Genomic DNA, 57,671 nt, shown 5'->3' on the forward strand with positions numbered 1-57,671 from the left:
TTCTTCTCGCCGTCGTAGTTGGCAGTAATGTTGCCGCAGCCGATGTTGGTGTCCTCGCCGATCTCGGCGTCGCCGGCATAGCCGAGGTGGGACAGCTTCGAACCGCGGCCGATCGTCACGTTCTTGGTTTCGTAGAAGGCGCCGATCTTGCCGGTCTCCCCAAGGACAGTGCCGGGACGCAGGTAGGTGAACGGACCGACGCTGGCTCCCGCACCGATAGTGGATCCTGAGCCGTGCGTGCGGGTCACCTTCGCGCCTTCGCCCACCGAAACGTCGGTGAGGGTCGTGTCGGGGCCGACGACGGCGTCGCGCGCCACGGTGGTGGTGCCGTGGAGCTGCGTGTTGGGCAGGAGGCGGACGTCTTCGTCCAAAGTGACGGTGGAATCGATCCAGGTGGTGGCCGGGTCAACGACCGTGACGCCGGCACGCATCCAGGCCTCGACGATGCGGCGGTTGTGCTCGGCGCCAAGTGCGGCCAGTTGGACCCGGTCGTTTGCGCCTTCTACCTGCCAACGGTCCTCGGTGACGACGGCGGAAACCCGGCCTCCGGCGTCGCGCGCCAATTCGAGCACGTCGGTGAGGTACTTTTCGCGCTGGATGTTGTCAGTTGTCACCTTGTGCAGCTGCTCGCGAAGCACTTTTGCGTCAAAAGCGTAAATGCCGGAGTTGACCTCGCGGATGGAGCGCTCAGCGTCGCTGGCGTCCTTGTGTTCGCGTATGCCCAGCACGGTGCCGTCCTCGGCACGAAGGATCCGGCCATAACCGTTGGCGTCGTTGAGGATCGCCGTCAGGACCGTCACCGCGTTGCCCTCGGATTCATGCGTGGCGACAAGCTCGGAGAGAAGGGACCCGGTCAGCAAGGGCACATCGCCATACGTGACCACCACGGTGCCGTTGAGTTCGCCCCTCGCGTCCAAGGCGTCAAGCGCTACTTCCACCGCCCGTCCGGTTCCCGGAACATCGTCCTGGTCCACGATGACGGCGTCGGGATCGATCAGTCCGACGTGCGCGGCGACGAGGTCCCGTTCGTGGCGGACCACCAGGGCCAGCTGCTGGGGGTCGATGGAGCGGGCCGCGAGGATGGCGTGCGCCACCATGGAGCGTCCGCCGATTTCGTGAAGGATCTTGGGAGTCCGCGACTTCATCCTCGTACCGGCTCCGGCGGCTAGGACAATTACAGCGGCGGGGCCAGTAGGGTCGGGGCTCACGAAGTCGCTCTCCTTGCTCGGTTAAGTCCGGGCGAACCCGGCTGCGGCATCTGCTCTATCGTACTCTCGCCGGTTCACAGCCTTCCGCGCAGCCAGTGGACAGCTTCGGGAGAGACGGTGCCTCGAGATGCGGTGCCGGCAGACACCGACAAGTTCCGCCCATAGGATTCGAACCTATACTCCACGGCTCCAAAGGCCGGGGTGCTGCCATTACACCAGAGCGGACCGTGTGCACGTGTTCCCGATTGACCGGGTCGCACACACAAGAATCTAGTTTGCCATGAGGATTGCGGTGTTCGCGACTTGGTGCATTCCTGATTCTTTTTCAGCGGTACTTGCTGGCGCTCCCGAGACCGCTTCACGCTTGACATGAGGCATGATGGATGCGTGAGCAACAGCACAGGGATTCCCCGGCAATCCACGGGTTCCAGGGTGATCAACCACGCACCCGCAGGCCAGGTTGCCCGTGCCCGAATGACAGGCTCCCAGCGCCGCTCCCAGCTCATCGATATTGGCCGGGGCCTCTTCGCCGCCCGCGGCCTGGACGGCACGACCATTGACGAAATCGCAGCCGCCGCAGGCGTGTCAAAGCCCGTGATTTACGAGCACTTCGGCTCGAAGGAAGGCCTCTACACGCAGGTTGTGGAGTTCGAATTCCGGATCCTGCTCGACGCCATCAACGAGTCCCTCGCCGCCGAGGCCAAACCACGCGTCCTCGTTGAACAGGCGGCCCTTGCGTTGCTTGGCTACATCGAAGAGCGGAGCGATGGCTTTCGGATCCTCATGCGGGACGCCCCGCCCTCCCAGCCCGAGGGCGCCTTCTCCACCCTGCTCTCCCACGTCGCGGATCGCGTGGAAAACCTGCTCGCCGACGAATTCTCCCGGCGCGGATTCAGCGCAGCCGACGGCGCCGTGTATGCCCAGATGCTGGTAGGCATGGTGGCCATGACCGGCCAATGGTGGCTGGACCACCGCGAGCCCGACAAACGCGCAGTAGCAGCCCACTTGGTCAACCTGGCATGGAACGGCCTGACAGGCCTGCAAAAAGAGCCGGAACTGCAGAGCGAGGGCTAGGGCGGCTGGGTGGGTTTTGTTCCGGGGTTGCGTCCGCCTCCCGGTTTCCGTGGTCACCTCCGCACGTGTCCGTGGGCACCTACGCAGCGCAACGGCCCTTCGCCGTCGCTTAGACACAGCGCATTAGGGGTCTTCCGGTCGCTGAGCGACCTCCAAACCCCGATGCGCCGCGATGCGCTCCTACCCGAAGGCCCGCAGCGCCGCTCCTGCCAATCTTCCGTTTGGCGCGCCCTAGTCTCGACGCCGGAATCCGCGCATCGAATTCCACATCCCGAGTCGCCAGAACGTTTGGGTGTCGAGAATTCCCGAAGTTTCACCAGGCCTCGAGTTCCACGGCCCCCGTACCATTGCACCTCAGCGGACGACGCCGGCAGTCCACCCGCGCGAGGCGACTTCCCCCGCCGGGGGCGGTTCTTCCGAAAGGAGCGCATCGCGACGCAACGGGCTAGGAGCTCGCTCAGCGAGCGAGTAGCCCCTTTGCGTTGTGTCTAAGCGACGCGGAAGGGCCGGCTCCGGCACCCAAGGTGACCGCGGGAATCCGGCAGCAGGCGTCGTCCCACCCCGCCTACTCCCCCAGGATCTCCGCCGCCTCGAGCCATTCGAGCTCCAGGCCTTCTTTTTCTTCGAGGAGCTCCTGCAGCTTGGTGTTCAGTTCGCCGAGGGCGTCGAAATCGCCGGATTGGGACTTGGCCGCCATTTGGACGTGGAGCTTCTCTTCTTGTTGCGCGATCTTGCCCAGCTGCCTGTCGATCCTGTTCAGGTCCTTCCGGGCTTCACGCTTCTCTGCTTCGCTCGGCCCGGAAGCGGCGGCACTCGAGCCGCTTGCCGCCGTCGGCCTGGCGCTCCCGCTCGACGCGCCGCCGGTCACCGCGCCGCTCGCCAACGCGGCTTCGCGCAATTCCAGGTACTGGTCCACGCCGCCCGGAAGTCCGCGCAGCTTGCCGTCGCCCAGAAGCGCCATTTGCGAATCCGTGACGCGTTCCAGCAGGTAGCGGTCGTGGCTGACAACGACCAGCGTGCCGGGCCAGCCGTCCAGGACGTCTTCGACGGCAGCCAGGGTGTCGGTATCGAGGTCGTTGGTGGGTTCGTCGAGCATCAGGACGTTCGGTTCGCCCACCAACAGGCGCAAAAGCTGCAGGCGGCGCCGTTCGCCACCGGAAAGGTCGGTGACGGGCGTCCACTGCTTTTCCTTGGTGAACCCGAGCTGCTCCACGAGCTGGCCGGCCGTGAATTCCTTGCCTCCCACGCTGAAGGAGCGCTTCTCGCGTTCGATGACCTCGATCACGCGAAGGTCCGACACGTCGTCGAGCTCCTTGACGTCCTGGCTGAGCACCGCGGTGACAACGGTCTTGCCACGCTTGACCTTGCCGGAACTCGGCGTGATCTCGCCGTTGAGGAGCCGAAGCAGCGTGGACTTTCCGGCGCCGTTGACGCCCACCAGCCCGAGCCGCTGCCCGGGCGCCAAGCGCAAGGTGACGTCGTCGAACAGCTTCCGACCGACGTCGTCGCCCTTGAAGTCCAGGGAGACGCCTTCAAGGTCCAGCACGTCCTTGCCGAGCCGTGCGGTTGCCATCTTGCTCAGGGCCACGGAGTCGCGTGGATCAGGAACATCGGCGATCAGCTCGTTGGCGGCTTCGATGCGGAACTTCGGCTTCGAGGTGCGGGCCGGGGCGCCCCGGCGCAGCCATGCCAGTTCCTTCTTGACCAGCTGTTGCCGCTTGCTCTCGACGACGGCTGCGCTCCGGTCGCGCTCGGCGCGGGCCAACACGTAGGCTGCGTAGCCGCCGTCGAACGGGTCAACCATGGCGTCGTGCACTTCCCACGTCCGGTTGCAGACTTCGTCCAGGAACCAACGGTCGTGGGTCACCACAAGGAACGCGCCCTGGTTGGCCCGCCAGCGGGTCTTCAAGTGCCGGGAGAGCCAGGCGACCCCTTCCACGTCGAGGTGGTTGGTGGGCTCGTCGAGCATGATCACGTCGTGGTCCTCGATGAGGAGCTTGGCCAGGGCGACCCTGCGTTTTTGTCCGCCGGAAAGAGCGTGGACGTTGGCGTGCCAATCGACATCGGCCACGAGCCCGCCCATGATCTCCCGGATCTTTGGGTTCGCGGCCCATTCGTGGTCGGCTTGGTCGCCGACGATCGCGGCCCCCACTGTGAGGTCGTTGTCGAGCACGTCGGATTGGTCGAGGTAGCCGATATTGACGTCGCCGCGTTTGGTGACACGGCCGGAGTCGGGGGTCGAGCGCAATGCCAGCAAGCGCATCAGCGTGGATTTGCCGTCGCCGTTGCGCCCGACCATGCCGATCCTGTCGCCGTCCTCCAAACCAAGGGTTACGCCGTCGAGGATGGTGCGGGTTGCGAACGAAACGGTGAGGTTTTCACCGCCGAGCAGGTGGGCCACTGGGTACTACTTTCTGGTGTGAATAGTCAGGAGAGTCGCTACTGGCGACTCGTCAAAGGAGGGTATCGGAGATGATCCTGGCACCGGGAACCGGGCCGTGCACGGCAAGGGCGTTGTGGCCCAGGTGCCGAAGGTCCTCGGCGAGCCCCTCCGCCGCCCGGGGGTTGTGGGCGAGCAAAGCCACGGTGGGGCCGGAACCGGAAACAATCCCGGCGAGGGCGCCGTTGGACTCCCCTATTCCGATGGTGTCCCGCAATTGCGGAGCCAGTTCGATCGAGGCGCGCTGGAGGTCGTTGATAAGGACTTTGCTCAGGGCGTCGGGATTCCCGTCGCGCAGCGCCTGGAGGATCTTGGCGTCCACTTCAAGCGGTTCGGGGATGTCGAGTCCCTCCATGTTCCGAAGCCTGTCCAAGGTGCGGAAGACCTCGGGGGTGGAGAGTCCGTAGTCGGCGCAGACCAGGACCCAGTCCATTTGCGCTTTGGCCAGGGCGGGTGAGAGTTCGTCGCCGACGCCAAGCCCGACGGCGGTGCCTCCGAGGAGCGAGAACGGCACGTCCGCGCCCAACTCGGCTGCAAGGTGGGCCAGTTCTTCGCGTGACAAACCACTGTTCCAGAGCGCGTCACAGGCCAGGAGTGTCGCTGCGGCATCGGCCGAGCCGCCGCCCATGCCTCCGGCAACGGGGACGCGCTTGGTGATTTCCAAGTGCACGCCCGTGGCGTTCTCCGAGACATCCCTCATGATGGCGGCGGCCTTGTAAGCCAGGTTCCGCTCGTCCAGGGGGATGTCCACGCCGTCGAGGTCCAACGTGCTTGAGGGACCGAGGCTGACCGTGATACCGGGCTCCTCAGTGCTCGTGGCGGCTACTTCCTCGTACAGGGACACCGCGAGATACACGCTGGCCACCGAGTGGTAGCCGTCGGGCCGCAAGGGACCGACGTTGAGGGACACGTTCACCTTGCCCGGTGCCCGGACGCGTACGGTCCGTGCGACGAAGCGCCCGCGGTTCGCGCCGCTGATTGCCGGATTCATGCGTCCAGGGGGTGGCGTGCCTCGGCGATCCGGACAAACGCGTTGATATCGAGGACTTCTCCGCGGGCCGTCGGATCAACGCCGGCAGCCACGATGAAACGTTCGGCCTCCGCCGCGCTCCCGGCCCACGTTGCCAGTGCCGCGCGGAGCGTCTTGCGGCGCTGGGCGAATGCGGCGTCGATGACCGCGAAGACCTGTTCGCGCGTGGCGTGCGTTGCCGGCGGTGCGCCGCGCGTGAAGGACACGAGCCCGGAGTGGATTTTCGGCGCGGGCCAGAAGACATTCATGCCGATCACGCCGGCCTTGCGCATGTGGCCGTACCAGGCGGCCTTGACCGATGGGACTCCGTAGATCTTGGAGCCGGGACCTGCGGCCAGCCGGTCCGCCACCTCGTCCTGGACCATGACCAGCCCGTGCTGCAGGCTCGGGAAATGTTGGAGCAAGTGCAGGACCACCGGGACCGCCACGTTGTACGGCAGGTTGGCCACGAGGGCGGTGGGCTGTACTGGAAGTTCGGTGACCTTCATGGCATCGGAGAGGACGAGATGGAAGTCGTCCACGGCCTCGGGGCGCCAGGTGCGCACGGTGTCCGGCAACTTGCCGGCCAGTACGGGATCGATTTCTACGGCGACGACTGTTTTGGCGGCGTCGAGCAGGCCGAGCGTCAAGGAACCCAGCCCCGGCCCGACTTCCAGCACGGTTTCCTCGGGATCGATACCGGCGGCAGAGACGATCCTGCGGATCGTGTTGCCGTCGATGACGAAGTTCTGGCCCAGGGTCTTTGTCGGGCGGACACCGATTTCCTCGGCGAGCCGTCGGATGTCCGCAGCTCCCAGAAGGGGTGCGACGGCGGCGGGTTCGGAATTCGGTTCAATCACCTAGGTATCGTATCGTCTGAGCGCCGAGCGGGGGCGCCCGCCCTCCATCTTCAGCACGCGAAAAGGCCGGGCCCGGAAGATTCCGGACCCGGCCGATTTCATTTCGCTTAGCTCGAAGCTGCCCATCCGCAGCCCCATGGCGACAGGCCGCGCTGCGCGTAGACGCGGTTGGCGATGTCGATCTGCTGGGCCTTGCTGGCGGCGGCGGCGTTGGGGGCGTAGGCACCACCGCCGGAACCGATCCAGGTCTGGATGTCGAACTGCAGGCCGCCGTAGTAACCGTTGCCAGTGTTGATGGCCCAGTTCCCGCCGGACTCACACTGTGCGATCTTGTCCCACATTGCCTCGTTCGGTGCGCCAGTCGGTCCTGAGGCAACAGCCGCGGCAGGGGCAGGCTTGGGGCGTTCCTTGGTTCCGACCGTCACCTTCGCGGAGACCGGCTTGACGGTGACGTCAGAGGAGACCAAAGTCCGGGAAGCTTCACGACCATCCACCAGGACGAGCTTGAAGGTCTTGCTGAGCAGGCCGAGGACCCCTTCCTGGGTTACGGTCTTCTGGTCGCTGAACTGGGTGGCGTCTTCCGTGGTGACCGTGTCGAAGGGAACGTTCTCCGTTTCGGTGGCGGTCTTGCTGGTGTCCACCCGCGAAACCTTGATCACCATGTTCTGGACAACGGGAGCCGAGTTGGGCTGCGAAACCCTGTCGTTCGCGCCGAGCGAGACGCCGGCATCGCTGAGGACCGTTCCCACGTCTGCCGCCGTCGTGGTTTTCGAAGAGCTCTGCCCGTCCACGATCAGGCTGATCGTCTTGGGGGTCAGGATCGAAACGTAGGACCCGGAGACGGCCAGCTGCGTGTCTTTGGGTTGGGAGACAGCGGACGCGCTCGCGACACCGAGTTCGGAGACGAGGCCTTCGACGTTCGGGGCCGTGGTGTTGACCGTACGCTGGGCGCCATCAAGGCTGACGGTGACGGCCTTGGCGAGGTTGACGTTGATGATGGAGCCGTTCTGCACCGAGGCGTCCAAGGCCGGGGAAACCCGGTCTTCAGCCTTCAGATCAACCTTGGCTGCCTTGACCACTTGGTCAACGGTATTGCCGAAGGTCTGGACGGAACTCACTTTGCCGTCGACGTTGAGGGTGACTGATTTGTTATTGCCGGTAAAAGCAACGACTCCCAGTACCAGTGCCAAAAGCACCAGCAGCTGTGCACCGACCTTGACGAAACTGAACTTGCCGTCCGTGGTGAAGAACTTGACCATGTTTGCCCGTAACTTTTAGACCATCCGGGCACGGGGAAAAGCGCACAGGGGGCCTCCTGCCGCGGTCCCGGATGCAGGCCGAAGCATGCGTGAGGACTGCAGCGGAGTTGTGCGCCGCCACACTCAATTCAACTGAAAACACCAATTGCGAACGGAGTTAGTTGTCCGAAGGCCTTCCCCGACCCCGGCTACTGGTTACCCACTGTAACCGAAGCGTTATAAAGTGGCCAAGATTTTTACATACCGGGTATGCAACGCCGATTCTGTTCAGTCCCAGGACCCATAGCTCGCGACGGTGTTTTGAGCCAGTTGCGAGCACAGCGTGGAAAGCTCTGTTCCGGTCACATCAGCCATGGAACGAACGGTGTACGGGACCATGTAACTCGCGTTCGGACGGCCCCGGTAGGGGTGCGGTGTGAGGAACGGGGAGTCGGTTTCGACGAGCACGAGTTCCGGATCCGCGATGGCCAGCGCGTCCCTCAGGTTTGCGGCGTTCTTGAACGTCATGGTGCCCGCGAAGGACATGTACCAGCCGTTCGTGTTACAGATCCGCGCCAGCTCTTCATCGCCCGAGAAGCAATGGAACACCACCCGCTCAGGGGCCCCCTCCTCCCGGAGAACCTGGACGACGTCGTCATGGGCGTCACGGTCGTGGATTTGGAGCGTGAGGTCCAGCCTCTTCGCGATGTCGATGTGGCGGCGGAATGATTGGCGTTGGTGCGCCAGGCCGTCGCCATGGGTGCGGAAGAAATCAAGTCCGGTTTCGCCGATCGCACGGACCCTCGGGTGGGCCGCCAGCTCCTCGATTTCCGCGAGCGCCGATTCCAGCTCTCCGCGGCCCGCGTAGACGGGGGCATCGTTGGGGTGGATGGCGACCGCTCCCAGGAGCCGCCGGTCCGCGTCAAGCGCCTGGACCGTGAACCGCGATGACTCAAGGTCGCACCCCACCTGCACCGCGCCCTGGACACCCACGGCCTCGGCCGCGTCGAGGGCATCCGCCACGGCAACTTCCAGCAGGCCGTGCCGGAAGTCGAGGTGCGTGTGGTTGTCCATCACGGGGACCGGCAGGGGCTCGGGAGCAGGCGGGTATTCCTTGCGGGAATCGCCGGTTTCAGGCGCGCGGTAGGAAGCCGGCGGGAGGGAATTGCACATGAATCCACCCTATCTTTCCCTGCCGGTGCCTTCCTGCTCACTCCTGTATCCCTTCGCCGTCCCTCCCTCGGGAGGCTGCCTCTGTCTGCGGCGGGCCTAGGCTGGGTAATCTGGTACAAAAGGCGGTATATCCCGGCCAGGGCACCGCTGCCCGGCTGAGGTTCTGTCATGGCTGAGGGGATTGTCCATGGACTCAAAGCGACACGGCACCGTTGATGAACAATTGCTGCCGGACGAGGCCGTGGTTGCGTTGCCACCTGAGCGCGAGTCCCTCAACGGGCACAAGCCGACGGTCATGGATCCTGAGCAATTCCATGCTGCCAGCGAGAAGATCCTGAAGGCCATCAACAAGGTGATCGACGGCAAAGCCGAGGCGGCCAAGCTTGCCCTCACCGTGCTCCTCGCCCAGGGCCACCTGCTGGTGGAGGACGTGCCGGGCGTAGGCAAGACGTTGCTTGCCAAGACCCTCGCCCGCACCATCGATTGCAAGGTCAGCCGTATCCAGTTCACCCCGGACCTGCTTCCTTCCGATGTCACGGGCGTCTCCATCTACAACCAGTCCTCGCGGCAGTTCGAGTTCCGGATGGGTGCGGTGTTCGCCAACATCGTGATCGGAGACGAAATAAACCGCGCCTCCGCCAAGACGCAGTCCGCCCTCCTCGAATGCATGGAGGAACACCAGGTCACGGTGGACGGCCATTCCTACCAGCTGGGCGAGCCGTTCATGGTTGTCGCGACGCAGAATCCCATCGAAATGGAAGGAACGTATCCGCTGCCGGAGGCGCAGCGGGACCGTTTCATGGCCCGCATCTCGATGGGCTACCCGGACAAGCTCTCGGAGATCGAGATGCTCGAGACGCACCAGGCGGTCTCACCCCTCGCCAAAGTCACCCCGGTGGTCACTGCCGCGGACGTCGCCGCGATGATCGCCACGGTGCAGCAGGTCTATGTTTCCCAATCGGTCAAGGAGTACACGGTTGCCTTGGGCCGGGCCACCCGGGACAGCGCCCGACTGCGTCTCGGGGCCAGCCCGCGCTCCCTGCTGCAACTACTGCGCGCGGCCAAAGCGACCGCAGCCCTTGACGCAAGGGATTTCGTCCTGCCCGACGACGTCATTTCCGTAGCCGAGTCGGTCCTGGCACACCGCATCATCCTTGACCGCAAGGCCGCGAGTTCCGGTGATACTCCGCAGAGCATCATCCGGGCGATGCTGGCCAACCTCCCGATAAGCCAGGACGCTGCCGCGGAACGCCGCGGCAGCTAGGGGCGAAGGAGGGGCAGGCGTGGCTCTGATCGATCTACTTCCGAAGCATCTGTTCACTTCCCGTGGTTGGGGCTTGCTCGCCAGCGGTGTGGGTTCCTTGCTGCTCGCCCAGATCATGGGCAGGCGGGATCTGTTGGCCCTCGGGATCCTGCTGCTGGTGCTGCCGCTGGTGTCGCTTGCCGGGGTCCGTATCCTCAAACCGCGGTTCCAGGTATTCCGCGAATTCCACCCCTCTTCCGTGGAGACGTCCTCCACGGCCACGGTGCGCTTGGCGGTGGCCCGGACCGGCGCGGCTGCCGGGCCGGTGATCATGGAGGAGCAATTGCCGCTGCGCTTCGGCGAACCTCCGGCTTTTCGCTTTCCTGCCCGAGCCGCTTCCGGCGGCACCAGCCGCTATGAATACCATTTGCGGTCCGGCAAGCGCGGCCAGTTCAGGATCGGTCCGGTCACCGCCGAGTTCTGCGATCCGTTCGGTTTGTCTCTGCACCGGCACCAGATCGACGACGGCGACATCCTCACCGTGACGCCTGCCGCCGTCGAACTCCCCGCCACCGGCCTCGCCGGCGCACGCGGAAACGACGGCGTGACGGCCACCCGGATCCGCGCCAATCCCAGCGACGACGACGTGATGACCCGCGAATACAGGCACGGCGACCCCATGCGACGCGTCCATTGGGCCGCGACGGCGAGGCACGGCGAACTCATGGTGCGGCAGGAGGAATCCGTCACGACGCCGGAGGCGACCATCATCATGGACCAGCGCTATTCCGCTTTCGTATCGGGCTCGGCCGCAGTCTTCGGCCCGGCCCACGAGGACGCTTTTGAGCTGGTGAGCAACGAGAACTTCGAATGGATCGTGACGGCAGCGATGTCGATCAGTGCCCACCTTGCCGACCGCAACTATTCGCTGCGTTTCCTCGATGCTGCCGGACACCCCGCATTTCGCGCATCCCGCTCCGCACCGTATCCCGAGACCGAGGAATTCAGCGGTTTGGGAGGCCTGCAATCCATTGCCGACAGCCTCGCCGCCATCCAGCTCAGCGGCCCACGGCACGTCCACGGCGAGCGCGGCCGCACAGAAGCTGCCGCCGTCGAGGGTGCCGAGGCGCCGTTCGAGGACCACCTGATGGACAAGCTGGCGGCACACCGCCTGCGCGGACCCGTTATCGCGCTGCTCGGCAACATGCCGCTCTCCGAGGCCCGCGCGTTGGCCCCGGCCGCCGGCTACGGGGCCAACGCTTTTGCCCTCGTGGTCACCGACCACCCTCACCATGTCCAGCCCGTCATTGAAGCCCTGAAGCTGGGCGGCTGGCGTGCCGTCGCCGTGAGTTCCAGAACGGACCTGCCGGCTGCATGGGCAGGTTTCGACCAGGGAGAGATCCTCGCGGCTGCTGCCGCAGCGATGGACGTCCGCCGTGGCGCGGCGGTGCCACGATGACCACTACCTCCAGGAACGGCCCTCCGGGACGGTCCCCCGGCCCGGAGGCGGCAGGGACAGGTGACCCCTCGGGGCGTGGTCCGGGACCGGCCCGCGGTCCAGGCGGCTCCCCTGGCCCGGGAAGGCCGGCCCGCCCGCGAACGCCAGGACCCGGAGCCTACCCATGGGCTATGTCGGCGGCCATCGCTTTCGCCGTACTAGGTGCCTCGCTGTCGCTCAACGGGGTGTTCAGGGGCTGGGCGTGGCTGGTTCCTGCCATCACTACGGTGTGTGTCGTCGGATTGACCCTGGCTGTGCTGCGCGCCTTGAGGGTCCACCCGGTGCTCACCACGTTGGGCGGCTTGCTGGCCTTGGTGTTCATCCTCGACTTCACGTTCTTCCGGCCTGAAAGCATCGCCGGCTTCATTCCTTCCGGCCCGACCCTTGACACGCTGGGCCAATTCCTCAAACGGGCCGGCGAAACGGTCGTCTCGGAGACTGCGCCGGTCTCCCCGAACGCCGGAATAGTGTTCGTGGCCTGTGCGGCCCTGGGCTTGGTGGCTGTCCTGACCGATGCCCTGGCAGTCCCGCTGGGCATGCCTGCAACGAGTGGCTTGGGCCTGCTGGCTGTCCTTGTGTTCCCGGCGATCATCAAGCCGCAAGGCGGCGGGCTGCCCGGATTCCTCGCCGCCGCCGTCGGCTTCATCCTGATCCTGGGTTGCAGCCAGTGGTTCGCACCGGACTCGCGGCTGCAGACCGACAACGCCCATGGCACAGGGCAGCTCAAACGCTCCATGGTGATCGGTGGCGTGGCCCTGGTGCTGGGGCTCCTGTTGCCGTTGGCGGTTCCGGGCTTCGAACGCGGGACGTTTCCCGTCGGCTCGCGGCTGAATCCCTGGGGAGTCTCGAACGGCCTGAACCCCATGATCACGCTCGGCAACAGCCTGCGGAATCCAAGCGGCGACGGCAGCATCACCTATGCCACGAGTTCCACGGCCCCGGTGTACTTGCGCTCGGTCACCATCGACAAGTTCGACGGCGATACCTGGGCACCGGACGACCGCGAAGCCTCCCGGCGCATCGGACCGGGCCGCATGGCGCCGGACTACCCGCTTCCCTCCGATCTGGTCCGCCAAGTGACGGTGGTCGATGCCGGACAATTCACCAGCCCGTATCTGCCGGTCCCCTATGCCCCGACAGCCGTCAACGGTCTGAGCGGCCGCTGGTCGTGGGATCCCGCAACGCTCAGCATCCGAGGCGAGGACGGCACGACGAGGAACCAGCAGTACACGGTGTATTCGGCGCTGCCGGCCCTGACGTCCGCAACGTTGAGCCAGGACAACGCCAAGCCCACCTCCATTTCGCAGGATTTCATCCAGCTTCCAGGCAATGTCCCGGACATTGTGAAGAACACAGCCAAGACAGTGACAGCCGGCGCCAACGGCAACTATGCCAAGGCGATGGCGATCCAGGACTATCTGCGCTCGTCCCAGTTCAGCTACTCCCTGCAGGCTCCGGTCCAAGGCGGCTATGACGGCAACGGCATGTCCGTGCTGGCCGATTTCCTGCAGCAGAAGAGCGGCTATTGCGTCCATTTCGCATCTGCCATGGCCGTCATGGCGAGGCTCGACGGAATCCCGAGCCGCATCGCCGTGGGCTACGCGCCGGGCCACGCTACAGGAGCCACAGTTGCCGTGGCGGGACAGGAGCCCCTGCCGGAGTACCAGGTGGATGCCCGTGATGCCCATGCCTGGCCCGAGCTCTATTTCGAGGGCGTCGGTTGGGTCGCCTTCGAGCCAACCCCGTCCCGCGGCGTCGTCCCGCCCTATGCGAGCGAGCCTGTGGCCCCGGGCGGCCCCAGCACCAACCTGCACGACGAGAACCTGGCCCCGGGTTCCCCGACTCCCCCGCCGAGCACAGCTGCTGTACCGCCCGTTGCGGGGCCGGGGGGTGGACCGGGCACAGCCACCGGCTCCGCGACCGTTCTTTATGTCACCGCCGCAGCGCTCCTTGTGGCGGTGTTGGCGGCGTCCCCCCGGCTGGTCCGCTCCGGCATCCGGGCGCGGCGCCTGAGGCCGGCACGGACCAGGCAGACCGGCGCGGGAGGCGCGGCCGGCCCGGCCCCGCCCCCGGATGGTCCGGTTCTGGCATGGGCTGAGCTTCAGGACCTCGCGACGGATTACGGCGTACCGCCTGTGCCCAGCGAAACGCCGCGGCATTTCGCGGCCCGATTGAGCAACTCGGCAGCAATCGGAGCGCCGACGGCGGCAGCATCGCCGTCGGGAACCGCCGACGACGCCGGGCAGCGTGCGGTCGCATCGCTCACCGGCGACTTCGAACGGCAGCGTTACGGTCCCCCGGCCCCGGCGAATACCGCAGTGGACCAAGCGAACGCAGCGGCGGTCCGGATCGCGGCAGTCCGTGCCGCGTTCCGGCGCAATGCCTCCTGGTTCGCGGTCTTCCGCGCGGATTGGTTCCCGCCGTCCTTGATGTCCAGGTGGTTCCAGCTCCTGTCGTCGCCTTTCCGCTGGCTGGGCGGCATTTCCGCGGCGGCGGCCCGCCGGGCGGGAGCCTCCGTGGCGAGACTGTTCGAAGCCATCCCCTGGCGGCGCTGACCCAACTGACTCGCATTAGATGTCGTTCTGGGCCCTGAAAACGACAACAACTGCGAGCCAGTTGGGTGACGGAACGGAAAAGGCAGGGCACCGGAACCCGAAAGTCCAGTACCCTGCCTTCATTCAACGGCAGTTCCCCGTTGCGAGAGGTCCGCCGAAGTTCTACTAGTCGGCGTAAGGATCCGCGATGCCGACGTACTGCGTGGTGAGGTATTCTTCGATGCCTTCGAAGCCGCCTTCACGGCCCAGGCCGGACTGCTTCACGCCGCCGAAGGGTGCCGCGGCGTTGGAGATGACGCCGGCGTTGAGGCCGAGCATGCCGGTCTCGATCCGTTCGCTGACGCGCAGGCCCCGGTTGAGGTCCTTCGTGTAGACGTAGGCGACCAGGCCGTATTCGGTGTTGTTGGCCAGCTTGATGGCTTCGTCTTCGCTCTTGAAGGTGATGATCGGGGCCACCGGTCCGAAGATTTCTTCCTTGAGGATGCGGGCGTCCGCGGACACGTTCTTGAGCACGGTGGGCTGGTAGAAGTAACCCGGTCCGTCCACCGGGGCACCGCCGGTGACGGCGATCGCGCCGTTTGCAACGGCGTCGGACACGAGGGCGTGCACGCCGTTGCGGGCCTTGCCGTCGATCAACGGGCCTACCGTGGAGTCCGGCTCGGTACCGCGGGCGGTGTTCAGTGCCGAGATCTTGGCCGCGAACTTGTCGGCGAAGGCGTCGGCGATGGAGTCGTGCACAATGAAGCGGTTGGCTGCGGTGCAGGCCTCGCCCATATTGCGCATCTTGGCCGCGACGGCGCCTTCGACGGCCTTGTCCAGGTCGGCGTCCTCGAAGACCACGAACGGTGCGTTGCCGCCCAGTTCCATGGAGCTGCGCAGGACTTTGTCCGCGGCTTCGCGCATGAGGGACTGCCCGACGGCGGTGGAACCGGTGAAGGAGATCTTGCGCAGGCGGTCGTCCTTGATGAGCGGCCCGGTGACCGCGCCTGCCGTGGAGGTCTGGATGACGTTGAGCACGCCTGCGGGGAGGCCGGCTTCCTGCATGACCTGCGCGAAGAGCAGGCTGGTCAGCGGGGTCAGGTTGGCGGGCTTGAGCACCATGGTGCAGCCGGCGGCAACCGCGGGGGCAATCTTGCGGGTAGCCATGGCCAGCGGGAAGTTCCACGGGGTGATCAGCAAGCAGGGACCAACCGGCTTCTTCTGGACCAGGATGCGGTTCTTGCCATCCGGGGCCGCGGAGTAGCGGCCGCTGACGCGGACGGCTTCCTCGGAGAACCAGCGCAGGAACTCGGCGCCATAGGCTACTTCGCCGCGGGCTTCGGCCAAGGGCTTGCCCATTTCCAAGGTCATGAGCAGCGCGAAGTCTTCGGCGCGTGCCGTGACCAGCTCGAACGCGCGGCGCAGGATTTCGCCACGCTCGCGGGGAGCGGTACGGGCCCAGGAGGCCTGGGCGGCTGCAGCAGCGTCCAGCGCCGCGGCGCCGTCCTCCGCTCCGGCGTCGGAGATGCTCACGAGCACCTTGCCCGTGGCGGGGTCCTCGACGTCGAACGTCTTGCCGGATGCGGCAGGCAGCCACTGGCCGTTGATGAGCAGACCCGTGGGAACGGAGGCGAGAAGTTCGCTTTCGCGATCGGCGGTAACAGTCACAGTGACTCCTTCGTCAGTCGGCGCATCCTGTAGGGGTGCACCAACACTTGATTTTTGTGGAATTACTGTCACGGTACTGCCCGCCGCGAAGCAGTGTCTACGCCTTCGCGCACTGCCGCGGGAGCACGGGTTTGTGCACTTGCACAGCGCCGGTTGAGCCCGAAGCGACCGCGCCGCGAGCACTGCCCCTACCGCGCCCCCTATCGCGCCGCGAGCACGGCAGAGTACAGCTCTCGCTTGCTGATGCGGGCGTCCTCGGCCACTGCGGCCACCGCTTCCTTGAGCCTGACGCCCTTGGCAATGAGTTCATTGACCGCGGCAACATGGTCCTCAGGCTTGCCCGGCGCTTGTTCGGGGGCGCCGGCCACGACGACGGCAATCTCGCCGCGGACGTCGTTGTTTTCAGCCCATTCGAGCAGTTCCCGGACGGTTCCCCGGATGACTTCCTCGTAGGTCTTCGTCAATTCGCGGCACACTGCGATGCGGCGGTCCGAACCGAACCGCTCGTGAAGGGCACGGAGCATCGGCTCGAGCCGGTGCGGTGCCTCGAAGAACACCATGGTCCGGCGTTCGTTGGCGAGGTCCGCAAGCCGGGAGCTGCGTTCGCCGGCTTTGCGGGGCAGGAATCCCTCGAAGCAGAACCGGTCCGTGGGCAGACCTGATAGCGCCAAGGCTGTCAACACTGCGGACGGGCCGGGGAAGGCGGTGACGAAGAGCCCTGCTGCCACGGCTCCCTCCACGAGGCGGAAGCCGGGGTCGGACACTGCGGGCATGCCGGCGTCGCTCACCATGATGATGGTCTTGCCCGCCCGGACGTGATCCAGCAGTTCTTCGGTCTTGGCGGCCTCGTTGTGCTCGTGGTAGCTGATGACCCGGCCGGACACGGTGATGCCGAGCGACTGGACCAGGCGATGCAGGCGCCGGGTATCCTCAGCGGCGACGATGTCGGCCGTCTGCAACAGCTCGATGAGCCGGCTGGAGGCATCGCCGACGTTGCCGATGGGAGTGGCAGCCAGCACGATCCGGCCTGCGCCGTCGGGCAGTGCGGGAAGCGCCTGCGCTTCAAAAGGCCCCGCCTCGGCCTCAAGGGACTCCGCCGAGTCGGGAACGGTGGTTTCATCCGGGGAGCTCAGCTGTTCAGTCACCCAACAAGCCTAATGCCCCGGCTGCCGCTTTCAGGGAGCTGCCGGAGGCAAAAGGTAGCATGGGCTAAGTGACCGATACCTCCGTGCGCCCTGCCCCGCAAACCTGGTTGATACGGCGCTGGTTGACCCGGCCAGAGGACGCCTTCACAGCCGAGGCCCTGCGGACGCGGCTCATTGGCAGCATCCAAAGCTGGCGGGATTATCCGCCGTCCTTGAGGCTGTGGTTCTGGCTGATCCCCGCCATCACGGCCGTGATCGGCGGGATCCTGCGTTTCGTCCGCCTCGACGCACCGCACAGCCTCGTCTTCGACGAGACCTACTACGTCAAGGACGCCTACTCGTTCCTGGTCAGCGGATACGAGCGGAGCTGGCCGGACAAGGCCAACGATGCCTTCAATGCAGGCAATCCCAACGTCCTGCTCAACTCCCCCGAGTACGTGGTACATCCCCCCGTAGGGAAATGGATGATCGCCTTCGGGATGTGGCTCTTCGGTTCGGACAACTCCTTCGGCTGGAGGTTTTCCGCGGCCCTGACGGGCACCCTCTCCATCGCCTTGATCGCCCTGATCGCCCTGAAGCTGTTCCGTTCCCACATCCTCGGCGCGGCCGCCGGGCTGCTGCTCGCCGTCGACGGCCACCATCTGGTCATGTCGCGGACGTCCCTGCTGGACATCTTCCTGATGTTTTGGCTGCTCGCCGCCTTTGGCGCGCTGCTGATGGATCGCGACGACGGACGGCGCCGGCTGGCGGCACGGCTTGCCGCGCTGGCAGGCGATTCCAAGGACGGCCGGCCGACGGCGTTGCACCTCGCCTCAGGGCCGTGGCTCGGATTCCGGTGGTGGCGGCTGGCGGCCGGTGTCTGCCTCGGACTGGCGGTCGGCACCAAGTGGTCGGCACTGTTCTTCGTGGTTGCTTTCGGCCTGTTGACCGTGTTCTGGGACATGAGCGCGCGGCGCATTGCGGGCATCAGGAGCTGGCCCAGCGCCGGGATCGTCAAGGACGGCATTCCGGCGTTCTTCACCATGATCCCCGTGGCCGGAGCGGTGTACCTGTCGACGTGGACCGGCTGGTTTCTTTCCAAGGACGCCTACTACAGGCACTGGGCGGACGCGAATCCCTCCGACACGTGGGGCTGGATTCCCGGGCCGCTGCGCTCCTTGGCGTACTACCACATGGAGGCTTACAACTTCCATCAGGGCCTCAGCTCGCCGCACCCGTATTCGGCGAGTCCGTGGACCTGGCTCGTCATGGGGCGGCCCACGTCGTTCTACTATGAGTCCCCCAAGCAGGGAACCCCTGGCTGCGATCTGCCCAACTGCACTTCGGCGATCCTGTCCGTCGGCAACCCGGTGATCTGGTGGGGTGCCACCATTGCACTCTTCGTAGTGCTGTTCTGGTGGGCGGGCCGGCGCGACTGGAGGGCGGGGGCCATCCTGGCCGGCGTCGCCGCCGGGTATTTGCCGTGGTTCATGTATCCGGAGCGCACCATGTTCTACTTCTACGCGCTTTCGTTCGAGCCCTTCCTTGTGCTGGCTCTCGTGTATGGATTGGGACTGGTGCTGGGCAGGAGCGGGGCTCCTCCGTGGCGTCGCCGCTCCGGCCTGTACGTTGTTGGCCTGGTGGTGGTCCTTGCGGTGCTTCTGTCGGCGTTCTTCTATCCGGTGTGGACGGCTGAAGTGATCAGCTACCAGGACTGGCGCATGCGTATGTGGATGCCGTCCTGGATCTAAGGCTCCAGAATGTCGAAGACGGCGTCGATGCCCCTCCCGTCCTGACCCTCTTTGAAACTGGAAGGGCCAGATTCACGGCGTGTCGCCGGCGTGTCGCGCAAGAACTGCCTCAAACAAGGTCAGGACGGCGCCAGCACAAGAAATTATTTCTCGCTGGCGCTTACTTCTCCGGCGCTCCGGCCTCCGTGAGGGCCTCGGGGTCGGTATCTGCGCTCTCTTCCGCAGCGGCCTTGTTCTTGGGAGACAATCCGCGACGACGGCGGGTAGGCCAGGTGAAGATGAGGGTCAGCAGGGCCGTGATGAAGACCAAGGCGCCGATCGCGATTCCGGAGTCCATCCAGTACTGACCCGGGAACAAGCGGATCAACGTGTCGTCGAGCGCAAATGTCCAGGTGCCGTTGGCGAAGAAGATGTGGTGGAAGTCCGTGAAGAACTGCTGCCAGCCGAGTGCAGCAAGCGTGCCCAGTCCCAGGATGAGCACCAAGGTGACGATCGAACCGGCAAACAATCCCCGGCGGATTCCGCCCGTGCTTCGCTTGCGCAGATAGATCATGGCGATGATGCCGATGATGATCATGAGGGCGCCGGCACCGAATGCGGAGAGCATCACGGTCTTGACGTCGGCCATGTGGGAGACTTCGCCCTCCTTGAACAGCTTCTCGCCGTTCTGGTTGACAAGTTCGCCCAGGTAGCGCGGCCCGGACCAGTTGCTGAGGTAGTCCAGTGCATAGGAACCATAGGTCATCCGGTCATCGGCGTTGAAGCCATAGCCGTCGCCGGGGAATCCCGGCCGGTAGTACTCCACCCACAGGAACAGCGGACTCGCCACCGCGCGGATTGCCAGCACCAGGAGAACTACCGGGTAGAAGACGGCAAGGAGGACCTGGAAGATGCGCGGCGCCAGCGGCTTGGCCTTTGCAGCCTGCTCCCGCTCGTGGTTGCGGCGTTCCACCTCGGCCTCCGGTGGGCGGACCTGAAGGGCCGACGTGGGCAGAGGCTCTGCGAAGAGGGCCGGTTCCGGCCCGGCCTGCGCAGCCTCGGCGGCTTTGCGGTCTGCCCGGCTCTCCGGCTGTTGTCCTGCGACGGGCCGTTCGACGGGCGGCCGTTCGGCGGGAGGCCGTACAGCTTCGCCTGCAGCTGCCCCCGGCGCGGGACCGGCTCCCGGTTTGCCCTCTTCGGTCACCGGCTTCGTCGAAGATTCCCGGGCTCCGTCGGCGGCCCTTGCCGGGCGTGCGTCAGCGGCCGCGGACTTGGGGGCGGGCTTCATCCATTCGAAGGCCGGCTCATCGCCGTCGTCGTGGATATCCGCGTCCGGGTCTTGGGGGATCGGGCTCTTCTCGGTCACTTCGATTTCACTTCCGTAGGATTCACATGCCGGAGCAGGAACGGTCTGCTGGCAATCTTCTCTGCCTTCGAGCCTACCGTCAGCCTTCGCGCAGAGGCGGTGAGCCACCCCGGCGAACGTCGGATTGCGGCCGGACCCGGGCTCCGTCAGGCGGCTAACTCCCGGTAGCCGGCATCGTTTGCGTCCAGGTCGCCCGTGGCGCCGGCACGGAATGCCCGCCCGCCCAGCACCAAGGCATAGACCCAGTATGCCGCGAGAACGAGCGAACCGATAAGGATCTTGGCCCACACGGGAAGCGGACTGGGCGTCACAAAGGCCTCGACGAGTCCGGAAACGAACAGGACCAAAACGAGGCCCAGGGCCACCGTGATCAGGGAACGGCCCTCTTCAGCCACTGCCTGCATCCTGCGCCGCGGGCCCGGGGAAACCATGGCCCAGAAAATGCGGAGACCGCCCGCTGAGGCGATAAACACGGCCGTCATCTCCATGAGGCCGTGCGGAAGGATGTAGCTGAAAAACACGTCCATCTTGCCGGTGGCTGCAAACACGCCCGCGGCGACTCCCACGCCCTGCGCATTCGAGAACAGCATGTAGGGCACCCAGAACCCAGTGATGCCCAAGGCCACCGCCTGTGCCCCGATCCAGGCATTGTTGGTCCAGACGGCGCCGGCGAAGGACGCAGCAGGGTTCTCGGAGTAGTAGTCAACGAAGTCATGGTCGACGTATTGCTTCACGGCGTTGCTGCTCCCGAGGGCCCTCAAGGCGTCCGGGGACGTCCCGATCCAGAGCGTGTAGGCGGCAGCCACAAGGCAGAAGAAAACCCCGCAACAGACCGTGAGCCACCGCAAGCGGTAGAACGCTGCTGGCAGGGAAGCCACGAAAAACCGGGCGAGGTCTTCCATGAAATTCGACCGCGCCCCGGTGAAGCGGGTACGGGCCTGGGCGAGCGCCGCCGACAAAGATGCGGAGAGTGCGCTCTCCGGGGCCACGGACCGGATGAGGGAAAGATGTGAGGAGACCACTTGGTACAAACGCAGAAGCTCGTCGGCTTCACCGCCGTCGAGGCGTCGTTTGTGCGCGAGTTCGTGCAAGCGGGACCATTTTGTCCCGTTCACGACGGAGAAGGCATCCATGTCCACGGCTCTACCCTAATCCCAACCCTCCCCAAACAGTCCCACAAACCAAGCAAACCCCTCCCCCGCCTCCGTGGCCGCGGTTAGACTCGATCCAGCGGGAGCCGTCCGGTCCTGCAGACATCGTGGCAATGCTTGGGGGCGGGCTTGAGTTCGATCATTACCGGCGAGGCCGTAGTCCTTGAACTGCGGCCGGCGTCGTTCGGGGCGAGGGCCCTGGGGCTCATGCTCGACGTCGTGGTTCACGTTGTGTTGTTGTTGGGTCTGTTGTTCCTGCTCAGCATGGCTGCGCCGGATGTGGACGCGGCCGCGGGCCACGCGATGGCCTTGTCCAGCGTGGTCCTGTGCCTCGTGGTGGTCCCCGTGGCGGTGGAAACGCTGAGCCGCGGCCGTTCGCTGGGCAAGCTGGCTACCGGGCTCAGGATCGTGCGTGACGACGGCGGATCCATCCGCTTCCGGCACGCGGTGATCCGCGGGTTGATCGGCTTCCTGGAGATCTACGCTACCTTCGGCGGATTGGCCATCGCCGTGGCGCTTTTCAACGACAAATCGAAGAGGCTCGGAGACGTCGTGGCCGGAACCTATTCGCTCAGGCAGCGCGTTCCCGCTGAACCGAAAATCCTCCCCTATGCCCCTCCGTACCTTCAGGCTTGGGTGGGACTCGCGGATATCGGCAGGGTTCCGGACGGCACGGCGCGGCGGGCATCACAGTTCATCCAGCAGGCCTCGCGGATGGCGCCGGAATCACGCGCCCGCCTGGCCGCGGCCCTCGCAAGCGAACTGGCAGCTTACGTCGCCCCACCGCCGCCGCCCGGAACGACGCCGGAAGGCTACCTGCACGCCGTGTTGGGCGAGCGGCGGACCCGGGACCTGGAACGGTTGCGCCGCGCAGAACAACGCAGCGCCATTGTCGGGGATCGACTCAATAGGCTGCCGTTCGTGCGGTAGCCGGTCAATTGGCGTATTGGGCCCAGGGGATGTTCCAGTCGCCAAAGCCGTCGTCGAAATTAGCATAATCGCCCTGGGTATTGACCACCTGGACGACGTCTCCCGTGGTCATGTTGTCGAAGACCCATTTCGCGCCGTCAGGTCCGAGTCCGATGCAGCCGTGGGAGAGGTTCGTGACCCCGACGTACGGCAAGGCGGCGTCGGTGGCCTGGTGGATGAACTCGCCGCTGGGTGTCAGGCGCGTGGCGTAGTTGACGTCAAGCTGTCCGTAGTAGGCCGGATCCCCCGGCTTGAGGCCGATGGTGGAGGCGTCCATGTGCTCCACCCGGTACTTTTCCATAAGCACCAAGTACCCGCGCGCGGAAGGGAACCTGGTGTCGCCCATGGTGTCCGGCCACTGGCCCACTTGCTGGTCGTTGACACTGACCGTGAACGTGTGGGCAACCGCGTCGGCAATGGCCACCTTCTTATCGCCGATCTTGAAGGTGTTCGTCTTGTTGAAGTTGCCGATCTGCCCGTTGCCGAAGTCCACCCCGAACAGTTTGAGGTCCACCGTGACGGTGCTGTTCGCTGCCCAGAAGTTCTCCGGACGGTAGCGCACCATGGTGTCGCTGAACCAATGGAAGGCGCCGACCTGCCCTGACGTGGAGGTGACCTTGATGGCCTTCTCGACGGCGGCCTTGTTGACCACGGGTTCACTGAACGTGAGCTGGAGCGGCTGCGCCACGCCTACCTTCGCCCCGTCCAGGGGGTACATGGCGGCGTCGGCCTCGTTCTGCGTGGAAACCGTCGTGAAGGATCCGGTCTTCGACGTTGCGCGGCCGGCAGCATCCGCAACGGTGTAATTGAACGTGTAGGAGGTGTTGAATTCCAGGGGCGTGGATGCGGTCCAGCTCAGTCCATCCGGGGTCAACGCACCGTCAACGGCCTTTCCCCGGGAACTCGTCAGGGAGACCCTGTCCAGGGTTCCGTCCTTGACGCTGATCGTGACGGGCGCAGCCGGGTTCACTTGCTTGGCACCGCTCGCAGGCGAGGCGAGCACCGTGGCAGGCTTCACGACGGGCAGCACTGCCGCCGCCTCGCTGCGTTCACCTGATGAGCCCTCGGACTCGATTGCCGCACTGGCCGCGCGCGGGGCCACTGCGGCAAACGTGCCACTGAGCGCGGCAATGAGGCAGACAACCACGATCCAGGCGACCTTGCGGAACCTGCTTCGCTTCGGCTGCGCGGTGTCCAAGTGCGCGGTGTCAAAATGCTCAGTGTCAAAATGCCCAGTGTCCAAGTGCCGGGCACTGCCGCTGTCCTGCTCGGTGTCGAAGAGCCGCGCAGCGTCCACATGCTCGAAAGTGTCCGCTTGCTCGCCGTCCGGATTAAGACCCATTCCTGTTTTCTCCAAAACTCACGCCCCCCAAAAACCTCACGCCCCACATCCGCATCCTAAAGGGCGCGGCTTGACATAGGCTGGGAGCGCGCCTCCCCGCGTGCTCCCAGCCGGTGTCCTCAGTACCGGTAGTGTTCCGGCTTGTACGGCCCTGCAACGTCAAGGTCCAGGTATTCCGCCTGTTCCTTGCTGAGCTCGGTCAATTCCACGCCCAAAGCATCCAGGTGCAGGCGGGCGACCTTCTCGTCGAGGATCTTGGGCAGCACGTAGACCTGGTTCGAGTATTCGCGCGTGGCCCCCGGGCCAGAGCCAGTCTGGTCCTTCTTGGTCCACAACTCGATCTGGGCGATCGTCTGGTTTGCGAAGGAGTTGCTCATGACGAACGAGGGGTGGCCGGTGGCGTTGCCCAGGTTCAGGAGGCGGCCTTCGGAAAGCACGATGATGGATCGCTCTTCGCGTCCGTCGGCTGCGGCGAACACCCACTCGTGCACCTGCGGCTTGATTTCCACCTTCCGGACGCCGGGGACCTTTGCCAGTCCGGCCATGTCGATCTCGTTGTCGAAGTGGCCGATGTTGCCCACGATCGCCTTGTTCTTCATGCGGAGCATGTCGGAGGCCATGATGACGTCCTTGTTGCCGGTAGTCGTGATGAAGATGTCGCCCTGTTCCAACACCGAATCCAGCTTGGCCACCTGGTAGCCGTCCATGGCTGCCTGGAGCGCGCAGATGGGGTCGATCTCCGTCACGATCACGCGCGAACCCTGGCCGCGGAGCGCCTCGGCGGCGCCCTTTCCGACGTCGCCATAGCCGCAGACGACGGCGACCTTGCCGCCCATGAGGACATCCGTGGCGCGGTTGAGGCCGTCCGGCAGGGAATGGCGGATGCCGTACTTGTTGTCGAATTTGCTCTTGGTCACCGAGTCGTTGACGTTGATGGCCGGGAAGAGGAGCTTGCCCTGTTCGGCGAGCTGGTAGAGGCGGTGCACGCCCGTGGTGGTTTCCTCGCTCACGCCGCGGATGCCGGCCGCGATGCGGGTCCACTTCTTCGGGTCGGCGGCAAGGCTCTTCCGCAGCACGTCAAGGACGAGTGCATACTCTTCCGGATCGCTTTCCGTGGCGGCCGGCACCGCACCCGCAGCTTCGAACTCAACGCCCTTGTGGACCAGCAACGTGGCGTCGCCGCCGTCGTCGAGGATCATGTTGGGGCCCAGCTCCGGGTTGGCGTCCGCGCCCGGCCAGCTGAGGATCTGCTCCGCGGTCCACCAGTATTCCTCGAGGGTCTCGCCCTTCCAGGCGAACACGGGAACACCCTGGGGATCCTCGACGGTTCCCTTGCCGACCACGACGGCGGCAGCGGCCTCGTCCTGCGTGGAGAAGATGTTGCACGAAGCCCAGCGGACCTCGGCGCCGAGGGCCGTCAGCGTCTCGATGAGCACCGCGGTCTGCACGGTCATGTGCAGGGATCCTGCAATGCGTGCGCCCTTGAGCGGCTGGCTCGGACCGAATTCGGCGCGCAGCGACATGAGGCCCGGCATTTCGTGCTCGGCCAGGCGGATCTGGTGGCGTCCGGCTTCAGCCAGGGAGATGTCTGCAACCTTGTAGTCGAAAGTCATGGAAGTCCTTTGGAAGTACCGAATGGTCAAGTCAGGGGGCTCAGGCGTCGCGGGGGCCGTCATGCTGGTCTGAGGCCGCACCGTTGGCGGCGGCGAGCAGCTCCGGGGGCAGCAGCAAGGGGATTCCGTCCTGGATGGCATAGCGGAGCTTCTCACCCGAGGCGTCCGCCGTCGTTGAGACAAGTTCCTCGCCGTCCTGCTCCAGCGGGGACCCGGTGACAGGGCACCTCAGGATGGACAACAAATCAGGACTGACCTTTGGCATGGTTGAAGCTCCCTGGATGGCATCTAGCGGACGCCCATTTGGACAGATATGGCAGCTTCCAGAGTACAACCCGGGGGCGCAGCGCACGGTGTCACGAAGCTTGTCACACAGGGAGCGGCGACATATAGGGCCACAAGACGCGCGGTTCCTGGTGCCCTGGGGTTCAGGAAGGATCGCGCAGGATGCGCAGGTGCCGCCTGGTTCCCTCTGCAGGGACCGGTCCGTCGAACGGGGCCCGGACTGTGCGCTGTTCCGGCGCGGCCGGCGCGGATGCGGCTTCGCGCACGGCGTTCGCCAGGGCAAGGAGATCGTCCGGCCCGGGCTGGGGCGGGGAGGACGGCATCGCGAGCCGCATGACTTCCCACCCCCTCGGCACAGTCAGCGATTCGGCATGCTGCGCGCACAGATCGTAGGAATGCGGCTCGGCATAGGTGGCCAACGGACCCAGCACCGCCGTGGACTCGGCGTAGACGTACGTCAAAGTAGCCACCGCGGATTGGCGGCAGGCTGATCTGGAACACTGACGAATTGCACCCACAACATCCCAGATTAGCCGCACTTCCCCGCGGCGCGGCGCATTGCCGCTTTGCGCGCATTATGTCGCGTTGGTGGAACCACAGGTCTAAAGTCGATATATGCAGTCACAGCACCACGTTCCGGGCTTCACAGTCCATCTGTCCGACACCGGGGACAGCCAGGAAACCACGACGGCGGGCACGCCCGCACGCGGTTTCAGGGAGCGCCGACGGAACCGCCACGGGCGGGGGCTGCGCGGGGAAATCATCCTTCCAAACCTTCCCGGCTACCGGACGCGGGCCGAAAGGTTCGATGATCTCGTGCTCGATTCCGCCGAACGGCTGCAGGACATGTGGGGCAAACGGCTCGACGGCGTCGCGTTCGCCGTCGACGAGATCCCGCCGAACCTTGAGCAACTGGTGGCCGAGGGAGCCGCGGCACCGCTGGGTTCTTACACCCCGGCAGCCCACGGCGCAGGACCCGTCATCACCATCTATCGGCGCGTCGTCGAGCACACGACCGGCGGCCGCGAGGACCTCCAGGACCTGGTCCACGACGTGGTCGTCGAGTATACCGCCGAGATGCTCGGAGTGCCGCCGGAGACCCTGGACCCCGTTTACCGCCGTCGGTATCAGTAACCCAGCGTAACCTGTACTTTTTCGTGGCCCGCAGCGCCATCCTGGATGGCCACGACCGAAACGCCGGCCTGCTCGCCTTGGCCAAGCACCAGCGCGCCGTAGGCCGCGTCACCTGCCGCCGAGACGATGTAGCCCGAGACCGCGGCGCCGTCGGACTTGTCCGGAACGCCGATCACCGCGGTGGTTCCCCCCGCGATATCGACCGTTTGCGCCTTGTGTACCTTGCCGTCCGAGGTGACCGGCGTGTAGCTGACCGTGGCCCGGCCCGTCGGCACGCCGAAGCTCAGGAAGCGGGTTCCGCCCTGGGGAACCGCGATCACGTGCTGGCTGCCCAAACGGACCGCGGCCGGAGACCAGGCGAAATCAACGGGATCCTCGGCCTTGAGCCCCCGCGTCACGCGGGAGGACGCTGCGAAGGAAATATCCGAAGTGGCGCTGACGGTATACATGCCGGCCGGAACGCCCGTGAGCGGCACTTCTGTAACCGAACCCGCTTTGGCGGTCACCGCTCCCCCGCCGGGCAAAGCTCGCTGGCCGTTCGGTCCGAACAAACGCACGTCCACGACGGCGTCCACAGGACCGGGGACGGTGATCTGCAGGGCCGGTACGACGTCGGCAAATCCGGGCTTGTCCGCGAGTGACTTCACAGCGGCCGGATCCTGGACGTCCACCCCGGTCATGACCTGGGTGTCGGCTGCTCCGGCACCGGGCGTAATGAGCTCGACACCACCGGCGGTGAGGCCCCGGAGAACGCTCTGCTGGATGGTTGCCGACACCGGGCCGCCGTTGCTGCGCAGATGCACCGAGAGCTGGCCCTCGTTCGGGGCCAGTCCGGCCAAGTTGATGGACCGGGTAGCGCCCGGCGAGACCAGCAAGCCGCGGCTGTCCGGGGCTTGGATCGGTCCACGGGGACCGAACAGCTCGAGATTGACGGTAGCCGGCGTGCCCGAGGCGTTGCTGATGTTCAAAACCGCCGTTCGCCCCAGGGCGGTGTTTGCACCCAGGAGCCACGCATCGTTGACCGGCTGCTGGCAGGGTGCCGCAGCCATTCCGCGGAGGTCGCCGTCGCCCGCGGTGTAGCTCATCAAACCCGCCACCGCGGCCTTCTGGCCGCTGACGGGATCGGCGCCCACCACGGTGACGTCGCCCGTGGGCCTCTGGGCAACGACGCCGGCGTTCAGCACCGGAGGCCCCGACGACGGGGGCTGGGCGGCGGCTGGGGGCTTGGCAATCTCCGCGATCCCTGAGCCTCCCAGCGAGGAGAGGTTGCTCCCGGGAACGGACCCGGAGGCGTCACTGAGCACCATCGCATCCACGAAGCTCTTCGCCGAACGCGAAACAGGGCTGAACTGGCTGTCGGTGCCTGCGGCGGTTCCCTCGGGGAGCCGGGGAGGTGCCGGACACACTGCCGTTGTCCCGCCCGCCGGGACATCCGCGAGGGACATGTCCAGCGTTTTGCTTCCCGACGGGGCCGCCAGGATGGATGCCGCCGATACCATCCCGGCCCCGGCAGCAAGGAGCAAAGTCGCCGAAAGCGCTCCCAACACGACGGCCTTGTTCTTGTTCCCGGCTTTGCGCTGGCTGCGCTTCCCCGACCCTGCTCTGGCCTCGGGTGCCGGGCCTTGGTTGTCAGACACTGCTGTACTCCTTACGGAGGGAGTTTTGTTCCTTCAGGAGGCTGGCCTGCGGCCTGCGGGCAGGCATGGGGATGGCCAGCAGGACGGTCAATCCAATCACTACGGCCTGAAGAATGCTGAGCCAGGGCTCCCAAACGGTGGTGTAGCGGATCTCGATCTGGCCGCCTGTAGACGGCAAGGTGAATGCTTGGGCCCATCCGGACGTCGTCGGGCTCAGTTGGCGGCCGTCCAGCCAAGCGCTCCAACCGGCGTCTGCCCGCTCAGCGAGCACTAGCCGGCGTCCGTCCCCGCCTGCCGGGATGTTGCCGGCGGCAGAGGTTCCGAAGGAGGGCAGGAGTGCAACAACGGCACCCTTGGCATCCACCACCCTGACGCGGTGCGCGGTCTCGGCGTCGGCTGCGGCGGCCTGGTTGAGCGGCGTGACCCGCCACAGCCACCCCGAATCGGTTTTGCCCACAGCCACCAGGCCGGGAACGGAATCGATCCGGTTGGCCGTCAGCTGCGCAGCGGTGTCGGCTGACTTCAGGACCACGAATCCGGCACCGAGCTGCTCAAGGCCGGGCCGGGGGTCTACGCCTGTTCCCGCGACAATCGTCGCAACGGCCTTACGGATGGATGCGGTAGCGTCGTCGTCGGCTACGAGGCGTTCCTGTCCGGGTGATCCCACGATGAAGCGACCCGCAGCAATAGTCGAGAGCGAGTCCAATGTGGTGCCGGCTCCGCGCATGAGGGATGACGTGTAGCCACCGTTCTCACCGGCAGTGATGACCAGCGTACGGGTCTGTGCCGGGCCTTGGCCGTGGTCGACGGCGGTGGCCGGCAAGGTGCCCTGCCCTGAGGGCTGGACCAGGCGCGGCGTGCCAAGTGCCCCGCTGGCCGAAGCCGAGGTGTCTGCGCTGCCCAGCACGTTCTGGGTTGCCCACAGGCCCATGCTGGCCAGGGGGCCGGCAATGAGGAGAAGCGTTGCTGCAGCGGAGACGATTCGCACTGCCGCGCGCCGGACCGGGCGGCCGTGCTCTGCCGTGGTTTTCAGCTGGAGGAGGTTGTCGGCGCCGATCAGCGCCGCTCCCAGGAACGCGAACCCGGCGGCGGAAACTGCCGGCCCCGTGAAAGGGGCGACGAGCAGGTTGCCGTCGACGCCGGTTGCCACGTGTCCGGCGAGCCATGCCCAGGCGAGGTGCAAAAAGGCCCCGGCCCAGAGGAAACGCGTGACGCGCGATCGTCGTCCGGGCACGAAGAGCGCGGCAATTGACAGGAGCAGGACCGGGGCACCGAGCAGCAGGGCAAGCGCCAGCGCCCACGGAATACCCGACGGGCCGAATAGTCCCAAGCCGGCCAAACCGCCGTTGACGTCGAATTTCAAGGGTTGGCCAAGCAATTGCTGCCATAACGGTGCGGCTTCGAACCCCAGCGGGAGGCCGGGATCGGCCAGCAGGCTGCGGGGCCGTTCAAGGACCGAGAGGACGTACGGTGCAAAGAGCGCGGCGCTCGGAAGGAGTGACCACCAAATGGTCCGCCCGCGCCGCCCCAAGGCGATGCCGCAAAAGACAATGAGGACTGCAAAGGGAGGCAGCAGGGAGGGTGCAGAGGCCGTCACCACGGCCAGCGCCAGGCCGGCCGCGGCGGCCGCCGTCCACGACGGAGTGCCGTTGACGCCCGGCTTGCCCGTCAGCGGCTTGGCTGCGGCGTAGCCGGATGCCTGGGGCCGAAGGTGATGCTGTTGCTGCTCCGACGTAGTGCCCGGCCCCAGGGCCGATCCGGTGGCCCGGAGGAGGGCCAGCACCAGCAGGGGCATCGCGACGTGGGCTACGAGGGCGCCGGCCCTTCCTTGGTTCAGTGCGATTTGGAGGGCCGGAGCCCCGGCCCAGATCAGTGCCGCAATGAAACGGTAGCGGCGCAGGGTGGTCATCGCGCCCGCGGCAAACCAGGCGCCCAGGCCTGCCAGGGGCATCGCGAGCAACAACAGCCACACGATGGCCGTGCTGGAGTTGCCTCCCCCGAGCAAGGACACAAGCCACAGGATGTAGGCGAAGGGATCGCCATGTCCGGGGAGGCCTGCACCCAAGCCAATCCACCAAGTGGACGCGGACCGCCAGATGTCGCCCGCGGCGGACAACGGCAAGAGGCCTCCGCCCGTGACCGCGCCTGCCCCCAGGAGCCCCAACAGCCCCACGATGGAAGCTGCCAGCGCAACAAACGCGGCGGCCACAGCGCCCGTTCCGATCCAACCCCGTTCGTTCGTTGCGAGGGCTGCGAAATCGTCACCGGCGTCGCCGCTCGGTTCCGGAGCGAGGGAATCCGTCTCCTGGAATTCGTCTGCGCCAATCGCCTCGACGAGGGAGCGGCGGTGGGCCCAGACCTCACGCCGCGGAGTCTGCAGGCCCTTGACCATTGACCGTGGCACGCGTCGCGTCCGGGCCGCGTTCCGCCGGGAACGCCAAATCGCACCGGGGCGGCCGAGCGCAGCAACGGTCGCGCCAAGCTGGGTAATGCCGTGACCGGGTTCTTTGACCAGGATGCTCAAGACGAGCCTGACGATGCTCCCGAGCAACGCGCCGAGCGCGTGCAGCGGAACCTTCCACGGCGAAGCGTGGGTGAGCCTCAAATGGACTTGGCTCTTGCGTTCAGCCGCGGGTGTCGCGAGGCTGTGGGGACGGTGCTCAACATGGAACATGCGAGCCGCCGGAACAACCACTACCCTGTTGCCCGCAAGCCAGTTGCGCCAGCAGAAATCAACGTCGTCTCCGACGCCCGGAAGCGCGGGGTCGAAGCCGCCCAGCTGCTCCCAGGCGTCGCGGCGGATCAGCATGCCTGCGGAATTCACCGCGAAAGTGTCCGTACGCCCGTCGTACTGGCCCTGGTCGAGTTCGTCGGCTTCAATGAGCGTCAGCCGTTCGGCCCAGCGGCTCGTGGACAGGCCGGCGTCGATGAGCCTGCGTTCGGCATCCCAGGCCAACTGCTTGCAGCCGGCCACGGTGACCGAAGGAGCGCGCTCGACTGCCTGAAGCAGCTCGGCGAGTGCGTCCGGGGCGGGAGCGGCGTCGTCGTGCAACAACCAGATCCATTCCACCGTCCCCTGCTCCTGCGAAGGAGCGGAACGGGCCAGGCCGGCCATGACGGCCGCACCGAAACCTACTTTGTGTTCGCCAGTGCTGGTGACATTGGCCTTGCCGAGAGCCCGCTCCAGCAACGCGGCGGACTTGTCGCGGGAGCCCGTATCAATGCCAATGGCGGCATCTGCCGGACGCGTCTGGTCCAGCAGAGCCGCCAGGGTTCTGGGGAGATAGTTACCGCCGTCATGCGAGACGACGACGGCGGTAACGTGTACTGCCTTGAGAATCAGACCGCTCGCTTCCTCAGCCTGCGGCGTTCACGCTCGGAGAGCCCGCCCCAGATACCAAAACGTTCATCGTTGGCGAGTGCGTATTCAAGGCACTGCGAACGGACATTGCACGCACCGCAAACCTTTTTGGCATCCCGGGTGGAGCCGCCCTTCTCGGGGAAGAACGCCTCCGGGTCCGTCTGGGCGCACAAAGCGTCAGTCTGCCAGCCAAGTTCGCCTTCGTCGTCGAAGTCCCCCTGGCCCGGAAGTCCGATCCACACCGGCTGGGCCGGGTTGTCGAGCGGACGGCGCAGCTCCATGGGAGGATCGTCGAGATCGTCCTCCGGATCAGCCGGAGTGCCTCCTACGAGAGCCTCGTGCGCAGCAAGAAAGGCTGTGGCCTCGTCTTCCAGCGACTCCCTGGTGGTCTCTATATAGCGGTCCGCCGCCTGCGGATCTGCCGGGTCAACATACCAATCCCCCGGAACTTCGCGCGACCGGTACTTCACCGACGCATATTCCGCGACGACTGCATCTTCCTGGATACGCAACGCTTGCCCCATGGCGTCCCTCCTGATGTGTGCAGCTGCTGCCGTGCTCATTCGGTACTCGGTTGTGTACCCGATACTCCCGCAGCGGCGTTCGATATCTAATTACACGCGTGTAACTACCGTGCAGTCAAGCCGCGCCGGGATAATAATCAACTTTCCGCACTAACTACCGCCACGCCACGCCCGCGGTTTTTCCGCCCCGTCCGCGCGCCCCAGCGCAAAAACGGAAGCTTCACCTCACTTGAGATGTATTTTCATTGAATTTCAGGGAAATTACTTGACCCCACGAGCGCCGCACTGCCACCACCCCTTGCCACTGTGTGTTGCAATTCACACGGCCCGGCGCCGGCCGGGCGCCCCGTGGCAAGATGTAGCCATGAGCACCCCCGCGATGAACCTGATGGCAGCCCTGCGTTCCGGACACGCCACCTCCCCGCGCCTGACCTGGTACGGGCCGGACGCCGAACGGGTTGAGCTCTCAGGACGGGTCCTGGACAATTGGGTGGCCAAGACCAGCAACCTGCTCCAGGACGAGTTCGACGCCGAACCCGGCATGAGCCTTCGCCTGGACCTGCCGGCCCATTGGAAATCCCTCGTGTGGGCGCTTGCCGCGTGGCAGCTGGGGATGGAGCTGGTGCTCGACGGCGGCAACGCAGACCTGCTTGTCACAGACACCCCCGACGTCGGCGCGGGAGCCGGCTTTGACGCGGTCGTCGCCGTGCCGCTCGCGGCACTCGCGATGCGCTGGCCTGGAGAACTGCCGCCCGGCGTCGTGGACTACGCGGCTGAAGTCCGCTCGCACGGCGACGTGTTCATGGCGCACGCCGAACCGGACGCGGCAATGCCAGCTCTGCGGCGCCCTGAAACCGGACACTCGCACGGTGAATTGCTGGACGGCTTCGCCAAGGAACATGACGCCGACGTTCGCCTTTTGGTCCGCGCTGCCGACGGTTTGGAGTCGGCCCTCGCGGACGCACTGGGTGCATGGAACAACGATGGATCAGTAGTCCTGGTGCACCCGGACGTTGTCGTCACCCAGCACCTGCTGGACAACGAGCGCATCAGCGGCGCTTGACTGCGCCTTCGCCATCATCGGAGTCAGCCGCGGCGCTAGCGGCATGCATGGCCTTGGCCTTGGCCCTGTGGTGGGCTTCGATGATCTCGTGGTCATGCGAGAAGGCCGGCTCTTCGTCGAGCTCCTGGTTGAACACCAGGAAGCGGTAGGCGAAGAAGCGCACAACGGTGGCAACCAGGATGCCGACGACTCCGGCAGCGAACAGGACGTTCTTGTCCTGGATGTTCATGCCGTATTTGGCAATCGCGGTCAGGCCGGTGGAGATGCCGATGCCAATGCCGTTGATGATGATGAACATCACGAACTCGCGTGCCACATTCGCCTGGCGGCGGTGGCGGAAGGTCCAGAAGCGGTTGGCGATCCAGGAAAAAACCGTGGCCACGGTGGCGCCGACGAAGCGGGCCTTCGCCTCACTGTCCGACATCGGGCCGTGCATGAGATAGTAGGTCAAGCCGTTATCTATGACGAACGCAACACCGCCGACAGCGCCGAACTTGGCTACTTCGCGCCAAAAGAGCGAGGCGAGCCCGCGGATGCGATCTGCAAGTGTGTTGATCATGACCCTCCATGGCCGTTGTTCTAGGGGCCGAAGGGCCGAAGCCTCCATTTTAGCTCCGATTTCTTGGAGCTTGCCCAATTGTTCCGTGCCTAGGGCCTCGAACGGGGTGCCGAGGACCCGGCGGCGGGCGGAATCTGGGAACCAGCTGCTGGTTCGGTAGGCTGAACCTTGTGACTTTTCCTGTAATTGGCGTGGTGGGCGGCGGCCAGCTCGCACGAATGATGGCCCCGGCCGCAACCGCCCTTGGCTTTGAACTCCGGGTCCTTGCCGAAAGTGAGGACGTTTCCGCGGTCCAGGCCGTGGCAACGGCTCCCATTGGCGACTACAAGGACCTCGCAGCGCTCCTTGAGTTCTCGGAGGGCCTGGACGTCATGACGTTCGACCACGAGCATGTCCCCACCGAGCACCTGAGGGCGCTGATCGAGGCCGGAGTCAACGTCCAGCCCGGCCCCGATGCCCTGGTGCACGCGCAGGACAAACTCGTGATGCGCGCCGCGATCGACCGCTTAGGGCTCCCCAACCCGGCGTGGGCTGCCGTTCACGGCGTCGAAGACCTCGTGGCTTTCGGCGAGCAGACCGGCTGGCCGATCGTCTTGAAGACCCCCCGCGGGGGCTATGACGGCAAGGGCGTGCGCATCGTCCATTCCGCCGACGATGCCCGGAGCACCACGGACTGGTTCGAAGCCATGAGCCCGCTGTTGGCCGAAGAGAAGGTTGACTTCAGCCGCGAGCTTTCCGCGCTCGTTGCGAGGACCCCCGGCGGCGAATCCCGCGCCTGGCCCGTTGTCCACACTGTCCAGGTGGACGGCGTCTGCGACGAAGTCATTGCACCGGCCCAGGACATTCCCGTGGAGGTAGCCGCGGCAGCCGAAGAAGCAGCGCTGCGGATCGCCAATGAACTCGGCGTCACTGGCGTCATGGCGGCGGAACTCTTCGAAACGCCCGGCGTCGGAGTCGGGTTCCTGGTCAACGAACTCGCCATGCGGCCGCACAACACCGGCCACTGGACGCAGGACGGCTCGGTCACCAGCCAGTTTGAACAGCATTTGCGCGCAGTCCTCAACCTCCCGCTCGGTGCCACCGACGCCCTGGGCGCCGTGGTTGTCATGAAGAACTTCCTGGGCGGCGACAACGAGGATCTCTTCAGCGCCTACCCCAAGGCCCTCGCCTACGAACCGGCCGCAAAGGTGCACTGCTACGGCAAGTCCGTGCGGGCCGGCCGCAAGATCGGGCACGTGAACCTCGTCGGCAACTCGACGGCAGACGTCGACTCGATCCGACACCGCGCCACCGTAGTGGCCGATATCATCCGCAACGGCCGCATGCCGGCCGAGACCACCTCCGGAGAGAGTGCATGAGCGCAGAAAACATGGATGCCGAAAACGCCGGTGCGGCGAACGCAACCCCGATCGTCGGACTCGTCATGGGCTCGGACTCCGACTGGCCTGTCATGGAAGCTGCGGCGGACGCCCTGGCCGAATTCGGCATCCCCTTCGAAGCCGACGTGGTCTCCGCCCACCGCATGCCCACGGAAATGATCCGCTACGGGCAGAACGCCCATGGGCGCGGCATCCGCGTCATCATCGCCGGAGCAGGCGGTGCGGCCCACTTGCCGGGCATGCTCGCATCCGTCACCCCGCTGCCCGTCATCGGCGTCCCGGTCCCGCTGAAGACCCTGGACGGCATGGATTCCTTGCTGTCCATCGTTCAGATGCCCGCCGGCGTTCCCGTGGCCACCGTCTCCATCGGGGGCGCCCGCAACGCCGGCCTCCTGGCAGTGCGCATCCTGGCGTCCGGAACCGACGAGCTGGCCGTCCGGCTTCGCGGCGAGCTGCTCGAATTCGCCCAGGAGCTCAACAACACCGCCACCGAGAAAGGGGCCAGGCTCCGCGACAAGGTCGCCGAAGTCTTTTCCACCGCGAACGTCTCCGCCCGCAGCAGCCGCTAGGAGACCGGGCAGCCGCTCAGAGGTCATCCCCGGCGTCCCCGAATGAACCCTCCCGCAATGACAAGGATCCCCTGCCGTGTACCAGCTTGAGAATGTTCTCCGCCCCTATGCATGGGGATCGACGACGGCGATCGCCACTCTGCTGGGAAGGCCCGCCTCGGGCGGTCCGGAGGCGGAGTTGTGGATCGGAGCGCACCCGGACTCGCCGTCCGTGGCCATCCGTCCGGACGGGTCTTCCGTCGCCCTGGACGCCTTGATCAGCGTGGATCCCGTGCACTTCCTTGGTGAGGCCAGCCTGGCCGAATTCGGTCCCCGCTTGCCGTTCCTCACCAAGCTCCTTGCGGCGGACAAGCCCCTGTCCTTGCAGGTCCACCCGCGCCAGCAGCAGGCCAGGGACGGGTTCGCGAAGGAAAATGCCGCAGGCCTGGCGGCGGACGCACCGGAGCGCAATTACCGCGACGACAACCACAAGCCGGAGATGATCTTCGCGCTGACCCCGTTTCACGCCCTGTGCGGTTTCCGTCCGGCCGCCGATTCGCAGCGCGTCTTCGAGCACCTCGCGAGCCTGCTGGACCTTGCCGCCCTCGACGTTCCTGACGTCATCACCGGAGTCATCGCGGACCTCTCCGGCTCCGACGAGCCTTCGGCACTCAAGGCCGCCTTCACCCGGCTGATTACCGGCGGGGATGCAGTCTCCGCGGCGACGGATCAGGTGGTTTCCATCCTGAAGTCGGGCGCGCCGATGGGTCAGCACGCCGCGGAACTCTCCACGTTGGTGGACATCAACAGCGAGTTCCCGGGCGATCCCGGTGTCCTGATTTCCTTGCTCTTGAATCTTGTTTTCCTGTCCCCGGGCGAATCGGTGTACCTTCCGGGCGGAAACGTCCACGCCTACCTCAAAGGCCTCGGCGTGGAGGTGATGGCGGCTTCGGACAACGTGCTCCGTGGCGGCCTCACCCCCAAGCACATCGACGTTCCAGAACTCCTGAAGACCATCGAATTCGCTTCCCTCGGCGTACCGCGCATCGAGCCCAGGACCTCCGGATTCGGCCAGGATCTGTATGTGCCGCCGTTCCGGGAATTCCAGCTCCAGCGCATCGAGTTGGCTCCCGGAGCGGAACCGGTGCCGATGGCGCAGGCGGGTCCCGCCGTCGTCGTCGTGGTTTCCGGTTCCGTCGTGCTCGACTCCCCCAAGAGCGAGCTCGCAGTGGAACGCGGCGGGAGTGCGTTCATCCCGGCATCCGAAGAGCCTGTCATGGTGCACCCGGTTGTCGGTGCGACGGGAACCAGCATCGCCTTTGCCGTCACAACAGGGTTGGGGAACTAAGCGGTGGAGTACTTCCTGCAGACGCCCGCCTGGGCGTCCTTCCAGCGATCCATCGGCCGTACCGTTCATGAGGAGTCCGGGCCGGGGTGGCGTTTCCTCGCCGTGGAGGAAAGAAACCCCGCCGGCAAAGTCATCTACACCCCTTACGGACCGGTGGCCGATTCGCTGGAAGCCTTCGACGAAGCCGTAGCAGCACTGGTGGCGATCGCGCGCCGCAGCAAGGCGGTGTTTGTCCGGATGGAACCCGTCACCGCCGGGTTCGAAGCCGCCGGCGCCGGCGCGGTACTGCGGGAACGCGGCATGCAGCCTGCGCCGTCCAACCAGCAGCCGGAATTGAGCTGGATTGTGGACCTGGACGGCGATTTCAAGGACGTCCTCGCGGGCATGAAGCCCACCAACCGGAACCTGTACCGCAACATCCACAAGAAGGGTGTCACTTTCCGGTCCTCGCAGGATCCTGAAGAGATCGAAGTGCTCCTGAACTTCCTGCACATGACGGCCGCACGAAACGGTTTCAAGCCCCAGAGCGACGACTATCTACGCTCCGTGGCCCGCTCCCTCATGCCGGCCGGTGCCGGCACCCTGTTCATCGCCGAACTCGAGGGCGAGCCCATAGCGGCCGCCCTGACGTACGACTCCGCCGACACGCGCACCTACGCCCACGCGGCGCTCGATGACACGCACCGCAAGCTCAGCGCGGGCATTCCGTTGCTCGTGACGCTCATGGCGGACGCCAAGGAGAAAGGGCTCAAGCACGTCGACCTGTGGGGCGTGGCCCCGGAGGACGAGCCTGACCACAAGTGGGCCGGATTCACTGCCTTCAAGAAGTCCTTCGGGGGCCGCGAGATCGCCTACCCGGGAACATGGGACCTTCCCGTCAACAAGTTCCGCTACGGCGCCTACCAACTGGCCCGGAAGCTGCGCGAGAAGCTCCGCTGACGCTCTTTCTGACGCGCGAACTGGCAGCAGATGCCCTCAAAATCCGATTCTGCGGGCATCTGCTGCCAACTCGCGGCCAGTCCGTAACGCCCGGCGGACTTTCTCCACCACTTCCGGCCGGGGTCCGAGCAAATCCTCATGATGGACCCGGACTTCGCGCCAACCCAGCCGTTCCGTTAGCGACTGGCGCCTGATGTCCCTCTGGTACTGCTCAGCTTCCCCATGATGCCGCCCGTCGTACTGGAGGGCGACCCGCTCCTTGACGTAAGCGGCATCGGGCCACACAGCGGGAGCGCCCCACGCGTTGAAGATGACGTGGTTCAGCACGGGCTCACGCAAACCTGCATGCAGCAATATGAGGCGCATTTGCGTTTCCTGCGGCGAATCCGCGCCGACCCGGACCAGATCAAGGGCCAGCCGCGCCTTGCGGACCCCTCGCATTCCCGGGTGGGCTGCAACCATCGCCTTCAAATCGTCAATGGTTGCCAAGGCCTCGCGCGGCCTGGGATGGTTTTCGCCGTGCTCGACGACGATCGAGTCGCCCGCCGCGACAGTGTCGTCGATGTTCATCAATTGGGCCAGGTCCAGCCACGTCCGGGCAGGCGAGGTGAGCCGGACGCCGTCGAGCTCTATCACTTCACCCGGTTTGAACGTGAGTTGGTGCCCTACGACATTCCGTCTCCGCGGTTTCCACCGCTCTCCCGGGCGGGCCAAGTGGATCCGCCAATCCTCTTCGAGGGCTTTGGACAAACTGATGCCATGGATCCGCGCCGCGGAGCCATGGCTAAGGCAGCACTCCGAATCAAGGTCGGTATAACCCCGCAAGTGTTCCGCCACCGTCCCCGTGCTGTTCAGCGGCAGGCGCAGTCCCCGCGACAGCGTGAGAATGCCGTCGCGGCGCAACTGCTTCTGGCTCAATCCGAGGGTCCCAGCGGCCGACGCCGGAAAGGAACCGTTTGGAAGGTGCGGGGGCATCGGAGTCCGGGACATGCTCAATTCTTGCCCGGCTTCGAGTCCTAAATTGAGTTATCCACAGGACGGATTCCGCGGCTTAACGCGAACTGGCAGCAAATGCCTCCAAAATTCGATGTAGAGGGCATTTGCTGCCAGTTCGCGCGGGAGGAAGGCTGGGTCTTACTTGCGGGCGTAGCCTTCCCACTTGCTGGCCTGGTGCTCGCCGTCCACAAAGCGGATGGTGCCGGACTTGGAGCGCATCACGATGGACTGGGTCAGGACCTTGTCCTTGGAGTAGCGCACACCCTTGAGGAGGTCGCCGTCGGTGATGCCGGTGGCTGCGAAGTAGCAGTTATCGCTCGTGACGAGGTCATTCGTGGAGAGGACCCGCTCGAGGTCGTGTCCGGCGTCGATGGCCTTCTGCTTCTCGTCGTCGCTCGTGGGCCACAGACGGCCCTGGATGACACCGCCGAGGGACTTGATGGCACACGCGGCAACGATGCCTTCGGGGGTGCCGCCGATGCCCATCAGGGCGTCGACGCCCGTGCCGGAACGTGCGGCGGCGATGGCGCCTGCAACGTCGCCGTCCATGATGAACTTGGTGCGGGCACCGGCTTCGCGGATTTCCTCCACGAGCGGGCGGTGGCGGTCGCGGTCCAGGATCATGACGTTGAGCTGGTTGACCTTGACGCCCTTGGCCTTGGCGATCAGGTGCAGGTTCTGCTTCACCGGCAGGCGCAGGTCCACCATGTCGGCGGCTTCGGGACCCGTGACGAGCTTCTCCATGTAGAACACGGCCGAGGGATCGAACATAGTGCCGCGTTCGGCGACTGCCAGCACGGCGAGGGCGTTGTTGATGCCCAGGGCAGTCAGGCGGGTTCCATCGATGGGGTCGACGGCGACGTCGCACTCCGGTCCGGTGCCGTCACCGACGTGCTCGCCGTTGAAGAGCATGGGGGCTTCGTCCTTTTCACCCTCGCCAATGACAACGACGCCGTTGAAATGGACGGTGTGGAGGAAGGAGCGCATGGCGTCAACGGCGGCGCCGTCTGCCTTGTTCTTATCGCCGAAACCAACCCAGTGGCCGCCGGCAATGGCGGCAGCTTCGGTAACCCGGACAAGTTCGAGGGCCAGGTTGCGGTCCGGCTCATCGGTCCCGACGGCGAGCGCCGGCGAAATCGTGGAATACTTCTGGGACATTGGCGCTGGAGACACGTGAACCTCTTCTTCGATGACGCGATTCGTGGGACCAGGAATGGCTGCGCTTGGCGGCCTGAATGATTCCTCTACAAGAGATCATAGTCGGGGCGGGGCGGCATGGTCATGGGATGACCAACTCCCGGAACGCCCCTTGCGCGGACCCGCCGATGTGTATTAGCCGCTTGGATAGGAGACTATTGAAGCGTGAGTGAAACGCAGGACAAAGCAATTGCCGCCGCCCCCTCCGACAACGGAGGCACCGGCGCAGCCGGCACCGACGACGCCGGTCGGCCCGCCGTCAAGCCCGTTATCGCGGCGAAAGCAGCCAAAAGGGCCAACGCCTCGGTCATTGGCATGCTCATCGCGTTGCTCCTCTGCGTGCTGGCGTTCCTGCCGATCGTGCTCATGAATCCGGCACCGAAGAGCAACGGTTACCGGCCCAACGTCGATGTGGCCGCAACCGCAGCCAACGCGAAAGATGTGGCGGGTTTCACACCTGTGGCGCCGGATACCGGCGACACATTTAGTCCGAACTACGCCCGCTGGGTATCCGGGACCGGCGATGGCGTACCCACATGGGAGGTCGGATACGTGACTCCCAAGCAGGCGTTCATCGGAATTGTCCAGACCCGCAAGGCCAATCCGACCTGGATTTTCCAGCAGACCGGCAGCGCTCCGGTGACCGGCACGCGCAGTGCCGGCGGCCACGACTGGGAGCTCCATGACACGGCCAAGGGCAACCGCAGCATGGTCCTGAACTACCGGGGCACCACGATCATCCTGAGCGGCAGCGCAGGACTGGACGAGTTCTCCACCTTGGCCGCAGCCGTGGTCAAGGCAATGGACGCAGCTCCTGTCGCTTCCGCGGACACGGGCACGAAGCCGGGCGACACAGTTTCGCAGCCAGCCACCGCTAAGCCGTAAAGTAGCGCCGTGGCTACCTATCTGACTCCTGCCCTTGCCTGGCGCCGTCTGCGCGAAGGAAACGAACGCTTTGTCGCCGGGGAATCGTTGCACCCCAACCAGGACGCTTCCCGCCGGCATTCCCTGGTCGAGGACCAGCATCCGTTTGCCGTGATCTTCGGTTGTTCGGATTCCCGCCTGGCCGCTGAGATCATCTTCGACCTCGGCCTGGGCGATGCCTTCGTGGTCCGCACGGCCGGGCAAGTGATCGACGACGCCGTCCTCGGTTCACTGGAATACAGCATCTCCCAGCTGCGTGTTCCGCTCATCGTGATTCTTGGCCACGACAGCTGCGGCGCCGTGACCGCGACCAAGAGTGCCGTCGAGACCGGGGACATGCCAGCTGGTTTCATCCGCTCCCTCGTCGAGCGCATCACGCCTTCCGTCCTCACGGCAATGCGCAACGAGCAGACGGACGTCAACGAGATGGTGGTGGAGCACGTCAAGCAGACAGCCCGCCGGCTGGCCGACAGTTCCCGTGTGATTTCCGACGCGATCGACGACGGCCGGGCCGCCGTCGTCGGGCTTTCCTACAAACTGGACGAAGGCCGCGCTGCGCTTGTTTCCGGGATCGGCAAGCTCTAAGCGGGATGCCGGGCCGCCCCCGACGGGGCGGCATCCGGCGGCCGTAGCTTTGCTCCACGGTTTTCGGTCAAGCGGCTGCTCGCCATAAGCTAGCCCCATGACTTCCACTCAAGAATCCAACACGGCCGAGTTCCGTATTGAACATGACACGATGGGCGAAGTTCGCGTTCCTGTGAACGCCCTGTACCGCGCCCAGACGCAGCGCGCCGTGGAGAACTTCCCCATCTCCGGCAAGACGCTTGAGCGCGCACACATCGAAGCCCTGGCCCGCGTCAAGAAGGCCGCGGCCCTCGCGAACGCTGAACTGGGAGTGCTCGACGGCGAGCTCGCCGAGGCGATTGCCAGCGCTGCCGATGAGGTTGCCGCCGGAAAGTACGACGGCGATTTCCCCATCGACGTCTTCCAGACCGGTTCGGGTACGTCGTCCAACATGAACACCAACGAGGTCATCGCCGAGCTGGCGACGCGTGCCCTCGCGGCCGCCGGGAGCGACAAAGTTGTCCACCCGAACGACCACGTCAACGCTTCCCAGTCCTCCAACGATGTCTTCCCGACGTCGGTCCACGTCGCCGCGACGTCGGCCCTGATCAACGACCTGATCCCGGCCCTCGACTACCTCGCTGCTTCCCTGGACCGCAAGGCCGTGGAGTTCAAGGATGTCGTCAAGTCCGGCCGCACCCACCTCATGGACGCCACCCCCGTGACCTTGGGCCAGGAGTTCGGCGGCTACGCCGCCCAGGTCCGCTACGGCATCGAGCGCATCAACGCTGCCCTCCCCCGCGTCGCCGAGGTCCCCCTGGGCGGAACCGCGGTCGGCACCGGCATCAACACCCCGGAAGGCTTCCCGGAGCGCGTCATCGAGCTCCTCGCAGCCGACACCGGCCTGCCGCTGACCGAGGCACGCGACCACTTCGAAGCGCAAGCCAACCGCGACGGCCTCATCGAGGGTTCCAGCCAGCTGCGCAACATCGCGATCTCCTTCATGAAGATCAACAACGACCTCCGCTGGATGGGTTCCGGCCCCAACACGGGACTGGGCGAAATCTCCATCCCGGACCTCCAGCCCGGCTCGTCGATCATGCCGGGCAAGGTGAACCCGGTCATCTGCGAAGCATCGATCATGGTCTGCGCGCAGGTCATCGGCAACGACACCGCCATCGCCTGGTCCGGTACCAACGGCGCTTTCGAGCTCAATGTCGGCATCCCCGTTATGGCTGCCAACCTGCTCGAATCCATCCGCCTCCTGGCCAACACCAGCCGCGTCATGGCCGACAAGATGATCGACGGCATCACCGCCAACGTGGAGCGCGCCCGCTTCCTGGCCGAGGCTTCCCCGTCCATCGTGACCCCGCTGAACAAGTTCATCGGTTACGAAGCAGCGGCAAAGATCGCCAAGAAGGCCGTCGCCGAGGGTTTGACCATCCGCGAAGCCGTGATCTCCCTTGGGTATCTTGAGCGCGGCGAACTGAGCGAAGAGCAGCTCGACAAGGCTCTCGACGTCACCACCATGACCCGCCCGGCCCACAAGGCCTAGCTTCCCGCCAGCCCGGCTGGCCAGCCCGACGGCGGCCGGCACCTTCTCCACGGAAGGTGCCGGCCGCCGTCGGCGTTTTCACTCACGAATACTTTCTTGCACTTTGACTAGAAAAGTGCAAAACTTCACTCTGTGGAAAATAGTGCAACTATCGACGGCGGACTCCGGGAGCGCAAGCGCGCACAGACCCGCGCGGCGATCACCGCCGTCGCACGGTCCTTGACGGCCCAGCGCGGACTCAGCGGCTTCACCGTCGAGGAAGCCTGCGAAGAGGCCGGAATATCGCGGCGGACATTTTTCAACTACTTCCACACCAAGGAAGACGCAGTGATCGGCTCGTTCTCCGACGAGCTTCCCGAAGAGGCACTGGAGGCCTTCAGCCGAAACCCCGCCCGTGGCGCCGGCACAATCTCCGACTCGCTGCTGTCCGCGCTGCGCCACTTCACCCTGGCGGTCCTCGAGCGGTCCACCGTCAGCCCTTCGGAGATCCGCCAGCTCATCGCAGCCGTCACGGCCGAGCCCCAGCTCCTGGGCCGGTTGACCCGCGAAGGCGAAGTCCGCGAGCGCCAGTTCGCCGAACTCATCGCCGCCCGGGAAGGCCTCACCGCTGACCACCCCGGGATCATCATGGCCGCCGCGGTCTTTGGCGCGGTCACCAAGAAGACGAGCCACCAGTTCTTTTCCGAAGAGAACACCCGGCCGTACCGCGAATTACTGGATCGGAACCTCAACGCAGCACGGGAGATCTTCGCCCAACCGCTGGACACCGACCCCGCCGAAACCCTGAAGGATCAACCGTGAGTACCACTCTCAAAACCAAAGCGGCAGCACCGCTGCTCTTGACCCAGAGAAGAATCTGGGTCATCTTCTCTGCGCTCATCGCCGGAATGCTGCTCTCCAGCCTCGACCAGACCATCGTGTCCACCGCCATGCCCACTATCGTCGGCAAGCTCGCCGGCGTGGAGAACCAAGCCTGGATCACCACGGCCTACCTGCTGGCCACCACCATCGTCATGCCGATCTACGGCAAGTTCGGTGACATCCTGGGCCGCCGGAACCTGTTCCTGATTGCCATCGGTTTGTTCACGGCGGCCTCCATCGGCTGCGCCTTCGCCACCGACTTCTGGGGCTTCGTGGTCTTCCGCGCAATCCAGGGCCTGGGCGGCGGCGGACTGATGATCCTCTCGCAGGCCATCATCGCGGACATCGTGCCTGCCAAGGAACGCGGAAAGTACATGGGTCCCCTCGGTGCGATCTTCGGCCTCTCCGCCGTGGCCGGGCCGCTCCTGGGCGGCTTCTTCGTCGATCACCTGACCTGGGAGTGGGCCTTCTACATCAACATCCCCGTTGGCCTTGCGGCCTTCACCATCGCCTGGTTCACCCTCACCCTGCCGAACAAGAAGGCCGAAAAGCGCATCGACATCCTTGGAGTCCTGTTGCTGTCCGCCGCGACAGCCTGCCTGATCTTCTTCACGGACTTCGGCGGCAAGAAGGACCAGGGCTGGGACTCCCCGCTCACGTGGGCCTTCGGCGCCGGCATGGTACTTGCTGCTTTCCTCTTCGTCCTCGTGGAGCGCAAGGCCGAAGACCCCATCATTCCGCTAAGCCTGTTCAAGAACCGGATTTTCATCAATGCAACGGCCATCGGCTTCACCCTGGGCCTGGGCATGTTCGCAGCGATTGCCTTCGTGCCGACGTTCCTCCAGATGTCCTCCGGTACCTCAGCCGCAGTCTCCGGCCTGCTCATGCTGCCGATGATGGTTGGACTCATGGGTACGTCCATCTACTCAGGTATCCGCATCTCCAAGACCGGCAAGTACAAGATGTTCCCGATCCTTGGAGCGAGCCTCACGATCGCTGCGATGCTGTGGCTCACCACGCTCACCGCGGCAACTCCGATCTGGGTCATCTGCATCCAGCTGTTCATCTTCGGCGCAGGCCTGGGCCTGATCATGCAAGTCATCGTCCTGGTGGTCCAGAACGCGGTACCGGCCGGGCAGATCGGCACGGCAACGAGCACCAACAACTACTTCCGCGAAGTCGGGGCGTCGTTGGGCGTTGCCGTCTTCGGCTCGATCTTCACCACGCGGCTGGCCGAGTCCCTCACCAAGGCGTTCACGGGCGCCGGGGCTTCCGCTGCGCAGGCTGCACAGTCAACCAGCAAGCTTGATCCGCAGACCTTGGCCCAGCTGCCGGTCCAGGTCAAGGACGCCATCATCAATGCCTACGCCGATTCGCTGGCACCGGTGTTCTGGTATCTGATCCCGTTCATCGCGGCCGCCCTCCTGCTCGCCATCACCCTCAAGCAGATCGCGCTCTCCGACACCGCCGGAATGGTGGCCCGGGGCGAGGCTGTCGGGGGCGAGGAGGCAGAACGCCTTGAAGCCGAACGCATCGGAGGATCCTCTGAGGGTTCCGCCGAGGGGACTATCGAGGGGACCGTCGATACTGAGTCCGAGGCCGAGTCCGAGCCGGTGGGTCCAGTCGTTCCGGTGGGCGACAACGACGGCGAGCTTGCCCGGCGCTGAGCGGGACATGCCCCCCGCAGGCTCGGACGAGTGGACATGCTCGACGCTGAGCCCGCGACATGCCCGGCCTTGGCTCGAACGAGTGGACATGCTCGGCGCTGAGCCCGCGACATGCCCCGCGCAGGCTCGGACGAGTGGACATATGGGGAATATGTCCACTGCCGGGATGCAAGGCTGGGCATGTCCACTGGGCCGAACGTGGGATTTCATGATCGCCTGGCCGAGCCAACATGGGCTCCGCAATCTTATGGGGGTCGCGGCGCCCCTGTGTTGTCCGGCCCTGGCTCGGACGAGTGGACATGCTCGGCCCTGACCCTGCGACATGCCCGCCGCAGGCTCGGACCAGTGGACATATGAGGAATATGTCCACTGCCCAAATGCAAGGCTGGGCATGTCCACTGGGCCGAACGTCGGATTGCGCGTCGGCTTGCCCGGCCAACAAGGGGTTGCAACCTTTGGAGGTTGCGGCCCCCCGTGACGTCCCGCGTACGGGCGTCTGGCTTAGGCTGGAACCCATGAGTTCAGAGCCCGAAGAATCCGCGAACATCAGCCCGGCAGTTCGATGGGGATTAGGGGCAGTCCTTTTCGGCCTTCTCGCGGTCTCGATAGCCTCCGCCAAGGGCGAATGGTGGACCATCGTCGGCGCTATTGTCTGCGGTGCCGCCGCATGCCTCTTCGCTGCCCGCGCGATCGTCGCCGCCCGTCAATCGCGCTGATACGCGACGGCGGAGCCCGGTTCCAGGGCAAGCCGGATGGTTTCGCGGTGGCCGGCACTGATGTCAGGCAACTCGTCCAGGGCAAACCAGCCGACGGCGATTGACTCGTCGTCGTTGACGCGGGCATCCCCAGAGACATAGCGGCATTTGAAGGCAATATCCAGGAAGTCGCACACGTCTCCGTTGGGATACGTGACAGGTCCGATCACGCCCACTGCCAGGATGCGCTCAGTTTCCGCCACGACCGCAGTCTCCTCGAAGATCTCGCGGAGCAAACCGGGGGCCGGGTGTTCCCCTGGTTCCAGCATTCCGGTGATCAGGGTCCAACGGCCATTGTCGGCCCGTTGGCAAAGCAGGACCCGGTTCTCGTCGTCCAGGACCACGCCCCGGACGCCGGGTAGCCACAACGGGTCGTTGCCGATCTTCTCACGGATTTGCCGGATGAATTCCGGGACCGCCACAGCCTAGCCCGCTTTCGTTGAAACAGTCATCACCAACAAGCTCTGCCTCCGCTTCCGGATCGGATCCGCCAGTAGGGCGAGTATCCCACCGGCGATGCCCGAATGACAGCGGGCGATGCTGCTCAAACCGCCGTCTCTCGCTCCGCTTTGCTCACGGCTATCCTCACGCGGGCAGGGCAAACATCGCCGCAGCGGCGCCAGCCAACATGAACGGCCCGAATGGTATTGATGATTTCAAAGTTCCCCGCCGGGCAGCCAAGACTCCAATGCTCCACAGGCCGCCGAAGAGGAACGCCGCAAACGTTCCGGCGAAAACATGCGCCCACCCCAGATAACCAAGGTAAAGGCCGAGGACACCGGCCAATTTGACGTCGCCGAAGCCCATCCCGGGCGGGTACACCAAGCGCAGGATGAAGTAGAACACCCACAGCACTGCTCCCCCGGCCACGATTCCCAAGGCGGGCACCCCGAGGAAGGAGGCACCGCCGTCGGGCACGGACCCTGCCGCTCCGGTATAGAGGTTCCCTGCCGCTCCGCCGGCCAGGGTGACAGCTATCGCCGCGCCGAGCAGCAACCCACCGGCGATGGCATAGGACGGGAACACGATCCGGTTGGGCAGCAAATGGTGGCGGACGTCGATGACCGTGAGGCGGGCGGCCATGACCGCAAAGTAAACACAAGCAGCGAGCAGCAGCCAGAAGGCCGGGAAACTGGTCCCCCACAATTCGCCGAGTCGTCGGATCACCCTCGGATGCTATCGGTTTTCTCAAAGCTGCGCCGGTCACGCACCCTTAGACTGTGGATATGGGGCGCTATAGTGCAGAAATCCAAGGCAATCCCGACGCCGACATGTCCTCCACCTTCCGAAACCTCTGCCGTTCCTCCCCGTGGAAATGGACCAGCCTGAGGTTCGAATACGCGGACCGGCCGCGCGACACAGAAGCCACAGTGCGCGCCTGGTTGCGTCGACCGGGAGCGCTTAGGCTCGAAACCGTCGACGGCGCGTTGCTGCATAGCACCACGGGCATCAACGACTCCCGCGACGGACTTTACCTTGGCTCCAAGCGCAAGTCCTGGCTGTTGCCGGCCCATTTAGTGACCCCCGTTTACGACTCCGCCGGCTTGGTCCGCCGGCGCCCCGAGGCGGCCTACGGCGAACCGTCCTTTGGGAATGGTCGGCTCGCAGCGGCCCTCGATCCTGTCGAGCTCGCCGGGAACGCGCCGGTGCCGATGGAGTTTCCCGAGTCCAACCGGGTATCGTTCGGCCCTATTCGGGAAGTGGATCACGAGGGGCGTCCTGCCCTCGAAACCATCGCGACGCCCGGATCCAGCTACGTGCCTTCGGATGCGGCAACGCCGCTCTGTTTCCCCGGACGCACGCTCCTGCGCGTGGACTCAGGAACGGGCGTGTGCGTTTCCAGCCAATCGCTCGACGGCGATACCTCCGGCCAGGGGCACTGGATGCGGATCCTGGGGGTGGACGAATACATGCTGGACGATCTGTTCCTCGCCGAATCGATGAACCTCACCGACGTCCGGAAGCACATCAGCTGGGACATCGGCCCCCGTTCGTAAGACCGCCCCCTCCGACAAACCCCCGCTCACATACACCCCCCTTTCGACAAACCCCCGCTCACCAATACGCCCCCTCCGACAAACCCCGCTCACATATACACCGATCGAGTCGGCAGTCGCCCTTCAGCAACCCCTGGACTGAACTGCCAGCAGACGAAATGGGTGCCGATATGGCCCGATGGTATTGGCGCTGCCGTGCGGGAATGACCTCGGAATCATGGACGCTTCTCTTCGGCATCTGGCACAACGACGAGTTCATTGACTGCCCGGATGTGGAGGCGAAGAATTTCGCATCGTTGAGGGCAGTATCCACCGGCTCCTGGCTCAAGAAACGCGCAAGGCCAAGGCCTCGGCTATGAGCCCAACGGCAGGTACCGCGGCCAATGGGGCACCGACGTCGTGGAAGTCCAACGCGTTCGCCTCACCTCAGACTCCTTCATCGGGCCCGTTTGGAGGCTAAGGGTAGAAGGCCATGAAGCCGCAGCAAAGTTCCTGGGTACGTGAGCGCGCGTCGGTGAAAAACCCGACATACGTGAGCGCGCGTCGGTGAAAAACCCGACATACGTGAGCGGGCGTCGGTGGCGGGCGCCCGAGTGTCAGCGGATGGCCGTGGCCAGGCGAACCCGGCCACGGCACTCCGCGCAAACGCAGCCTAGATTTCCGCCCCTTCAAGCAGTTCCGTCACGAGAGCCGCGATCGGCGAGCGTTCGGAGCGGGTCAGGGTGATGTGGCCGAACAGCGGGTGCCCCTTGAGGGTCTCGACGACGGCGGCGACGCCGTCGTGCCGGCCGACACGGAGATTGTCCCGCTGGGCGACGTCGTGGGTCAGGACGATCTTGGAGTTCTGGCCGATACGGCTCATGACCGTGAGGAGCACGTTCTTCTCAAGCGATTGGGCCTCGTCCACGATCACGAAGGCGTCATGGAGCGAACGGCCGCGGATGTGGGTCAGCGGCATGACTTCGAGCATCCCCCGGTCCATGACTTCTTCGACGACTTCCTGGCTGACGAGCGCACCGAGGGTGTCGAAGACAGCCTGCGCCCAGGGGTTCATCTTCTCTGCCTCGGAACCGGGCAAGTAGCCAAGTTCCTGTCCACCCACCGCGTACAGGGGGCGGAAGACGATCACCTTGCGGTGCTCCCGGCGCTCCAGGACGGCCTCAAGTCCGGCACACAAGGCCAAGGCCGACTTTCCAGTGCCCGCCCGGCCGCCGATCGAGACGATTCCGACGCTGGGATCCATGAGCAGGTCGATCGCAAGCCGTTGCTCCGCCGAGCGGCCGTGCAGACCGAAGACATCACGGTCGCCCTTGACCAGCCGCACTTGCTTGTCCGCGCCCACGCGGCCGAGGGCTGACCCCCGGTTGGAGAGCAACACCAGGCCCGTGTTGACGGGCAGCTCGGCCGCGGCCGGGATGAACACCGGTTCGTGCCCGTACAGGGTGGTGATTTCGTCCTCGGTGGCTTCGATCTCTGCCATGCCGGTCCAGCCGGAGTCCTTGACGAGTTCATTGCGGTATTCGTCCGCGAACAGCCCCATGGCGGAGGCCTTGACGCGCATCGGGACGTCCTTGGAGACCACCGTGACGTTGTGGCCTTCATTGGCGAGGTTCTTGGCGACTGCCAGGATGCGGCTGTCGTTGTCCGCGCCGCGGAATCCTGCCGGCAGCACTTCGGTGGACACATGGTTCATCTCGACACGCAGCGTGCCGCCGTCGGATCCGATCGGGATGGGTTGATTCAACCCGCCATGCTCAATGCGCAAGTCATCGAGGAGCCTGAGGGCCTTGCGGGCGAAGTAGCCCAATTCGGGATCGTGGCGTTTGCCTTCCAATTCAGTGATGACCACGATCGGGACAATGACTTCGTGCTCCGCGAAGCGCAACAGGGCGTGCGGATCGGAAAGCAAAACGGAAGTGTCAATCACATAGCTCCGGCCGGTCGGGGTCCCGGACTTTGCAGTCCGCCCACTGTTGGCCCGCTTGGTGCGAGAGGTAGCTGAACTTTCCCCGTCGGAAACGACTACGGGCAGTTGCTCAGAAATAGCCACATCGACTCCAGCCCCGGGCGAACCCGGCTTATTCGTGAGGCGGCTCGGCCGGAAGGCCGGGCGCGGCCCCCCACGTAACTGGTGCGATGATTCGCTCCATCTACTGGCCTCCCCGATCAGCAGGCGGTTTGCCTACTGATGGGAATAACGTATTCCCGTGCGATTACATTTCCGGTTAGCCCAAACGGCGATTCGTGAAGACAGAATGTGAACTTCCCGTAAACGGCAGCGCACGCGGAAGGCGCCGTGTCAGGAACCGAAGCGGCGCTGGCGGCCGGCATAGTCCCGCAGGGCGCGCAGGAAATCAACCTTGCGGAACGCGGGCCAGAGTGCCTCGCAAAAGTAGAACTCGCTGTAGGCGCTTTGCCACATGAGGAAGCCGGACAAGCGCTGTTCGCCCGATGTGCGGATCACCAGGTCGGGGTCCGGCTGGCCCCGCGTGTAGAGGAAACGCGAGATGTCGTCCACTGAAAGTTCATCGGCCAGCTCGGTGATGTCGCGGCCGTGCGCGACGGCATCGTGGAGCAGTTCCCGCACGGCGTCAACGATCTCGCGCCGTCCGCCGTAGCCGACGGCCACGTTCACATGGAGCCGCTCGCGGACCGGAGTGCGGGCCGTGAGCTTGTTGAGCCGCTCGGCGAGGTAGTCCGGAAGCAGTTCGGGCGCGCCCATGGCGTGGACCGAGATATTGGCGTCGTCATCCAAGCGGTCGAGGGTATTGGCGATGATTCCCATGAGCAGTTCGAGCTCTTCACCGGAGCGGCTCATGTTGTCCGTCGAGAGCATGTACAGCGTGACGACTTTGACCCCAAGCTCCTGGCACCAGCCGAGGAACTCGTGGATCTTGTCCGCGCCTGCTTGATGGCCTTCGCTGGTTGGGGCGTTGAATTGCCGCGCCCAACGGCGGTTGCCATCCACCATGACGCCGATGTGCCGGGGAATCTTCTCCTGCTCGAGCGAACGGAGCAGTTTGCGCTCGTAGAAGCCATAGAGGAAGCCGGGCCACTCCATCCGGACACTCACCTGACTTCCTTTGAACAGCACGTAAAAAGCGAAACAAACGACGACGGCGGCTGCCCTGGTTGGCAGCCCGCCCTTCAGTCAAACAACAATCGACACCTCCGGACCGCTGCCGTAGGCGCACCACCAAGGCTACCTTCCCAAGCCCGGCAGTCGGCACACCTGGGCGGGCGAAAACCAGCGCAAGACGCATTACTCAGCAGTAACTTATCCGGAGCCGGGTTACGCTTTAACGATGTCGGAGCTGCTCACAACCAAACCAAGGTGGCGCGGCTGGATACATGCTGTGGCCACGCCTTTCGCCATCGCGGCAGGGATCGTCCTGGTGACCCTGGCGCCGACGACAGATCGCAAGATCGCCTCCGCCATCTACGCTTTGACGGGCGTGCTGCTCTTCGGCGTGTCCGCGGTCTACCATCGCGGCAATTGGGAGCCGAAGACCAGGATGGTCCTCAAGCGCCTGGACCACACCAACATCATGTTGGTGATCGCGGGCAGTTACACACCCCTCGCGTGGTCGCTCCTGGAGCGCCCCAAGGCCGTGCTCCTGCTATGGGTGATCTGGTCCGGGGCGCTGCTGGGAGTGCTGTTCCGGGTTCTTTGGACCGGCGCTCCACGTTGGCTCTACGTGCCCATCTACGTCGCGCTGGGCTGCGGGGCTTTGTTCTACCTGCCGGAGTTCTTCGCGGCGAACGTTCCCGCCGCGATCCTGATCTGTGTGGGAGGGGCCCTTTACATCGCCGGCGCTGTTTTCTACGGGATCAAGAAGCCCAACTTCAGTCCGTTGAACTTCGGCTTCCATGAACTTTTCCACGCCCTCACGGTGCTGGCCTTCGCCGCGCATTTCGCCGCAATCATGATTGCCGTGCTGAGCTAGCCGGCGGCCTCCGTCATCACTTCGAGTCGCTGCACTAGTTCCTCGACAGAGCCAAGCGGCAGGTCACACACCATCCCCCGGCACAAATACACCTGTGGCGAGCCGTCCGCGGCAGCCGTGCGGGCCTCAAGGAGCGGCACCTCCGGTTCCGTGGTGCGGGACCCGGGCGGCGCGCCGTCGTCGGCCGCTTTTCCGCCAGCCACACCGGGCTGGACCGCGACTACCATGCCCGGGCTCGGCGAGGTCAACAGGGCGCGATGGAGTTCTTGTTGCTTCCGGCCTGGAGGGCCGGATACGGCTGCCTCTATGGGGCCGGCGACGGCCGCCTGGGCGGTCGCAAGCAGCCATCCAGCTACCCTCGGCGCACGCCCGGCTATCGGCGGCAGGAGCGACAGGATGCTGCTTGCCATGGCCCTGTGCTCATGCGAACCGGAATACGCCGCATAGCTCAGCAGCACTCCGGCAAAGGCCGCTGCCCCGCTCGGCGCCGCATTGTCGAAGGGGTCCAGGCCCGTGTGCTGGCCCTGCGCGTTGAACACCTGGGCCGACTCCCCCACGGAGTCCGACAGCCTGCCGTCCACCACGAAGCGCGCGCAGGCTCCGCTGATCAGCTCCTCCGCGAACCCGTACCAGCGCCGCCGGCCGGTCACTGCGTAGAGAGCCAGGAAGCCTTCGGCACAAAACGCATAGTCTTCCAACAGGCCGCTGATCCCTCTCGCAACGCCATCGTGCGAGACTCTGATCAGCACCCCCGCGCCGGTTTTTGAGGAGCCGGTCGCCGGACGCCAATGCACGCGCATCAGGTACGCGGCCACGCTTTCGGCCGCGGCCACCAGTTCCGGCCTGTCCAGGACCGCACCGGCTTCGGCAAGGGCCGCGACAGCCAGGCCGTTCCAGCCCGCTACTACTTTGTCGTCCCGGGCCGGCTGGGGGCGGGCCGAGCGTGCGGCGCGCAGGGCGGGCCCGACACGGTTCCACAACCGCGATTCCGCGCCGGACAGCCGGCGCCCGGGATGGAGCGGTGATCCAAGCTCCGAGACCGTTCCGGACGGCCCCACGTTCATCAGCCGTGCCACGGCCGCGCCGTCCCCGGGGCCGAGCACGGCCTCGAGGCCCGCAGGAGTCCACAGATAGGACGCACCTTCGTGATGCACTCCGTCCACCACGGTATCGGCGTCAAGCGAGGAAGCGAGTCCGTCCGGGGTTGCGGGATCGCCCACGCCGAGCGAATCCAGCATCCAGTCCGCCACCCGAGACGCCACACTCGCGGCCTCGCCGGCCGGCAGGACCCAGTCGCCCCGGAGCCGGACCCAGTGGACGTAGGTCCGCAGGAGCTGGGCATTGTCGTAGAGCATCTTCTCGAAATGCGGCACGGACCAATCCGCGGTCACGGAATACCGGGCGAAGCCGCCGTCGAGCTGGTCGCACAGCGCGGAACGGGCCATCGCGGCGAGAGTGCGGCCCGCCATGTCGCGGGCGGCGTCCGAGGTATCGGACGGCACGGCAGCGTGCCGAATCAGGAACTCAAGAACGGCCGACGGCGGGAACTTGGGAGCGCCGCCGAAGCCGCCGTCGTCGGGGTCTTCCGAACGGGCGAGAAGACGCACGGCTTCCGACAGCAGGCTTGTGTCCACCCTTTCGGACGGCCTATCGAGGAACACCGCCGACGCGAGCTGGGCATTGGCCATACCGGCGGCGAGCGCCCGCGCGTTCTGCTCGACGGCGTCCCGGCGTTCCAGCCACGCCTCGCGGACCGCCTCGAGCACCTGGCGGAAGGACGGCCTTCCGGGCTGTGGGGTTGGCGGAAAATAGGTGCCCGCATGGAAGGCCAAGCCGTCGGGCGTCAGGAAGACGGACATCGGCCAGCCGCCCTCGCCGCTGATCGCCTGGGTGGCTGCCATGTAGATCGAGTCCACGTCGGGGCGTTCTTCGCGGTCCACCTTGACGGCCACGAAGTGGGCGTTCAGGTAATCGGCGGTGTCCTGGTCTTCGAAGGACTCGTGGGCCATGACGTGGCACCAGTGGCACGCGGCATAGCCGATAGAGAGAAAAACGGGAACGTCTCGGGCCGCCGCGAACGCAAAGGCCTCATCGCCGAACGGCCGCCAGTGCACCGGATTGTCCGCATGCTGGCGGAGATAGGCGGACGGTTCCGAGCCGAGGGCGTTGGACGCCCCCGGCCATTCCCGGGTGGTGCCCGGGTCAGCGGGCTCCGGAGCCGGCATCGCCGTCGGAGTCTTCTGCGCTGAGGGCCTCTTCAACCTGGGCGCGGTAGCGGACCCGCCGGATCCGGCGGACCATGTCGACGATCAGGAAGGTCGTGAGCACCACGATGAAGGCAGTCAGGACGAAGCCCCAGGTCCCCGGGGTCACCTGGTCTTCCGACAAGCCGGGGCGCAACGACGGGGTCGGGGTAGGCGACGGGGTCGTGGCCAGCGCAATGAGAAAGTGGTGCACGGTTCAAACCTTCTATGGGAGTTTCCAGCCGGTTGGCGACTTCTACGCTTGATAGAAATCGCCGGCGATCCTATCTTAGCCCTGCGAACAGGTCCTTTTCCGGCAGTTCGGTCGGGATGCGGGAGTGGACCAGGGTGTAGTCCTCCCACGGCCAGGCCCTACGCTGCATCTCCGGCGACACTGCGAAGAAGAAGCCGAGCGGATCAATCTGCGTCCGATGCGCCTTGAGTGCGTCGTCACGGGCCTCGAAGTAGTCACCGCAATCCACTTGCGTGGTGGTTAGGTGCGTCGGCCTCGGCGGAGTATGGCCTTCCGCATCGGCTTCAAGCCAGGAGGCCAAGCGTTCGGCATAAGGCGATTGCAGGCCGGCCTCTTCGAGTGCGAAATGCAAGGCACGGAAACGCTCGGGACTGAAGGCGCGGTCGTAGTACAGCTTGATGGGCTCCCAGGCTTCGCCTGTCCCGGGGTAGCGCTCCGGGTCACCGGCAGCGTCGAAAGCTTCGACGGCAACCTTGTGCGCCATGATGTGGTCCGGATGCGGGTAGCCGCCGTTTTCGTCGTAGCTCACCATGACGTGCGGCTTGAAGTCGCGGACCAGGCGGACCAGGGGTGCCGCTGCCCGCTCAAGGGGCTGAAGCGCAAAACAGCCGCTAGGCAGGGGTGGCAACGGATCGCCGTCGGGCAGTCCGGAATCCACGAAACCCAACCACCGCTGTTTGATTCCCAGGACCGAGGCAGCTTGCTTCATTTCCAGGCGGCGCGCCCCTGCCATGTCCCGTTTCGGGTGCGGGGCCGACTCCATGGCAGGGTTCTGGATGTCCCCGCGGGAACCATCGGTGCACGTAGCCACCATGACCTCTACGCCGGAAGCCGCATACATCGCCATGGTTGCCGCGCCCTTGCTTGACTCGTCGTCCGGATGTGCGTGGACGGCGAGCAGCCGGAGCTGCGTGTCGGGGCTGGTGGATGTGCTCATCCGGTACGGTTCCTCTTTCCGGGTAATGCTTTTCTGTGTTTGCTGACGGCTGTGTACTGATCCGGCAATTCCAACGTCTGCGACTCCGCTGTGTGCGGGGAGGCGCCGGAAGCCCACTAAACTGGATGGGTGACTTCGGAAGACCCCTCGGGCACGGCGCTGCCGGCAACTACCAGCCTAGCCAATCGCTACGGCAGCCAAAAGCGCGCCTTCGGAGGGAAAACCAAACGGAACATCGTCATTGCCGCCCTCGTCGTGGCTGTCGGGCTTCTGTTTTGGGTCACCACGTCTTCCTCGCAGTCGTCCGTGTCGTTCAAGGACATCGGCTACAGCGCCACCGACGCCACCGAGCTGTCGGTCGATTTCCAGGTCACCAAGAGCCACGATGCCACCGCAAAATGCGCGGTCAAGGCCATGGACTCCAAGTTCGCGGTGGTCGGCTGGAAAGTCGTCGAGATCGGCCCGAACGCCCCCAAGGCAGGCGCCGACGGCGGCCAGACAACGGCCCAAAGAACCATCCTTCGCACCGAGTCCGAAGCCGTGTCCGCCGTCGTGGACAACTGCTGGATTGTTGGCAGCACCAAATAGCAAAGGTGTGACGCGCGACTCAGTGAGCTTGGGTTTGTCCACAGGATTGACTACACTGGATCAATACCTTAACCCCGCTGAGTTGGTTGCTGAGTTCCACGAGTGGCCTGCACCGGCGGGGTCTTTGCTTGTCAGATCCATAAGGAGAAGTCCGTGTCGACCACCAACAGCGCGCCTGCAGCTTGGCTTACCCAGGACGCATTTGACCGCCTGAAGGCAGAGCTGGACCACCTTTCCGGCCCTGGCCGTGCGGAGATCGTACAGAAGATCGAAGCCGCCCGTCAGGAAGGCGACCTCAAGGAAAACGGTGGATACCACGCCGCCAAGGAAGAGCAGGGCAAGATCGAGGCCCGCATCCGCCAGCTGACCGTGCTCCTGCGCGACGCCCAGGTCGGCGAAGCGCCGGCCGACGACGGAATCGTCGAGCAGGGCATGGTCGTCGTCGCCCGCATCGCCGGCGACGAAGAGACCTTCCTGCTCGGATCCCGCGAAATCGCCGGCGATTCCGATCTCAACGTCTTCAGCGAGAAGTCCCCGCTCGGCGTAGCGATCATGGGGCACAAGGAAGGCGACAAGATCAGCTACATCGCCCCCAACGGCAAGGAAATTCCGGTGGAGATTGTTTCCGCCAAGCCGTTCGCGGGCTGATAGTTCCGCAAAACAACGACGCCGGCCCACCCCTTCGCGGGGAGGGCCGGCGTTTTGCTTTGTTCCCCCCAACTGACTCGCAGTTGTTGTCGTTCTGAGGGCTCAGAACGACAACAACTGCGAGCTAGTTGGGCTGGGTTACGGCGTTAGTTGGGCTGGGCCAGGGCGCGGCGACGCGGGCGCAGCAGCAGTGCGGCCACCACTCCCCCAATGGCCCCGCCAAGGTGCGCCTGCCAGGAAACGAACCCCATCACCAGGGGCAGCAAGCCGAACAAGATGCTGCCGTACGCCAGGAAAAGCACCACGGACAACAGGATTTGCCACCAGCTGCGGTTGAAGAAGCCGCGCACCAGCAGGAACGCGAAGAGCCCGAAAACCAGGCCCGACGCGCCTACTGTCACGCTTCCCCCGCCGATGAGCCAGACGGCAAGGCCTGAGCCCAGCCAGCTAAACGCAAGAGCCGTCAGGAACACCCGGAGACCGGACAGGAACACCAGGAATCCGAAGATGACCAACGGCAGC

At 65.3% G+C, this 57,671-nt stretch carries 49 protein-coding genes, 1 tRNA gene and 1 pseudogene (2 of these 51 cut by a window edge); 22 read left to right on the forward strand and 29 right to left on the reverse strand.

Annotation, left to right across the window (positions count from 1 at the left end; translation table 11 throughout):
• Both glmU and AB0323_RS03335 read right to left on the reverse strand, forming a co-directional pair.
• On the reverse strand, positions 1–1,208 hold the 5' portion of the coding sequence (glmU, locus tag AB0323_RS03330) for a bifunctional UDP-N-acetylglucosamine diphosphorylase/glucosamine-1-phosphate N-acetyltransferase GlmU (RefSeq protein ID WP_366176109.1). The gene continues 301 nt to the left of window position 1, outside the view; the window shows 1,208 of its 1,509 coding nt (coding positions 1–1,208); its start codon is at positions 1,206–1,208; its stop codon lies off the left edge, out of view.
• A 153-nt stretch (positions 1,209–1,361) separates the two neighbouring features.
• Positions 1,362–1,433, reverse strand: a tRNA-Gln gene (locus AB0323_RS03335).
• A gap of 249 nt (positions 1,434–1,682) precedes the next feature.
• Between AB0323_RS03335 and AB0323_RS03340 the strand changes: the two genes are divergently transcribed.
• The gene (locus AB0323_RS03340; protein ID WP_366176246.1) at positions 1,683–2,282 is read left to right on the forward strand and encodes a TetR/AcrR family transcriptional regulator; all 600 of its coding nucleotides are present in this window, start codon (positions 1,683–1,685) and stop codon (positions 2,280–2,282) included.
• 565 nt (positions 2,283–2,847) lie between these two features.
• On the opposite strand, the gene AB0323_RS03345 is transcribed toward AB0323_RS03340, so the two are convergent.
• From AB0323_RS03345 to AB0323_RS03365, 5 genes are all read right to left on the reverse strand, one after another.
• Positions 2,848–4,683 carry an ABC-F family ATP-binding cassette domain-containing protein gene (locus AB0323_RS03345; protein WP_366176110.1) on the reverse strand — a complete coding sequence of 612 codons (1,836 nt, stop codon included), beginning with the start codon at positions 4,681–4,683 and terminating at the stop codon, positions 2,848–2,850.
• Positions 4,684–4,735: 52 nt separating this feature from the next.
• Positions 4,736–5,713: a 4-(cytidine 5'-diphospho)-2-C-methyl-D-erythritol kinase gene (locus AB0323_RS03350; RefSeq protein ID WP_366176111.1), complete on the reverse strand. Its 978-nt coding sequence runs from the start codon at positions 5,711–5,713 to the stop codon at positions 4,736–4,738.
• Positions 5,710–6,591, reverse strand: a complete 882-nt coding sequence (gene rsmA / locus AB0323_RS03355; protein ID WP_284981024.1) for a 16S rRNA (adenine(1518)-N(6)/adenine(1519)-N(6))-dimethyltransferase RsmA — start codon at positions 6,589–6,591, stop codon at positions 5,710–5,712. Before rsmA ends, AB0323_RS03350 begins: the two co-directional genes overlap by 4 nt.
• Positions 6,592–6,698: 107 nt before the next feature.
• Positions 6,699–7,850 carry a transglycosylase family protein gene (locus AB0323_RS03360; RefSeq protein ID WP_364532435.1) on the reverse strand — a complete coding sequence of 384 codons (1,152 nt, stop codon included), beginning with the start codon at positions 7,848–7,850 and terminating at the stop codon, positions 6,699–6,701.
• A gap of 267 nt (positions 7,851–8,117) precedes the next feature.
• Positions 8,118–9,002: a TatD family hydrolase gene (locus AB0323_RS03365; RefSeq protein ID WP_366176112.1), complete on the reverse strand. Its 885-nt coding sequence runs from the start codon at positions 9,000–9,002 to the stop codon at positions 8,118–8,120.
• 187 nt (positions 9,003–9,189) lie between these two features.
• On the opposite strand from AB0323_RS03365, the gene AB0323_RS03370 reads away from it, so the two are divergent.
• From AB0323_RS03370 to AB0323_RS03380, 3 genes are all read left to right on the forward strand, one after another.
• The gene (locus AB0323_RS03370; RefSeq protein ID WP_366176113.1) at positions 9,190–10,266 is read left to right on the forward strand and encodes an AAA family ATPase; all 1,077 of its coding nucleotides are present in this window, start codon (positions 9,190–9,192) and stop codon (positions 10,264–10,266) included.
• A gap of 19 nt (positions 10,267–10,285) precedes the next feature.
• Positions 10,286–11,704 carry a DUF58 domain-containing protein gene (locus tag AB0323_RS03375; protein WP_366176114.1) on the forward strand — a complete coding sequence of 473 codons (1,419 nt, stop codon included), beginning with the start codon at positions 10,286–10,288 and terminating at the stop codon, positions 11,702–11,704.
• 170 nt (positions 11,705–11,874) lie between these two features.
• Positions 11,875–14,298: a DUF3488 and transglutaminase-like domain-containing protein gene (locus tag AB0323_RS03380; RefSeq protein WP_366176115.1), complete on the forward strand. Its 2,424-nt coding sequence runs from the start codon at positions 11,875–11,877 to the stop codon at positions 14,296–14,298.
• 165 nt (positions 14,299–14,463) lie between these two features.
• Here AB0323_RS03380 and AB0323_RS03385 read toward each other — a convergent pair whose 3' ends face one another.
• Complete coding sequence (locus AB0323_RS03385) at positions 14,464–15,945, reverse strand: NAD-dependent succinate-semialdehyde dehydrogenase (protein WP_366176116.1); 1,482 nt, start codon at positions 15,943–15,945, stop codon at positions 14,464–14,466.
• Between the two features lie 200 nt (positions 15,946–16,145).
• A complete protein-coding gene (gene rsmI / locus AB0323_RS03390) occupies positions 16,146–16,988 on the reverse strand; it encodes a 16S rRNA (cytidine(1402)-2'-O)-methyltransferase (protein WP_366176247.1) in 843 nt (280 codons plus the stop codon).
• Positions 16,989–17,158: 170 nt separating this feature from the next.
• Here rsmI and AB0323_RS03395 point away from each other — a divergent pair, with 170 nt between their 5' ends.
• Complete coding sequence (locus AB0323_RS03395; protein ID WP_366176117.1) at positions 17,159–18,820, forward strand: phospholipid carrier-dependent glycosyltransferase; 1,662 nt, start codon at positions 17,159–17,161, stop codon at positions 18,818–18,820.
• Between the two features lie 160 nt (positions 18,821–18,980).
• Here AB0323_RS03395 and AB0323_RS03400 read toward each other — a convergent pair whose 3' ends face one another.
• Both AB0323_RS03400 and AB0323_RS03405 read right to left on the reverse strand, forming a co-directional pair.
• Positions 18,981–20,165: a TIGR01906 family membrane protein gene (locus AB0323_RS03400; RefSeq protein ID WP_366176118.1), complete on the reverse strand. Its 1,185-nt coding sequence runs from the start codon at positions 20,163–20,165 to the stop codon at positions 18,981–18,983.
• A 146-nt stretch (positions 20,166–20,311) separates the two neighbouring features.
• Positions 20,312–21,304: a stage II sporulation protein M gene (locus AB0323_RS03405; RefSeq protein ID WP_366176119.1), complete on the reverse strand. Its 993-nt coding sequence runs from the start codon at positions 21,302–21,304 to the stop codon at positions 20,312–20,314.
• Positions 21,305–21,445: 141 nt separating this feature from the next.
• Here AB0323_RS03405 and AB0323_RS03410 point away from each other — a divergent pair, with 141 nt between their 5' ends.
• Positions 21,446–22,246 (forward strand): RDD family protein, encoded by an 801-nt coding sequence (locus AB0323_RS03410; RefSeq protein ID WP_366176120.1) that lies wholly within the window; start codon positions 21,446–21,448, stop codon positions 22,244–22,246.
• A 4-nt stretch (positions 22,247–22,250) separates the two neighbouring features.
• Here AB0323_RS03410 and AB0323_RS03415 read toward each other — a convergent pair whose 3' ends face one another.
• From AB0323_RS03415 to AB0323_RS03430, 4 genes are all read right to left on the reverse strand, one after another.
• Positions 22,251–23,627 carry an Ig-like domain-containing protein gene (locus tag AB0323_RS03415; protein ID WP_366176121.1) on the reverse strand — a complete coding sequence of 459 codons (1,377 nt, stop codon included), beginning with the start codon at positions 23,625–23,627 and terminating at the stop codon, positions 22,251–22,253.
• Positions 23,628–23,746: 119 nt separating this feature from the next.
• Positions 23,747–25,240, reverse strand: a complete 1,494-nt coding sequence (ahcY, locus tag AB0323_RS03420; RefSeq protein ID WP_366176122.1) for an adenosylhomocysteinase — start codon at positions 25,238–25,240, stop codon at positions 23,747–23,749.
• A 40-nt stretch (positions 25,241–25,280) separates the two neighbouring features.
• Positions 25,281–25,505, reverse strand: coding sequence for a Trm112 family protein (locus AB0323_RS03425; RefSeq protein ID WP_364532470.1), 225 nt, complete (start codon positions 25,503–25,505; stop codon positions 25,281–25,283).
• A 163-nt stretch (positions 25,506–25,668) separates the two neighbouring features.
• A complete protein-coding gene (locus tag AB0323_RS03430; RefSeq protein ID WP_364532473.1) occupies positions 25,669–26,043 on the reverse strand; it encodes a DUF3499 domain-containing protein in 375 nt (124 codons plus the stop codon).
• Positions 26,044–26,140: 97 nt separating this feature from the next.
• Here AB0323_RS03430 and AB0323_RS03435 point away from each other — a divergent pair, with 97 nt between their 5' ends.
• Positions 26,141–26,659 carry a metallopeptidase family protein gene (locus AB0323_RS03435; RefSeq protein ID WP_366176123.1) on the forward strand — a complete coding sequence of 173 codons (519 nt, stop codon included), beginning with the start codon at positions 26,141–26,143 and terminating at the stop codon, positions 26,657–26,659.
• Here AB0323_RS03435 and AB0323_RS03440 read toward each other — a convergent pair.
• From AB0323_RS03440 to AB0323_RS03450, 3 genes are read right to left on the reverse strand one after another with little or no spacing between them, the layout of a single operon-like run.
• Complete coding sequence (locus AB0323_RS03440) at positions 26,653–28,296, reverse strand: DUF5719 family protein (protein WP_366176124.1); 1,644 nt, start codon at positions 28,294–28,296, stop codon at positions 26,653–26,655. The genes AB0323_RS03435 and AB0323_RS03440 overlap by 7 nt on opposite strands.
• On the reverse strand, positions 28,289–31,636 hold the full coding sequence (locus AB0323_RS03445) for a glycosyltransferase family 2 protein (protein ID WP_366176248.1): 3,348 nt from the start codon (positions 31,634–31,636) through the stop codon (positions 28,289–28,291). Before AB0323_RS03445 ends, AB0323_RS03440 begins: the two co-directional genes overlap by 8 nt.
• A complete protein-coding gene (locus tag AB0323_RS03450; protein ID WP_366176249.1) occupies positions 31,636–32,181 on the reverse strand; it encodes a WhiB family transcriptional regulator in 546 nt (181 codons plus the stop codon). Before AB0323_RS03450 ends, AB0323_RS03445 begins: the two co-directional genes overlap by 1 nt.
• A 364-nt stretch (positions 32,182–32,545) precedes the next feature.
• On the opposite strand from AB0323_RS03450, the gene AB0323_RS03455 reads away from it, so the two are divergent.
• The gene (locus tag AB0323_RS03455) at positions 32,546–33,244 is read left to right on the forward strand and encodes a TIGR03089 family protein (protein WP_366176125.1); all 699 of its coding nucleotides are present in this window, start codon (positions 32,546–32,548) and stop codon (positions 33,242–33,244) included.
• On the opposite strand, the gene AB0323_RS03460 is transcribed toward AB0323_RS03455, so the two are convergent.
• Positions 33,231–33,803, reverse strand: a complete 573-nt coding sequence (locus AB0323_RS03460; RefSeq protein WP_366176126.1) for a GtrA family protein — start codon at positions 33,801–33,803, stop codon at positions 33,231–33,233. The two genes, AB0323_RS03455 and AB0323_RS03460, sit on opposite strands and share 14 nt — an antisense overlap.
• Positions 33,804–33,973: 170 nt before the next feature.
• Between AB0323_RS03460 and AB0323_RS03465 the strand changes: the two genes are divergently transcribed.
• From AB0323_RS03465 to AB0323_RS03480, 4 genes are all read left to right on the forward strand, one after another.
• Positions 33,974–35,161, forward strand: coding sequence for a 5-(carboxyamino)imidazole ribonucleotide synthase (locus AB0323_RS03465; RefSeq protein WP_366176127.1), 1,188 nt, complete (start codon positions 33,974–33,976; stop codon positions 35,159–35,161).
• Positions 35,158–35,751 carry a 5-(carboxyamino)imidazole ribonucleotide mutase gene (gene purE / locus AB0323_RS03470; RefSeq protein ID WP_366176128.1) on the forward strand — a complete coding sequence of 198 codons (594 nt, stop codon included), beginning with the start codon at positions 35,158–35,160 and terminating at the stop codon, positions 35,749–35,751. The genes AB0323_RS03465 and purE overlap by 4 nt, the downstream gene beginning before the upstream one ends.
• 76 nt (positions 35,752–35,827) lie before the next feature.
• Positions 35,828–37,078, forward strand: a complete 1,251-nt coding sequence (gene manA, locus AB0323_RS03475) for a mannose-6-phosphate isomerase, class I (protein ID WP_366176129.1) — start codon at positions 35,828–35,830, stop codon at positions 37,076–37,078.
• 3 nt (positions 37,079–37,081) lie between these two features.
• Entirely contained in the window at positions 37,082–38,017 is a 936-nt protein-coding gene (locus tag AB0323_RS03480) for a peptidoglycan bridge formation glycyltransferase FemA/FemB family protein (RefSeq protein ID WP_366176130.1), read from the forward strand.
• 36 nt (positions 38,018–38,053) lie between these two features.
• Here AB0323_RS03480 and AB0323_RS03485 read toward each other — a convergent pair whose 3' ends face one another.
• Positions 38,054–39,007: a hypothetical protein gene (locus AB0323_RS03485; RefSeq protein WP_366176131.1), complete on the reverse strand. Its 954-nt coding sequence runs from the start codon at positions 39,005–39,007 to the stop codon at positions 38,054–38,056.
• A 144-nt stretch (positions 39,008–39,151) separates the two neighbouring features.
• The gene (gene glpX / locus AB0323_RS03490; RefSeq protein ID WP_171983398.1) at positions 39,152–40,171 is read right to left on the reverse strand and encodes a class II fructose-bisphosphatase; all 1,020 of its coding nucleotides are present in this window, start codon (positions 40,169–40,171) and stop codon (positions 39,152–39,154) included.
• A 204-nt stretch (positions 40,172–40,375) separates the two neighbouring features.
• Here glpX and AB0323_RS03495 point away from each other — a divergent pair, with 204 nt between their 5' ends.
• From AB0323_RS03495 to AB0323_RS03520, 6 genes are all read left to right on the forward strand, one after another.
• On the forward strand, positions 40,376–41,095 hold the full coding sequence (locus tag AB0323_RS03495) for a DUF4245 domain-containing protein (RefSeq protein WP_366176132.1): 720 nt from the start codon (positions 40,376–40,378) through the stop codon (positions 41,093–41,095).
• 9 nt (positions 41,096–41,104) lie between these two features.
• The gene (locus AB0323_RS03500) at positions 41,105–41,719 is read left to right on the forward strand and encodes a carbonic anhydrase (RefSeq protein ID WP_366176133.1); all 615 of its coding nucleotides are present in this window, start codon (positions 41,105–41,107) and stop codon (positions 41,717–41,719) included.
• Between the two features lie 97 nt (positions 41,720–41,816).
• Complete coding sequence (locus AB0323_RS03505; protein WP_284981051.1) at positions 41,817–43,253, forward strand: class II fumarate hydratase; 1,437 nt, start codon at positions 41,817–41,819, stop codon at positions 43,251–43,253.
• Between the two features lie 132 nt (positions 43,254–43,385).
• Positions 43,386–44,054 (forward strand): TetR/AcrR family transcriptional regulator, encoded by a 669-nt coding sequence (locus AB0323_RS03510; RefSeq protein WP_366176134.1) that lies wholly within the window; start codon positions 43,386–43,388, stop codon positions 44,052–44,054.
• Entirely contained in the window at positions 44,051–45,781 is a 1,731-nt protein-coding gene (locus AB0323_RS03515) for an MDR family MFS transporter (RefSeq protein WP_366176135.1), read from the forward strand. Before AB0323_RS03510 ends, AB0323_RS03515 begins: the two co-directional genes overlap by 4 nt.
• Positions 45,782–46,296: 515 nt before the next feature.
• Entirely contained in the window at positions 46,297–46,497 is a 201-nt protein-coding gene (locus tag AB0323_RS03520; RefSeq protein WP_366176136.1) for a hypothetical protein, read from the forward strand.
• On the opposite strand, the gene AB0323_RS03525 is transcribed toward AB0323_RS03520, so the two are convergent.
• Both AB0323_RS03525 and AB0323_RS03530 read right to left on the reverse strand, forming a co-directional pair.
• Positions 46,485–46,958, reverse strand: a complete 474-nt coding sequence (locus tag AB0323_RS03525) for an NUDIX domain-containing protein (protein ID WP_366176137.1) — start codon at positions 46,956–46,958, stop codon at positions 46,485–46,487. The two genes, AB0323_RS03520 and AB0323_RS03525, sit on opposite strands and share 13 nt — an antisense overlap.
• Before the next feature lie 163 nt (positions 46,959–47,121).
• A complete protein-coding gene (locus tag AB0323_RS03530) occupies positions 47,122–47,703 on the reverse strand; it encodes an A24 family peptidase (RefSeq protein ID WP_366176138.1) in 582 nt (193 codons plus the stop codon).
• Between the two features lie 59 nt (positions 47,704–47,762).
• On the opposite strand from AB0323_RS03530, the gene AB0323_RS03535 reads away from it, so the two are divergent.
• Positions 47,763–48,533 (forward strand): hypothetical protein, encoded by a 771-nt coding sequence (locus tag AB0323_RS03535; protein ID WP_366176139.1) that lies wholly within the window; start codon positions 47,763–47,765, stop codon positions 48,531–48,533.
• 652 nt (positions 48,534–49,185) lie between these two features.
• Here the strand turns inward: AB0323_RS03535 and AB0323_RS03540 are convergent.
• Both AB0323_RS03540 and AB0323_RS03545 read right to left on the reverse strand, forming a co-directional pair.
• Entirely contained in the window at positions 49,186–50,583 is a 1,398-nt protein-coding gene (locus AB0323_RS03540; protein ID WP_366176140.1) for a PhoH family protein, read from the reverse strand.
• Between the two features lie 249 nt (positions 50,584–50,832).
• Entirely contained in the window at positions 50,833–51,594 is a 762-nt protein-coding gene (locus AB0323_RS03545; protein ID WP_366176250.1) for an isoprenyl transferase, read from the reverse strand.
• 244 nt (positions 51,595–51,838) lie between these two features.
• On the opposite strand from AB0323_RS03545, the gene AB0323_RS03550 reads away from it, so the two are divergent.
• Positions 51,839–52,480, forward strand: a complete 642-nt coding sequence (locus AB0323_RS03550; RefSeq protein WP_284981059.1) for a hemolysin III family protein — start codon at positions 51,839–51,841, stop codon at positions 52,478–52,480.
• On the opposite strand, the gene AB0323_RS03555 is transcribed toward AB0323_RS03550, so the two are convergent.
• From AB0323_RS03555 to mca, 3 genes and pseudogenes are all read right to left on the reverse strand, one after another.
• Positions 52,477–54,705 (reverse strand): thioredoxin domain-containing protein, encoded by a 2,229-nt coding sequence (locus tag AB0323_RS03555; RefSeq protein ID WP_366176141.1) that lies wholly within the window; start codon positions 54,703–54,705, stop codon positions 52,477–52,479. The genes AB0323_RS03550 and AB0323_RS03555 overlap by 4 nt on opposite strands.
• 25 nt (positions 54,706–54,730) lie before the next feature.
• Positions 54,731–54,937 (reverse strand): annotated as a pseudogene (locus AB0323_RS03560) (hypothetical protein); the annotation flags it as partial.
• 70 nt (positions 54,938–55,007) lie between these two features.
• The gene (gene mca / locus AB0323_RS03565; protein WP_366176142.1) at positions 55,008–55,913 is read right to left on the reverse strand and encodes a mycothiol conjugate amidase Mca; all 906 of its coding nucleotides are present in this window, start codon (positions 55,911–55,913) and stop codon (positions 55,008–55,010) included.
• A gap of 129 nt (positions 55,914–56,042) precedes the next feature.
• On the opposite strand from mca, the gene AB0323_RS03570 reads away from it, so the two are divergent.
• Together AB0323_RS03570 and greA are read left to right on the forward strand one after the other, a co-directional pair.
• Positions 56,043–56,501, forward strand: a complete 459-nt coding sequence (locus AB0323_RS03570) for a DUF4307 domain-containing protein (protein WP_366176143.1) — start codon at positions 56,043–56,045, stop codon at positions 56,499–56,501.
• Positions 56,502–56,654: 153 nt separating this feature from the next.
• Positions 56,655–57,149 (forward strand): transcription elongation factor GreA, encoded by a 495-nt coding sequence (greA, locus tag AB0323_RS03575; protein ID WP_364532547.1) that lies wholly within the window; start codon positions 56,655–56,657, stop codon positions 57,147–57,149.
• A 146-nt stretch (positions 57,150–57,295) separates the two neighbouring features.
• Here the strand turns inward: greA and AB0323_RS03580 are convergent, their stop codons facing one another.
• Positions 57,296–57,671, reverse strand: the 3' portion of a protein-coding gene (locus AB0323_RS03580; protein WP_366176144.1) for a rhomboid family intramembrane serine protease. 248 nt of this gene lie beyond the right edge of the window; 376 of the gene's 624 nt are visible here — the last part of the coding sequence; its start codon lies beyond the right edge, outside the window; the stop codon is at positions 57,296–57,298.

Source organism: Arthrobacter sp. NPDC080031 (assembly GCF_040702485.1).
GTDB lineage: Bacteria > Actinomycetota > Actinomycetes > Actinomycetales > Micrococcaceae > Arthrobacter.

Bases quoted from the DNA above. Each gene is read 5' to 3' on its own strand.
- AB0323_RS03340 (WP_366176246.1), top strand. From the start codon at position 1,683: ATGACAGGCTCCCAGCGCCGCTCCCAGCTCATCGATATTGGCCGGGGC.
- AB0323_RS03350 (WP_366176111.1), bottom strand. From the start codon at position 5,713: ATGAATCCGGCAATCAGCGGCGCGAACCGCGGGCGCTTCGTCGCACGG.
- AB0323_RS03360 (WP_364532435.1), bottom strand. From the start codon at position 7,850: ATGGTCAAGTTCTTCACCACGGACGGCAAGTTCAGTTTCGTCAAGGTC.
- AB0323_RS03365 (WP_366176112.1), bottom strand. From the start codon at position 9,002: ATGTGCAATTCCCTCCCGCCGGCTTCCTACCGCGCGCCTGAAACCGGC.
- AB0323_RS03370 (WP_366176113.1), top strand. From the start codon at position 9,190: ATGGACTCAAAGCGACACGGCACCGTTGATGAACAATTGCTGCCGGAC.
- AB0323_RS03380 (WP_366176115.1), top strand. From the start codon at position 11,875: ATGTCGGCGGCCATCGCTTTCGCCGTACTAGGTGCCTCGCTGTCGCTC.
- AB0323_RS03415 (WP_366176121.1), bottom strand. From the start codon at position 23,627: ATGGGTCTTAATCCGGACGGCGAGCAAGCGGACACTTTCGAGCATGTG.
- ahcY (WP_366176122.1), bottom strand. From the start codon at position 25,240: ATGACTTTCGACTACAAGGTTGCAGACATCTCCCTGGCTGAAGCCGGA.
- AB0323_RS03425 (WP_364532470.1), bottom strand. From the start codon at position 25,505: ATGCCAAAGGTCAGTCCTGATTTGTTGTCCATCCTGAGGTGCCCTGTC.
- AB0323_RS03435 (WP_366176123.1), top strand. From the start codon at position 26,141: ATGCAGTCACAGCACCACGTTCCGGGCTTCACAGTCCATCTGTCCGAC.
- AB0323_RS03450 (WP_366176249.1), bottom strand. From the start codon at position 32,181: ATGGGGCAAGCGTTGCGTATCCAGGAAGATGCAGTCGTCGCGGAATAT.
- AB0323_RS03455 (WP_366176125.1), top strand. From the start codon at position 32,546: ATGAGCACCCCCGCGATGAACCTGATGGCAGCCCTGCGTTCCGGACAC.
- AB0323_RS03460 (WP_366176126.1), bottom strand. From the start codon at position 33,803: ATGATCAACACACTTGCAGATCGCATCCGCGGGCTCGCCTCGCTCTTT.
- purE (WP_366176128.1), top strand. From the start codon at position 35,158: ATGAGCGCAGAAAACATGGATGCCGAAAACGCCGGTGCGGCGAACGCA.
- AB0323_RS03485 (WP_366176131.1), bottom strand. From the start codon at position 39,007: ATGTCCCGGACTCCGATGCCCCCGCACCTTCCAAACGGTTCCTTTCCG.
- glpX (WP_171983398.1), bottom strand. From the start codon at position 40,171: ATGTCCCAGAAGTATTCCACGATTTCGCCGGCGCTCGCCGTCGGGACC.
- AB0323_RS03505 (WP_284981051.1), top strand. From the start codon at position 41,817: ATGACTTCCACTCAAGAATCCAACACGGCCGAGTTCCGTATTGAACAT.
- AB0323_RS03520 (WP_366176136.1), top strand. From the start codon at position 46,297: ATGAGTTCAGAGCCCGAAGAATCCGCGAACATCAGCCCGGCAGTTCGA.
- AB0323_RS03535 (WP_366176139.1), top strand. From the start codon at position 47,763: ATGGGGCGCTATAGTGCAGAAATCCAAGGCAATCCCGACGCCGACATG.
- AB0323_RS03545 (WP_366176250.1), bottom strand. From the start codon at position 51,594: ATGGAGTGGCCCGGCTTCCTCTATGGCTTCTACGAGCGCAAACTGCTC.
- AB0323_RS03550 (WP_284981059.1), top strand. From the start codon at position 51,839: ATGTCGGAGCTGCTCACAACCAAACCAAGGTGGCGCGGCTGGATACAT.
- AB0323_RS03555 (WP_366176141.1), bottom strand. From the start codon at position 54,705: ATGCCGGCTCCGGAGCCCGCTGACCCGGGCACCACCCGGGAATGGCCG.
- mca (WP_366176142.1), bottom strand. From the start codon at position 55,913: ATGAGCACATCCACCAGCCCCGACACGCAGCTCCGGCTGCTCGCCGTC.